Raw genomic sequence first — 43,353 nt, 5'->3', positions numbered from 1 at the left:
ACCTGCGGTCCTCGGCGTTCCGCGGCGTTGCCTGTGCCGGTTCGGACGTGGCTCGAGATGTCCGAGAACGGGTTGGCCATGCGCGGCAGCGACGGGGCGGCGGCCTGCGCGGCGGTCTTCCCCGAGCCGCCGATCAGGTTGCGGCCGACGCCGAGCGTGCTCGACACCGCGCTCGACGCGGGGCTAGCGATGCAGCCGACCGCCGAGGACAGCAGGTACACGACGACGAGGGCCGAGACCGCCCAGGCGATCAGCCCGGGGTAGGCGGTGGTGGTGTTGGCCGGCTTGCCCGAAAGGCGCCCGGCGAGCCAGCCGCCAGCGGCGGATGCGAGGACGCCGGAGATCACGAACCAGATCCCCGCGCCCGAGGACAGGCTGCTTGCAGTCGGGGTACCGTTGCCGGCTGGGTCGACGGTTGAGAGACCGATGCCGAGCCCGACCATGTTAAGGATGACCTGAGCGACCAGCACAATCACCGCACCGGCGATGACCGCCCCCCAGGAGATGGAGTGCAGCGCCAGCGTGCGCATGTCCTCCGCGGGGGAAACCGCACTGGCGGTGGGGAAGTCGCGGTCGTAGGCCGGACGGGTGGTATCGGGTGATAACGCCATGTGCGGTACTCTCAGAGCTGTGTGGTTCGATCTTCGGCCGAGGTCGGCGGAAGAAGGTTTGGCTGGGCTCAGAACACCCGACGGCGGCCGATCAGGGCGCGGTTGACGTAGCCCGACCACCGCGCCAACGACGGTGACGAGCAATTCTGCGAAGGTTCAGCCCCGCGACGGCTGGGCTGACCGAACTGGTTGCTGTCCGTGTGTCTGCTCGCGTCCCAGCATCACGACCGGGGTGAGCGCTCTGGTTTCGGCTCGGGGTTCGACGACGCGTGTGCGGCTTCGATGGCGGCGATCTCGGCGGCGGCCTCCGCCTGGATCGCGCGGTCGCCCTCGATGATGCCGATGGCTTCCTTAATCAGCGCTCGGGCATGGTCGGACGAGAGCACCTTTCGACGCTCGGCCACACGGATCTCCTCGTATCAACCCGCTGGGATGATCTTCCGAGATGCTCGCGTGAGCAGAGCTACCACCGTTTAATCGGGTGTTTTATTGTAAGTTCCGACGATTTACATAAAGTACATTTGTACCAAATCGACCTGGTAGTTCTGTCACGGTTTTCGTCCGTATCAGCGGCGTTGCCATGTGTTCGGCCCGATACCGCGCTCCTGCGCCCACACCACCACCGCGCTGCGGCGGTTGACCCCGAGCTTGCGGTACAGCCCGGACACGTGGTTGCGCACCGTGTTCGGCGACAGCTTCAGCTCGGCGCCGATCTCCCGATCGGTCGCGCCCTGGCAGATCCGCGTGAGCATGTCCTGCTCACGGATCGTCAGGTTCTCGACCCCGACCAACGGGTGGCTTGAGCGTGACGGGTGCCGCAGGCTCGCCAGCTTGTCGATCACCCCGTGGCTGAACCATGACGCGTCCGCCATCACCGCCTCGATGGCGCTGATCAGTTCGCGCTCTGAGCGCTTGCGACTGGTGATGTCCTGCAGGACGCACAGCACGCACACCTCGTCGTTGATGCTCACCCGCTCGGCCGAGATCAAGCAGTCGATCTCGGTGCCTGCCCCATCCTTCAGCACGGCCTCGAAGCCTCGGATGCCGCCAAGCCGTTTGAGATCGCGAGAGAACTTGCGCTGCTCGGCGCGGTCGACCCAGAGCGCAAGGTCGGCGAGCGACTGGCCGCCCGCGGCCTCGGGGGCGTGCCCGAAGGTGGTGACGAACGCTTGGTTGACGCTGGTGATCTCCAGCTCGTCCGCGTCCATCAACGCGCTCGGCACCGGTGACAGGTCGAACGCCTTGGCAAAGCGCTCCTCGCTGTGGCGCAAGGCCATCTCGGCTTTGCGGCGATCCTCCAGGTCGGCGAAGGTGAACAGCATGCACGGTTCGATGCCGCCCGGGCCTGGCATCTCGATGGCGTGCCCGGCCACGATCACGTAGCGGCCGCGGCCACACGGCGTGGCGAGCTGAGCCTCCATCTGTGGGATGGTGCGGCCCTCGTGCAGGCGATGGATCGCCATCTCGCGCCGCTCGGCCTCGCGCAGCAGGTCGATCTCGCAGAAGGTCCGGCCGAGCACGTCGTCGCGATGGTAGCCGGTGAGGTCGAGGAAACCGTGGTTGACCCGCACGAAGCGGAGATCGGCGATCCGGCAGATGATTGCCGGGGCCGGGTTGGCGTTGAACATCCGCTCGAACCGAGCCTCGGCCTGGTAGCGTTCGCTTACGTCCTGCATCACCAGGGCCAGGCCGTTGGGCGTGCCGGCCGCGTCGGTCGTCACTAGGCTACGGATGCGGTGCATCCACCTGTGTCTCGGATCCCGAGTTGGGGTCAACTCGACGACGATATCGCGGAACACCTCGCCGGCGAGCACGCGGTCCAGGGGATGCTGCAGCGGGCCGATCTCGCGATGATTGCGGTAGTGCAGCGTGAAGTTCGCGCGGTACTCAGACACGGTGGCGCCAAGATCGCCGACATCTGTCACTCCATGCATCATCACGGCGGCATCGTTCGCATAGGCGATGGTCTGATCCGGCTCGATCAAGATCACGCCCTCGGACAGGCCAGCCACGATCTGCCGCATCTGCGTGTGATAAACCGCATCGGCCATCGGCGTATCTCCATCCGAAGCGCCAACGCTCGAATGCGAGGAAAAGCTCAGGCTGCCGCGTTTGAGTGTCCCTGATCTGGCCGATCGCCGCGAATAAACTGGCTGAGCAGATCGTAGGCCGAGGAACTACGCCTATGAGCGTGCGAGGAGGTTATTACATACAAGTTGCAGTTTGGGTCGGCGGCTTCCGGTGAGGAACATGACCTCGACCGTGCCTTCATCAATCGACGTGACGTGGAGGCGGTAGCCCATATTCGTCGCCAGCATACGCGCCTGGTCCAGCGTACCGGCGGCCAACATCATCGTGAACTCGGTTATGCCCGATGCTAGTTGAGCCGCGAGGACACCGATTTCGACACCTTCGTTGAAGGTCTCGTCGCGGCCAGCAAACCGCAGGCGCAGACCGGGCACGACGTGGATGTGGCGCATGTCTAGTCCCTCTGGACACCACTCAGTGCGCAGCCGATGTGGTTAACGTCGCGTTAGCGGCAGACTGCTCTCAAAAGATCCAAAATGCTGCGTGACTGCTTGGAGGCGGGAGCACCTTCTCGAACCCGGGCGACACGCTCGGTTCCAGAACGCCGCGTTATGCGAAGTCAGCGCTAGAGCCGTGCCCGCGCGGCTTGAATCGTTGAAGTTAGGCGATCTGCCTGGCGTGTGATTCACTGGCTGGGCTTACGAGGGAGGATCGCCATGCCTTCAGCCCTGTCGGTGGATCTGCGCGCGCGTGTGGTCGCTGCGATTGAAGCAGGCGCATCGCGGCGTCAGGCGGCCAAACGCTTCGGGGTCGGGGCGGCCAGCGCGGTCCGTTGGCACGAGCGCTTCCGGCAGGACGGGCAGATCGCGCCCAAGCCCATGGGCGGCGACCGCAACGCGCAGCGTCTGGAAGCGCAGGCCGCCCTGATCCTTCGGCTCAACGAAGAACACCCGCTCTCCTTCTTGCGGGAACTGCGCGACAGGCTCTCGGAACGCGGCGTCCGGGCAAGCACGAGCAGCCTGTCACGCTTCTTCGCCCGGCATGGGATCACCCGTAAAAAGGGGCTGTCCACGCGGCCGAACAGGAGCGGTCGGATGTGAGGGCCGCGCGCGAGGACTGGTTCGATGGCCAACCCGATCTGGATCCGGATACCCTGGTTTTCCTCGACGAGACGGCCGCCACGACGAAGATGGTCCGCCGCTATGGTCGTGCTCCGTGCGGTCAGCGCTGCCGGATCGCCGTGCCTCACGGGCACGACAAGACCACCACCATCACTGCCGCCCTGCGCGCCACGGGACTGATCGCCAGGACCGTCTTCGATGGAGCCACGAATGGTATGCGTTTCCGGGCCTACGTCACCGACACTCTGGCTCCGGTGCTGAGGCCCGGTGACACCGTCATCCTCGACAATCTGAACGCCCACAAGGTCGCCGGGGTGCGCGAGGCCATCGAGGCGGTCGGCGCAAGGGTCTCTACGTCCCGCCCTACAGTCCCGACTTCAATCCGATCGAGCAAGTCTTTGCCAAGATCAAAGCCCTCCTCCGGACGGCTGCAGCACGAACCTCCGCCGACCTGACCATCGCCATCGAGGACACGTTCGCCGCCGTCCGACCGGACGAGTGCCGAAACTACCTCACCGCTGCTGGATACGATGCCTATGAGCCAACCTGAGAGGGTACGGCTCTAGGACGGAGGAGTCGACGAGCCGCGCGTCTTGAGTGCGGTCTTCACCTTCGCCATGCCCGCGGAGGCGACATCGGGATAGGGGCAGATCCGTGCCATCTCACCGGCCCGGCGGCGCGCCGTGTGCGGCTTGGCTAGCAGCGGCCCTGTGGCGAGCGCGTCGAAGTAGGCCATCCAGTACCGAGTCTTCATGGGCCGCGGATCACTCGATCTTAATCCCTTCGCTGACGGCATGGTCGTTTCCGATCGGCAAGCTGCATACCGGAGCGAACATCCTACCAAAGGGATGAACGTGGCCTCAATCGCCCAGGCCGATGACAAGCGGCCAAGTTCCAGAGCAGCGTTCCAAGGATCTTGCCCTATTGAAATGTAACGTCAGGTAGCGCGATCAGTTGTGTGCGAAAAACGATGTTTTTCCCGACATGCCCAAGCGCTAGATTTCGACCTATAGCAGTCCTCAAGTTTCGCGTGGCCATGCCCAACGGATGTGCGAACTAACGAACGACTTTGAACTGCTGCGCCACTCAGCAGGCTGGAGCGTAATGTTGGGATAGGGCTTTTGGAGGAAACGGTGCAGCCGGTGCTGGCCTACGCGGTGATGGCATCGACCTACTGCGCAGCGAGTTCGCGTGTGCGATCCGCTAAAGCCCGCCGGAGGTTAAGCTGCTCCATGACTTGGCCAGCGAGAGCCTGGAGGCATTCTCGCTGCTCAGGCGTCAGGCCGGACGGTCGAGCTACAGTGTCGATGACGCACAGCGTCCCCAGCGTGTGTCCCTTTGGCGTAAGCAGGGGGGCACCTGCATAGAAGCGGAGATGCAGTGCCCCCACGACCAGAGGGTTCTGGCGGGTACGCGCGTCGAGCGTCAGATCGGTGATCACCAGCAAATCGGTACGACCTAGGGCATGGGCGCAGATGGACCCGCTGAGTTCGGTCCCCGTCAGCTCGAACCCGGAGCGCGCCTTGAACCACTGCCGGTCCTCGGCGACGAGGCTTACCAGTGCCACCGGAGCAGCACAGAGCACGCGCGCCAGCAGCACGATGTCATCAAATCCCTTCTCGGGCGGCGTATCGAGCACCGCATAGCCATCAACCGACGCGATGCGGTCCGGATCTGAGACTTCAACCGGCGTTCGATTGGTCACGAAGACGGCACTTTCTGCGTAGGGCCCGAGGCGCTGTTTTCGCCAATGATCCGGCGCAGGACGCGCGAGAGCTGATCGGCCGAGTACGGCTTGTGCAACAGCTCGAAGCCGTGGTCCCCGTCGCGGGCGAGGACGTGGCTATAGCCCGAGGCCAGCAGTACGGGCAGGCTCGGCAGCCGATCCCGCAGCTTCTCGGCCAGGACGATCCCGCCCATGCCCGGCATCACCACGTCCGAGAACACCGCGTCAAAGCCGCCGCCATCTGCCCCCAGTTGTTCGAGGGCATCCTCGGCGTTCGCTGCCCAAACGGGGTCGTAGCCGAGGTCCTCCAGGATCTGCGTCGCGAAGCGACCGACCTCAATGTTGTCCTCAACAACCAAGATGCGCCGTCCGCCACCGTGTGTCGCTTCTACGGGGGCCGGCGACGTGATCGCCGCGCCCGCAGCAGCTTCGACCTCCGGCAGGTAGAGCGTGAAGGTCGTGCCCTGCCCCAGCGTGCTCTCGACGTCCACGTCCCCGCCGGACTGCTTGGCGAAGCCGAACACCTGGCTCAGCCCCAGCCCCGTCCCCTTGCCCACCGCCTTGGTCGTGAAGAACGGCTCGAAGATCCGCGCGAGGTACTCCTCCGGCATGCCCGTGCCGGTGTCGGTGAGCGATACGGCGGCGAAGGCTTTGCGCGAGCCGACGTGCCCGCGGATCCCCGGCATCGGCAAACCGCCAGTAAGGCGTAGCGTTAGGCAACCTTCGCCATCCATCGCGTCGCGGGCGTTCACCGCGATGTTTACCAGCGCCGTCTCGAACTGGCTGCGGTCGCAGCGCACGAAGCACTCCACCGTGGCAACCTCGACCACGACGCGGATACGGGCGCCGGTGATCGTGTCGAGCATGTCGGCCACCTCGTGCAGGCAGGCTCCCACTTGGAACGTTTCAGGCTTGAGCGCTTGGCGCCGCGCGAAGGCCAGCAGCTGACCGGTCAGCTTGGCGGCGCGGTCCACCGTGTCGGAGACCGCGTCCATGTACCGAAGGCGCCGTTCCTCGGGCAGCGACGGTCGGCGCAGGAAATCCACCGACGATCGGATGATGGTCAGCAGATTGTTGAAGTCGTGGGCGATGCCACCGGTAAGCTGGCCAATCGCCTCCATCTTCTGAGCTTGCCGCAGCGCTTCCTCGATCCGTTCGCGCTCCACACCCTGCGCCTTGAGTTGGGCATTAGCCTCGGCCAGCTCGTGGAGATGCTGCCGCTGCTCGGTCAGGTCGGTGAGGACGCCGCACAGCAGGGCCGCGCCGTCGCCACGCTGTAGGCGGCTCAGGGAGACATGCGCCGGCAGGTGCGACCCGGCGGCCGACCGCAGACAGACCTCACCCCGGGCCGCGCCTGTCCTGTTGGCTTCTTCCAGTAGCCGCACCAGCGCCGGCCGCTCCTTCGCGTCGATGAAATCATGCAGGAAGCGCCCGATCAGCTGTTCCGGAACGCTCGCGAGCATCGCGGCGACCCGGGGGTTGCCATACAGTAGCGCCCCGTCCGCGCCGAGCGTGAACGCCCCTTCCTGGATCTGCTCGATCAGCACGCGGTAGGGACGATCGGCGTTCTCCAGCGTGTAGACCTGCTGCCCGCCGCCCGGGGCCTGGACGACGACGGCGTCGAAGTCACCCCGCCGGATCGCGGCGAGCGTCTCCTCGCTTTCCTCCAACAGTGCTTCGAGTTCACGGATGCGAGCGCGAGCCTCATCGAGTGTGGTCGGATCAGATCCTGGGATCATCGCCGCCTCCAAGAGGCGGGAAGATACCGAGCCCGCGTAGCACGCGAGCCTCGTCCGAGAGGTCTCCGATAATCCGTCGTAGGGGCTCGGGTGTCAGCTTGAGCAGCGTCGGCGCCGCGACGACCTGATCAGCCTCTGCCAACTCCGGCTGCTGGTAGATGTCGACGATCACCAGGTTGTGCCGGTCGGCAAGGTGCTGACGGCAGATCCGGCGCAGGTTCTCGATCGTGCGCTGGGAACGCGGGCTCGTGCCGGCGATGAACAGGCGCAGCTGATATTCGGCCGGGTCCGGGCCCTCTGCCCCACCGGTGCTCAAGGCGTGCTGGACCCTGAGGAGGCGCGCGGGCGGATGTCGAGGCCGACCAGCACTTTCTCGGTGTTCGACAGGTCGCCGATGATCCGCTTAAGCGGGGCGGGCAACCGACGGACCAGGGTCGGGATTGCCAGGATCTGATCGCCCGCTGCCAACTGCGGGTTCTTCAGTAGATCGACCACCTCGATGTCGTAGCGGCCGGCGAGATGCTGCTCGCAAACCCGTTTGAGGTTGGCCAGCGCGGCCATCGACTTCGGGGTTTGGCCGGCCACGTACAGGCGAAGATGATATTGCCCCGGATCACCATCCTCCTCCGAGACGGGATCGCCGGCATGTGAAGTTTGCTCGCTCATTCGGCCGCACTCCGGCGACGGGCGATGTCGGTGCGCTCGCTCGACAGTAGCGTCTCGCGCGCCACGTCCTCGTCGAGGAGCAGCGTCTCTTCCTCTTCCGCGGTCTCCAAGCTGGCCCGCAGCTCGGCGATCTGCCGCTCGATCGACAGCCGCCGCCGGACCACGTCGCGCTTGCGTCGCTCGCTGTCCTGCCGACGGCGCAACGCGGCGGCCTCCTCCTGCGCCTCCTGCACGATGCGGGCGGTCCCCGTCAGTACCCCGGCCGGGCCAATGTAGGCATCCACGAGCTTCAGCCCGGCCGACGACATCTGGAACTCACGCACCTGGTTCGAGTGGCTCATACCGCGGGCCTTGATCACATAGAGCGTGCGCGAGCGTTCGCCGTTGGCCTCGATGTCTTGGAGCTTGATCCACACATCCATAAGCGAGGATAGGCCGAGATCGCCCGACTGCCCGAATGCGCCGTCCGTGCGCAGGGACGTGAACACCGCGGTGATGCCGCGGGCCTTGAGCATGTCGACCATGCGCAACAGCGTCGCCTGTAGCTCGACCTCGGGTCCGCGCAGGGCCGAGATCGGGTCGATCACCACGACGCTCGGTCGGAACTGCTCGATGTCCCGGTGCATCCGGGCGAGATGCATCTCCAGTCCGTACAAGCTTGGTCGCGCCGCCTCGAAGCGCAGCAGGCCGGTATCGACGTGACGGTGCAGGTCGAGCCCGACCGACCGCGCGTTGCGGCAGATCTGCTCGCCGCTCTCCTCAAACACGAAGGACATGCAGCGCTCGCCGCGGGTGCAGGCGGCGTCGATCGTATGGCTGCTGATCGTCGTCTTGCCAGTGCCGGCTGAGCCGGAGATCAGCACACTGGCGCCTCGAAACAGGCCGCCGGGGCCGAACATCGCGTCCAGGCTCTCGACCCCCGTGGAGACGACCTCGTTTGAGACGTCGTAGCTCAGATCGGCGGCGGTCACCGGCAGGACGCTGATGCCCTGCTCATCGATCAGGAACGGGTACTCGTTGGTGCCGTGGGCTGAGCCGCGGTACTTGACGATGCGCAGGCGACGCGTGGTGATCTGGTCCTCGACGCGGTTGTCGAGCAGCACGACGCAGTCCGAGACGTACTCCTCGAGTCCTTGGCGGGTGAGCTGTCCTTCGCCGCGCTCGCCGGTGATGATCGCGGTCAAGCCGCGGTCCTTGAGCCAGGCGAACAGCCGGCGCAGTTCGGAGCGCAGCACCGCTGCATCGCTCAGCCCGGCGAACAGGGTCTCGATCGTGTCGAGGACCACGCGCTTGGCCTTGATCGTGTCGACGGCGTAGCCGAGGCGAATGAACAGACCTTCGAGGTCGTATTCGCCGGTCTCCTCGATCTCGCTGCGTTCGACCTTGACGTGATCGACGGCGATTTTGCCGGTTTCCACGAGGCCGTCGAGGTCGTATCCCAGCGAGGCGACGTTGGCTGCGAGATCCTCGGCGCGCTCCTCGAAGCTCATGAACACGCCGGGCTCGTCGAACAGCGTGGCGCCGTTCACGAGGAATGTGGTGGCAAACAGCGTCTTACCGCAGCCGGCGCTGCCGCAGACCAACGACGGCCGCCCCGCGGGCAAGCCGCCGAACGTGACGTCGTCGAAGCCGTCGATACCGGTGCGCGCCTTACGGAGGGACGCTGTAGTGCGCTCAGAAGTCACGCGGTCGTTCCCTGCTCTGCTGTGCGCAGTCCTGTTCGCGTGCGACGAGGGCTGGCATGACTTCAGCGATGCGTTGGCGCAGCGCAGTCTCGATGAAATTGGTGAGCGTGCGGTTGTCCTGGCGCGCGCACTCGCGAGCGGCAGCCAGCAACTCCGGGTCGATCCGCAGAGCGATCGGGGTCTTCATCACCGCCTTCTCCCAAACGCATCAGAACGCAGACCGTTTACAGGCTTGTATCGCAAGCGGCAATACGACCCAAAGTTGACGGCAGTGAGATAGGTGATCCGAAGGGCGCCACTCACGGGTCACAGTTATTGTCCGTTGGGGAATGCCCCAAAGGACAAGGGTTCTCATGCGCCCCGTGCAAGGCCACGAATTGACGGTCTGCGAGCGACCGTTTCCGACCGAGGCCGTGTCAAAACGCATTGATCGTGGCCGCCAGCGTCGATCAGCAGGATGACGACGGCGGCGCGGCGGGCAGCTTCAGGCCTGAATGGCCTGGATGAGCCAAGTTGCGCCGAACAGGCGGATCATCCGCTTCACGTTGTAGGCGAGGATGGCGAGGCTCATCTCGGTTCTCACGCCTTTTAGGCCCTTCGTCAGGAAGGGCGTACTGCCCATCCAAGCCTTCAGCGTTCCGAAGACGTGCTCGACCGTGGCGCGCCGTACCGCCATGGTGTCAGGCCTTGCATCGAGCCGCCTCTGCATGGCCTCCAGCACCGCCTCGTGCTTCCAGCGCTTGAAGCGCTTGACCTTCTCTGTCGTGCAATGCGCCCGCATCGCGCAGGCATGACAGGCTTCCAAGTTGCGGTAGTGGTCGATGTCACCGTGTCGATCGGAGCGCGCATTAGACTTCGTCAGCACGGCGCCGGCGGGACAGACGTAGTGATCGGCCGCGGCACGTAGACGAAGTCGGCGCGCACGAAGAGCCCCTTCTTGGCTCGCCCCGACGTGTCGGCCCGCGGCATGACCGGCAGGATGCCTGTGCCTTCGCAGGCCAGAACCTCGTCGCCGCTGTAGTAGCCGCGATCGGCCAGGACCACGACTTCCCCTACGTCGATGGCCTGCTTGGCCCGATCGCCCATCGACACGAGTTGGGTTCGGTCGTGGCCCTCGTTGACGACGTCATGGGCCACGACGAGATGATGCTCGGGATCGACGGCGATCTGGACGTTGTAGCCGACGATGCCGGTGCCGCGCCCGCTCGTCGCCATGGAGCGCGCGTCCGGGTCGGTCAGGGAGACTTGTCCGTCGTCCGCGGTCCCTACCTGCTCCTGCATCGCGCGCAAAAAGGCCATCTGTCGGCGCAGGGCGGCGATCTTCTCGCCGATACGCTGAGTCCGCGCCTCGGGAACGTCGTTGCCTTCTCTGTCCGCCCGGTCGAGCGCCACGAGGTAGCGCGCGATGCTGGCGTCCACCTGTTCCAGGCGCTTGGCGAGCTTGGCCACGGTGTAGTTGCGGTCCCGATTGTTGACCGCCTTGAACTTCGATCCGTCCACGGCGACGGTCGCCCCGGCGAAGAGTCGCAGATCCCGGCACAGGACCACGAACTGCCGACAGGCGGCCTGGATCGCAGGCCCGTTGTCGCGCCTGAAGTTGGCGATCGTCTTGTGATCGGGAGCCAGGCGACCGGTCAGCCACATCACCTCGATGTTGCACTGTGCCTCCCGCTCAAGCCGCCGGCTCGACGGTACCCGGTTGAGATAGCCGTAGAGGTAGAGCTTCAAAAGCGTGGCCGGATCATAAGCAGGCCGCCCCGTTGCTGCGGGCTCAAAGCGGGTGAAGCCGAGGGTGCCGAGATCGAGTTCGTCGATGAAGGCCTCAATCACCCGAACCGGATTGTCCACGGTGACATAGTCGTCCAGCGAACTGGGCAGCAACCAGGACTGCCGACGATCCTGCCCTTCGACGAACCGACCCATGCTGGCCTCCGCAGATGAGGCCGCAAGTCTATCCCAGAAGGGACTTTTGATACAGCCTCGGTCGACACCGGACGGTCGCTAACCTGAAACTGAATGTCCGCTTCCGGGCGGACCGCCGACTTCCGCTCTTGGTGCTTAGCCGGCGACACCTCGTGCATGGTCGAGACTTGAAGCGTGGGTCGCCTAACTCCGGGTTTCTGTTTGCCGCGATCCCTTGTGAAGCGGCGGAATGCGCCCTTGGCACTGGACGCAGGATCGTATCAACCGCCTGTGCGCACGAAGCAGAAGCGCGTGCAACATTAATGGCTTGATCCAGATGACCGGCTGCGTTCGTGTTGGGTGAGAATCCTTGCGCCCCACTTATTCAGAGATAAAAGCCTCAGCCAAGCCCGGTTGGCACAGGAAGTTTCTCTATCTCCGGGCATAGCGTCGAAATCGCGTAGTCTTCGCCGTAAAGTTCGCTGGCGCCCCCATTACTATGCCCCATCAGTCTGTCCCTAATTTCTGGCGGCACACCGAAATTTTTACACGATGTGGAGAAGCGATGCCTGAAAGAATGACTTGGGCTGATACGGGAGTCCGTAATCTCCAACTTGTCCCTGACCCAGCGACTGATTACTTTCGTTGCGTTACCTCCTCGATTGCCGAAGCGGTCCGGCGTTGCATCAGGGAACAAATCCTGGCCCTTTGAACGCAAGACAAAGTCCAGAAATCCTTCTTGAATGAGTCTCGAGTGGACAGGAATAATTCGTTTCGAGCTAAGATTTTTGAGATTTTTTCTAATCCGCTTAGTATCGGAGGTTTCCGTCTCCTCCCCTTCGTTGTCTTGCTCGGTGGTCATCCGGAAATAGTGCATGCCTTGAGAGGTAGTGATATCGGCTCGCTCCAGCTGGCAGATCTCAGAAATGCGAGCGCCGGTGAAGCAAGCAATCCACGGGACCCACCGCCGATAACCCGTACGATCCCGTGCCGCTCTCAAAATGCGGGCAGCTTCCTCGTCGGTGAAATCGCGCTTCGTCGATCGTCGCTGCCCCTTCACGGCGGCACGGGGCTGCTTCAAACCGCTGAAGGGATTGACCGGGCATTTGCCATTCGCTACGGCCCAGCCGTAGATAGCTTTGACAGCGAAGATGTCGTTCGAAACACTCTTTGCCGACCGAATCTCGAGCGAGGCAATCTTCCAATCGGACGCGTCCGACAAGCTCGCGCTTTGGAACGTGGCACCACGCTCCCCCAGGAAAGCGGTCCACCGACGTACCTTGCTCGAGAAAGTGTAGAAGGTTTTCTCGGTCGGTGTCTGATCCCTCTTCCAGCCATCCAGGATTTGTTCCGGGGTCGACGCTTCGATCTTCTCCCGTTTCGGCCGAGGTGTGCCTTCGGTTCTGAGGGCGTCGCTCACCTGTAGCACAGGCGTCGGTCTGGTGTTCCCCCGATGCCGGTCACTGATGACGGTTATCACCTCGAGTTCGGCTTCGACGAACGCCAGATGGAGACGACGATCCGCGGGCGATCCGAACGCGATGTTCAACCCAGCATCTAGAACGGTCATCATCGCATCCAGGTCGAAATGCACAGCGGTGAAGTCGCCCCGCGCGTTGGCGTCGCGCAACTCGGCCTCTCTTGACGCAATCTCTTGCCCGAGTGCGTCGAACCCTTCGCGAGTGAGTGGGTCGGCGCCGCGCCGCCGCGCTTCATCCGTAGCTAGCTTGCGATGTCGAAAGGTCGCAACCAATCCCTGAATGATCATGTCGTCGAGCTCCGAGAGCTTCGGCTGAACGCTGAGAGCCAGACGGCGCTTCGCCAAGCGAATCAGTGCGTCGGCCTCGCCATCCAGTCGGCGCGCTCGGTCGCGCGCCACATCCTTATCACGGGTGCCGAGGCTGACCCAGAACTCGCGTCCCGCCCGACTTCCCTTCAACGAGACGCCCGCGCTCTCATCGAATATGCCTGGCCCAGCCGTTCCGAGTACGGCCGGCATGTCGGCGCGCAGCGCATCCGGGATGGTGCGACGGAAATAGAAGATGCCCCGACGCTGGACCAAGCCCACCATCTGCCTCATGGCTTCGTAGCACTCCTTCGTAGCAGGAGCGCGCTCAGAAGCCTACGGAATCAGAAAGATACCGTTATCGCAGCGGGTTAAGGGGGAATTGGCGGAGAGGGGGGGATTCGAACCCCCGATGCCCTTGCAGGCATGCCGCATTTCGAGTGCGGTGCATTCAACCGCTCTGCCACCTCTCCGCAAGGTGCCTCGATGAGACGGGCGGTGCCTAGCACGCGCGGTCGGGCTTCACAAGCGATGTCGATGCGCCGAGAGTCGATCAGACCACGATCGTGATGGCCTGCGCGGCCCGGGTGAGGCCGGTGTAGAGCCAGCGGGCGCGGTGCTCGCGGAAGGCGTAGGATTCGTCGAACAGGGTCACCCGGTCCCATTGCGAGCCCTGCGCCTTGTGCACCGTCAGCGCGTAGCCGTAGGTGAATTCGTCGGTCTCCCGGCGCAGGAACAGCGGGATCTCCTCGTCCGTGCCCGAGATCATCGCGCGCAGCACCTTGATGTCGGTGGCCCGGCGGCGGAGCGCCGGATCGTCCTCGGGGACGACATCGAGGCGGATCAGGTCCGGGCGCGGCGGGGCACGTAGGGCTTGCACCGTCCAGGTCGAGCCGTTGAGCAGGCCCTTCACCCGGTCGTTGCGCAGGCAGACCAGCTTCTCGCCCACCGCCGGCATCGGGTCGGTGTGGCCGGCGAGTTCCCGGAGCCGGTTGTTGTAGAGGCGGCGGGTCTTGTTGAGGCCGACCAGGACCTGGTCGCATTCCAGCACCTCGGCCGGGTCCAGCGTGCGGCGGGAGACGATGCGGCTCTGGCCGTAGGTGCCGATCTCCAGCCGCCCCCCCTCGCGCACGGTCATGGCCATGCGGACGATCGGGTCGTCCTTAGCCTGGCGATGCACCTCCGTGAGCATCACGTCGGGCTCGGCCTCGGTGAAGAAGCCGCCGCCGCGCACCGGCGGAAGCTGCGCCGGATCGCCCAGCACCAGCACCGGACGGTCGAAGGACAGGAGGTCGTTGCCGAGGTCGGAATCGACCATCGAGCATTCGTCGATGATGATCAGATCGGCCTTCGCGGCGGCGCCGGACCGGTTCAGTGTGAAGGTCGGGCCGCCCTCCTCCGCCTCCTTGGTGCGGTAGATCAGCGAGTGGATCGTGGCGGCGTCGTAGCAGCCCTTCTGGCGCATCACCGAGGCCGCCTTGCCGGTGAAGGCGCCGTACACCACCGTGCCGTCGACATCCTCGGCGATGCGGCGGGCGAGCGTGGTCTTGCCGGTGCCGGCATAGCCGAACAGCCGGAACACCTGGCTTCCGCCCGCCTTCCGCCAAGCGGCGATGGCCTTCAGCGCCGCGTCCTGCTGCGGCGCGTAAGCCGAGGGCAGCCCGGCACTCACGGCCAGCGCACGGTGGGCGGCAGCGACGACAGGATCGAGGCGACGTTGCCGCCGGTCTTCAGCCCGAAGATCGTGCCGCGGTCGTAGAGCAGGTTGAACTCGACGTAGCGGCCGCGCCGGACCTGCTGCTCCTCGCGGTCGGCCTCGGTCCAGGCGGTCCCGACATTGTCGCGGACGATCTTTGGATACGCCTCCAGGAAGGCGCCGCCGACATCGCGCGTGAAGCCCAAGTCCGCCTGCGCGTCGCCGGTCCAGCGATAATCATAAAAAATGCCGCCGATGCCGCGGGGCTCGTTGCGATGCTTGAGGTGGAAGTATTCGTCGCACCAGGCCTTGTAGCGGGCATGATCGACCCCGTGGGCGGCGCAGGCGCGCTCCAGGCAGGCGTGGAAGTGGCGGCTGTCCGGGTCGTCCTGGTTGCGCCGCCGCACCAGCACCGGCGTGAGGTCGGCGCCGCCCCCGAACCACGCCTTCGTGGTCACGACGAAGCGGGTGTTCATGTGCACCGTCGGCACATGTGGGTTCCATGGATGGGCGATCAGCGAGATGCCGGTGGCGAAGAAGCGCGGATCCTCGGCGGCCCCGGGCATCTGGGCGCGGAATTCCGGGGCGAACTCGCCGTGGACGGTGGAGATGTGCACCCCGGCCTTCTCGAAGACCCGGCCCTTCAGCATCGCCATGACCCCGCCGCCGCCGGGCTGGCCGGTATGGTCGGTGCGGTCCCAGGGCGTCTTCACGAAGGTCCCGGGCCCGGGGGGGGCATCCGGATGGAACGGCCCCTCGGCTTCGGCCTCCAGGGTCTCGAAGGCCGCGAGGATACGGTCGCGCAGGGTCGCGAACCAGGCCGCGGCCTCGGATTTCATGGCCGTCACGTCGGCCTCGGACAGGGGGGCAGTCAGCGCCGCGCGGGCGTCGTCCGGCATCGTCATGCCGTAGGCTTTCCCACTGCGCCGATGGGGCGTCAATCGCCGGGCCTGAATTCGGCCTGCTGCATCGCCCTGCGTCGCCACGGCGTTGTCGCCCTAGATCAACCGGTCCCGCGCCCGTGCGGCGCGCACCCTCGAACCGTCAGGACAGTCCGAGACCATGGCCGATACGCTCCGCCTCTTCACCTCGCCCTCCGCCTTCCCGAACCCGCAGCGCCTGCGCCTGTTCGCGCATGAGAAGGGCATCGCCCACCTGTTCGACGAGGTGATCTACGACATGGCGCCGGGCGGCGAGCAGCGGCAATGGCGCCATCTCAAGATGAACCCCTGGGGCGAGACGCCGACCCTCCTGCTCGCTGACGGGACCGTGCTGTCCGAGACGGCCGCGATCGTGCGCTACCTCGACGCGGCCCATCCGGGCCGCCGCCTCACCGGCGAGACGCCTCTGGAGCAGGGGCTCGACACGATGTGGGACAACCGGATCTGGGTGCACATCCTCTACCGGATCACCACGATGTTCCACGTGCTGCACCAGGGGCTCGGGCCGAAGCTGGAGCTGACGCACAACCCGCAATGGGGCGAGCATTGCCGCAAGGAGGCGCTGGGGCACGCCGCGCTGGTCGACCGCCACCTGGCGGACGGCCGCTCGTGGATGCTCGGCGGCGATGAGCCGACCTTTGCCGACATCACGCTCTGCACGGCGATCGCGTTCTCGAAATTCCCGGTCTGCGCCACCCCGCTCGACGAACGGTTCGAGCAGCTCGACGCCCTGTGGCGGCGCTGGCAGGCGCGGGCGAGCTTCAAGGCGGCCTATGCCGATGGCGGCAGCGGTCTGACGGAACTCGACCACCTCAAGAGCGCGTAGGACGGCTCTCGGCGCCCCGGTTCGGCGCGTGCGTTCGCCGAACCGGGGCGCGCATCAGCCCAGGGCGCTCTCGCTCACGGGCTTGAGCAGGCCGGTGGCGCTCGCGACCAGATCGCCCTCCGCGTCGCGGATCTCGGCCTCGCAGAAGATCACCGAGCGCCCGGCCCGGGTGACGCGGCCCTCGGCGATCAGGATGCCCCGCCCCGGGGCGAGGAACCGGGTCTGCATGTCGAGGGTCACCACCGGCCGCCCGGCCTTGAGGCGGGCGGCCGTGCCGAGGGCGACATCCAGCAGGGTGCAGATGACGCCGCCATGCGCGATCCCGAGATTGTTGGCGTGTTCCGGCCGCAGGGCGAGGCGCAGCCGGGTCCGGCCCTCTCGCACGTCCAGGGCCTCGATCCCGCAATGATTCACAAACGGGATGTGGGCTCCGAAGACCGTGCCCTGCTCCGATGATCGATCCACGCCCATCTCCCCAGATCTCGTCCCGCCGACATGTCATCGCGCGAACAGTATCTAAGTCCGTGCGACGGATCGCGCCCGAACCGACGTGTTTCTGGTTCGTAACGAGACCGGCCAGGGCTTTTCGCAGACCAAGCGGCCGGATTGGTGATGGCCAATGGCGTAACGTGTGCGGTCCGCAAGGACCGGATCCCGTCCAAGTGGGGTGCGCCGCTATCGGTTTGCTCAGGCGACGATTGCAGCTGCACCGACGGCTTGAGTAATATGCGTGTTCATGACCGACGCATTGTGCAAAGAAAATCTCGACGACGACTTGATTTTGCTGCACAGACGATAGAACCGTGCTCCAGCGTGGGATAGAGGGAATCATCGATGGACGATATCGCGACAGATCAGCAGCAGACCTTTATCGAGCAGGCTTCGGACATCGTGTCCGCGTATGTCTCGAACAATTCAGTCCCGATCAGCGAATTACCGGCACTTTTGGCCGGCGTTCACGCGGCTCTGGCGAAGCTCTCCGCTCCGGCGGCGACCGTCACTGAGACGGCCGACAAGCCGACGCCGGCCCAGATCCGCAAGTCGGTGACCCCGGATGCGCTGATCTCGTTCATCGACGGCAAGCCCTACAAGACCCTGAAGCGCCACTTGTCGCGCAACGGTCTGACCATTGAGCAGTATCGCGAGCGTTTCGGGCTGCCGCGGGACTATCCGTCGACCGCTGCCAGCTACTCGGCTCAGCGTTCGGAGCTCGCCCGCAGCCTCGGCCTTGGCCAGCAGCGCCGCAAGTCGGCCGCCGCCCCGGCGCCGGAGCCCGAGGAGGAGCCCGTCGAGAAGCCGAAGAAGGCCAGCCGTCCGCGCAAGGCCAAGGAAACGGCCTGATCGCGCGCGGCCCAGGATTGGCGCCGCACTGAGACTAACGATCCGGGCGGCTCGCGCGCAGCGTGCCGCCCGGATCGTTTTCGGATTGCCCCAATCTTCGCGGGATGGGTTGTCCGTCGCGTCGATCAGGCGAAATCCGCGAGATCGTCGGCCACGTCCCCCGCAGCCTCCTCCGTCTCGGCCTTTTCGGACTCGCTCTTCTGGGTCTTGTCGGCCTCGGGCTGCCGACCGGGGTATGGCGGCGGCCCGCCCTCCCCCGGCGCATCGCCGCCCTGCTTGTCCGTGGTCTGGTCCAGCACCCGGCCCGCCATGCTGCGCCCTCCCCGTCGACATCGCGTCTGTCGATCAAAACCGCCGGCCCGGCGCCCGTTCCACGCGCGATGCCGCATGCGCCGTAACAGGATGCACCAACCGGAAAGCCCCCGGCCTTCAGGCGCCGGCGGAAAGATGGAACGGTGACGCCGTGCGGACGGACGCCACGATCCGCTGCGTGAGGGATGGAACCTGCGATGACGGACACGCAACCTGGCGCGGAGGCGAGCCGCCGCGACCTGCTGGCGGCTTCGCTGTTCGGGGCCCTTCCGCTCCTTCTGGGCGCGGCCGCGCAGGCCAGCCCGCTCAACCCCGAGCAGACCATCATCCTGTCGCCCGACGCGCTCCCGTGGATGCCGACGAAAGGCTATCCCGAGCGCAGCGCCGACCGCTGCGCGCTCACCGGCGACATCAACGGCACCGGCCTCTACTATACCCTGATCCGCTGGTGGCCGGGCTACATGAGCGCGCCGCACACCTACACGACGGACCGGTTCTGCATGATCCTGTCCGGCACGTGGTGGTGCAACAGCGGACCGGATTTCGACCCCGCGGCCTGCGTGCCCGTGAAGGCCGGCAGCTTCGTGCGCCGGGTGGCGGGCACGCCACATTATGACGGCGTGGTCCGTGATGGCAGCGAGCCGGCCGTGATCGCGATCTGCGGCATGGCACCGGTGAACTACGCGCTGGTTGACCCGTCGCAGCCGGGCTGGCGGCGGGTCTGACGCCGATCGACCGGAGGCGACCGATCGCGCCGGCTCGCGTTGACCGCCCGGTAGCACGGTACGGGAGCAGGGATTGGGCAATCGCTACGGGCTGGAGATCCGCGCCGCCGCGGGACCCGACGCGCCGGGCCTCGCGGAGCTGCTGGGTGAGGCCGGCATCGCGGTCGGCGCGGCGGATCTCGCCGCCCGGCTCGATGCCCTTCAGGGCAGCGGCGGCACGGCGCTCGTGGCGGTGGAATGGGGGCCACCGAGCGGGCTGATCGCGCTCGCGCCCGTCCGCACCCTCGAGGCATCCAAGGCGCTGGGCCTGATCACGACCCTCGTTGTGGCGACGGAATCCCGGCGCCGGGGTATCGGCCGGGTGCTGTTGAAGGCGGCGGCGCGGGCGGCCCGGCAGGCCGGCTGCGAGCGGATGCTCCTGAACATCGGCCCCGGGCAGGAGGCGCTGCACGCCTTCGCCGCCGCGGCCGGTTTCATGGGCGATGGGCAGATCCTCACCCGTCCTTTGCTGAAGCGAGGATCGGCGGAGACTTGAGATCCGCGACATCATGGGCACAGCCGGCGACCAGGATCGGGCGTTGACCCGGCAATACTGGAGTTCCACCGATGCTGCGATCCGAGACCCCACCGTCCCCCGGGAACCTGCAGGCCGATCCGCCGCCGGATTCCAACAGCCCGACCTCGGCCCAGCTCAAGGGTGACATCGACAGCGGCCGGACTGGCGACAAGGCTCCTCACGTCGATGTCGGGGCTGCCCCCCTCGGCACCTGCGAGGAAGCCGGAGGGACACCGCCGACCTCGCAGGAAGTCCGCCTCGCGCGGCAGAACGAGCGCGCGCCCTCGGAGAAGGCCGCGGCCGGCATCATGCAGCAGCGCACCCCGTGGATCACATCAGCCTTTGCCAGCGCGATCGTGGCGATCGCAGTGGTGCTGACCTTGTCGCTCTGGCTGCTGCACTGAGCCCAGAAAGGTCCCGGGATGGTGCAGGACGACACGGCTCCGATGAGGGCGGCTTAAAGGTCGATTCACGTCGATGCGGTTAGCGTGAGCTTACTGCAGTCTTGCGTAACCCGATCCTCATGCCCCCATCCGTCGATGCTCCGCCGGACCTGTCCGGGCTCCTCGAATTGTCACGGATCGAGAATCTCGATCTCAAGCCGGTGATCCTCCGGGTGCAGACCGATCTCTTCGTTCGGTCACCCGGCCGGGATCGGGCCCAGATCGAGATCTTCGAGTCCCTCGCCTGCGGCCTGATCCCTCGGGTGGACGACGAGACCGCTCAGGTCGTCGCCGCCAAGCTCGCTGCCTTCCCGGAGACGCCGCCCGCCGTGCTGGAGGCGCTCGCCATGCGGGGCGGCGGCGTCCGCGATACGGTGGTGACACTCGCCCCCGTGCTGAGCCACCGCCTGATCGAGGCCGCGCTGGCCGACGGCTCCGACATCGCCGCCCGCATCGCTGCGCGGGTCGGGCTGAGCCGCGAGGCGGTGGACGAACTCTCCCGCGAGGGGCGCCCGGAGATCGACCTCGCCCTGGCCGCGAATGTCGGGATCACGCTGCGCGGGGCAGCGCTCGCCCGGCTCGTGAACCGCGGCCGCAGAGTCGCCGAACTGGCGCGCCTGCTGCTCGCCCGCCCCGACGTCTCGGCCGCCGACCTCGTGCCCCTCTATCTCCATGCCGACCTGATCCGCCGCGAGGTGATCGGCCGGACCGTCGAGGCGACCGCGGCCCTGCGCCCCTGCCCGCCCCCGCCGCGCGGCCTCGGCGAGACTCTGACCGGCCTCTCGGCTTCGCAGGACGTCCCGACCTTCATCGCGGCCCTGGCCGACGGCCTCGGCGTGGCGCACGACTTCCTCTCCGTGGTCACCGACCCGGGTGCGCGCTACGACCTGCTGACGCTGGGCCTGCGCGCCGCCGGCCTGCACGAGGAGGAGGCAGTCTACATCTTCCTCACGCTGAACCAGGGCGTGGCGCGCTCCGCCGAGCGGGTGGCCGGGCTGGTGCGCCTATTCCGAACCGTGAGCCGGCCGGCCTCCCGCGACCTCATCGCGGCGATCCTGGACACGCCCCTGGCCGAGCGCGGACGGAGCGAGGCCCACCAGCCTCTGCACGGCCCGGAGGCCAAGCTGCGCCAGGGTCTCGAGCGCGCTGGCGTCCAGCGCCCGCCCCTGCCGATGCGCAATCTCCGGGCGACCGGCGGCGACGCCGGCTGAGGCACGAAAGTCAGGGATTCAAAAGGGCTCAGCCCTTTGGAAACCCAGGGTTTCGCGTGGGATCAGCGCGGCTCGGCCGGACCATGCCAGGCAGGCTGCCGGTCGGCGGCTTCCAGCGTGTCGTTCGACGCGGGCTCGTCCACGCCGGCGCGGCGGCTCAGTTCCGCCATCAGGCCCCGGGCCAGCACGGCACGCACGGCCCGGTCGCGGGTCTCGACAGGAACCGCCTCGAGAGCGGCAGGCAGCGCCGCCTTGGCGCCCGCCACCGCCGATCCCGTGAGCTTACGGGTTTCCGCAGCCGGATCGGTGCCGTTGCGCAGCAGCGCCAGGTACGAGAGCGCGCCGATCACCAGCGCGGCGCGCAGCAGGAAGGTCATCGGACAAGCTCCTTCGCGGGTCTCGACCGTGAAAATCCGCCGGTTTTCGTGAACTCCACCTCAACCGCGTCGGGTTTTCGCGCGCCATGGTGAACAAAGCCCGCGCAGGGGCCGCTGGTTACCTTACGGAAAGCATCCCGCGCATTCGGCCAAGTCCCGCAACACTCGTTTAAGCCGCCCCTGCGACTGTCCGGTAGTCGTTTTGAAGTCGAGCCGGAGGCGCGGGAAATGTCGATTGGCATTCACCGCGGCGCGTGTGAGCCTTGCCTGTTAAAAAAGCCCTGACTTCTCTGCTCGACGACCGCCTCGCGGGTCTGGTCCACGAATCCGTGGCCGACGATGCGAGCGTGCGGTTCCGGCATGAGCGTTTCCTGGTGTCCCGCCTCGCCACCGGCATGGTGATGATGGCGGCGCTCCCGCCTTATCTCGTCTGGCGCGGGGTCCCGTCGGGCATCGAGGTTCTGGCGATCGCGAGCCTGTTGCTGCCGGTGCTGGCCGCCGTGCTGCTCGCCCGCACCGGCTCCCTCTGGGTGGCGCACGCGATCTCATCGGCGGGCCTGACCGGGCTGGTGGTCTGCCTCGCGGGCCTCACCGGCGGCGCCGCTTCCCCGGCCGCGGTCTGGCTGGTGGCGATCCCCCTGGAGGCCCTGGTCTCCGGCTCGATGCGCGCCACGTTCGCCGCCGCGTTCCTCGCCGTGCTCGGCGTGCTCGGCGTCGTCTCCCTCGGCTCCTGGGCCGGGACCGTCCCGATGATGGATATCTCCGCCAGCGTCGCCCTGCCGGTCTTCGCGATCACGGCGATCGGCCATGTCGCCGCCCAGGCTCTGGAGCACATGCGCAACGAGGGCACCTGGCGCGAGCGGCTGCGCGACAACGAGGCCCGCGACCGGCTGCTGCTCTCGGCGATCGACGACCTCGTGACCTGGCACGACCGCAACGGCCGGGTGCTGGAGGCCTCGGTCTCGGCAAGCCGCCTGGTCGGCAGCGATGCGGCGCGGCTGCGCGGCCACGGCCTGCTGGAGCGGGTCCACGTCGCCGACCGGCCGGCCTTCCTCAAGGCGGTGAGCGACGTCGCCGCGACCGGGCGGCCCGCCACCCTGCCCCTGCGCCTCCATGTCGAGCCCGCCGCTGGCCGGCCCGACGGCGCCCCCCTGATCCATGCCGAGATGCGCGCCCACCGGATCGCGCACGGCCCGCACGACGCAGCCATGACCGTCGTGGCCGTGACCCGCGACATGACCGAGCACCACCGCCACGCTGAGGAGCTGGAGCGCGCCCGCGCCGAAGCCGAGCGCGCCGATGCGATCAAGGGCCGGTTCCTGGCCAACGTCACCCACGAGCTGCGCACGCCGCTCAACGCGATCATCGGCTTCTCCCAGGTGCTGGCGGGCGAAGGCGCGATCAGCCTCAGCCCGGACCAGGCGCGGGAATATGCCGGGATCATCGGCGCCTCCGGCCACCACCTTCTAGGGGTCGTCAACACGCTGCTCGACATGAGCCGGATCCAGAGCGGCAATTTCGACTACGCCCCGGAGACATTCGACGCCGCTGCCCTGGTCCGGTCCTGCTGCGACCTGATGCGCCTCAAGGCCGAGGCGGCCGGGGTGACCCTGTCGGCAACCGTTCCGGGCCCGATCGAGATCACGGCCGATCCGACCGCGTGCCGGCAGGTGCTGATCAACCTGATCTCGAACGCCGTGAAGTTCACCCCGCGGGGCGGCCGGGTCGACCTGTCCCTGCGCCCGAGCGCGGACGGGCTGGACATCGTCGTCGCCGATACCGGCGTGGGCGTCGGGGAGATCGACCTGCCCAAGCTCGGCACGCCGTTCTTCCAGGCCGGTAGCGGCGACTACAAGCGCCAGCACGAGGGGACCGGCCTCGGCCTCTCGGTGGTGCAGGGCTTGGTCGGCCTGCATGGCGGCGCCATGCTGATCGAGAGCGCCCCCCAGGCCGGCACCGTCGTGACCGTCACGCTGCCCCTGGTCTGCCGGGATCCGGCGGCCGCCGCCGGTCCCGCACCGATCCGCACCGCCGTGCGGGGCGCCGCTCCCCCGCGCCGCTCGGTGGTGCGCCTGCCGCTCGGCCTGTTCGACGCCGAGCCTGCCGCCCCGGAGCCGACCCTGCGCCGGGCCGGGTGAACCATCGATCCGCGAGAAGGAGACACGATGTCAGGCTACCGCGAGATCACCGTCCCGGGCGAGGCACGCTCCGCCCGCCGTCCGGCGCCGCGCCGTGCCGCCGCCCCGAGCGATTGGCGCGGCGTGCTGGTGGGTGCGGTGAAGGCCACGGGCGCCTCCTGCCGGAACAGCCCGGGCACGGTGCTGAGCAGCGTCGTGGCCGTGGGCGCGGCGGGCTTCATCTGCTTCAACGCGCTGGGCCATCAATCCGGCCGCCATCCGGCGCCGATCCTGCCCAAGGTCGCGACCCAGAAGGCCCCCGCCCCCCGGGAGGCGGCAGCGGCTGCGAAGGAAGCGATCCGGGATGTCGTCAAGGAACCGACGCAGCCCGATCGGACCGTCGCCGCCAAGCAGGCCGTTCGGGACCCGATCGCCGAGCTGATCCGGTCCGATGAGACCACCGCCTCGGTGACGCCCCGGGCCGTGGCTGCTCGGAATGCCGCCAAGCCGGTGCAAAAGGATGCACCCAAGGACGCGGCGAAGACGACGAGGCTCGAGAAGGACGCTGATCCGGTGCTGCGGGCGCAGAAGGCGCTGTCGAAGCTCGGCTATGCGATCAAGCCTGACGGCGCCATGGGGCCGGGCACCCGGGCGGCGATCGAGAAGTTCGAGCGGAGCGCCAAGCTCCCGGTGACCGGCGAGGCCGCGGGCCGGACCCTGCGCGCGCTGATGTCTCGCGCCGGCGGTCAAGGCTAGACCGCCCGCAGCCGGAGCGAGGACCGATTGGGCTGCGGGCGACTGGTAACAGAGAAGACCGAGCGCCGCCCCGCCCTTTGCGAGGTTCATCGCACAGGCCCGCGCAATGCGTTCAGTATTGCGTGCCGGTGAAGCGGCAGATCGTCTTGCAGCGCGGGCCACCATTGCCCTGCCAGGATTTGGCGTGACCGATCGAGCCGGTCATATCCTGGGTCGGATTCCCCCCGGAGCGATGGACGACGATGTTGCAGGGATCGCTCGGCGTCCGCTGGTAACGGGGGCATGACCGCGACTCGCGATTGCTTAGCAGATCCATCAACGTCTCCGATGCAGCGCCGGCCGGCGCGGTGACGGTGAAGACGGACGCCATGACCAGCGCAGCAATCCATGCGAACCTCGGCATATCGATGATCCTTTCTGCGCCGCAACCTGTAAGTTTGAGCGGCATATGCCCAATTAATCGTCAAAGTTACTTGCTTGTGTGCGTAAAAACACAGAGATGGAATTCTTTTTAATCCCGAAGATCTGCAAATTTTTGCTGGAATATTTTGACTGCTTGATCGTGTTCTCGGAGCGTGCGTGGCTCCCCTGAGCAGGCGCCGGCGAACAGGTCATATCCGGTTGCGTGGGCCGACGCTTTCGCGCATCCCGAATGCGCTTCCGGGAGGCCCGACACGCATGCGCCTGCGCTCCGATTTCTGGGTCTCGGCCCACCTGCGCCGCCTCGGGGTGGAAGGCATCCCGGCGGTGTTGCGCCGACGCGGATCGCCGGAGGCCGGCGCGATCTTCGTGAAGGTCGATCGCCTCGACGGCACCGCCGACCTCTACGGCCCTGCCCCACAGGCCCTGTTCGAGACCGAGGACAGCGGCGACCGCCGCTTTGCCGCCCTGGTCACGGGGGGCACCCCGCTCGACGTGGAGGAGCGGCTGACCAAGGAAATCCGGTTCGACACCGATCTCTGGATCATCGAGATCGACGATCGCGAGGGGCGGCATTTTCTGGTGTTGGCGGAGTAGGTTTGCAGCTTAACGATCAGAAAATCGTCGACCTCGGTCTGGATAGCTCCGGCATCGACGAGAGCGACCTACCGGGCGCGCCGGAGCGGCGGCGTTCGCATGTGATTCAACGGATCACGTCGTCGAAACGTAACGCTTGGCGCCCATCGCGTGAGGCTGCTCCGACCCATGCCAGCGTCCTGGATCGCCAGGCGCGCTTCCCCGAGGCGGCCATTCGTCCAGCGTCCGGCCGCTTCGCGCGACGCCCCCTCGCGCGGTGTGCGCCTTCTCACCGCGTCTTCGATGGCGGATGCCTAAGGCAGCCCGAATGAGCATCAGCATCCACGCCGTCAGCGTTCCGATCTTTGTCAACGCGCTTCGCGCCATGAGCTCGTGGCTCGACAAGGCGGCATCGGAAAAGCCGGAAGCCGAGTTGTTCGTCCGGCGGCTGGCTCCGGACATGAAGCCTCTGCCTGCCCAGTATCAAATGGCGTCCGACACCGCGAAGAACGCGGTGGCACGGCTCGCCGGGATCGATGCGCCCGCGATGCCCGACGTGGAGGCGACCTTCGCCGAACTCAAAGAGCGTTGTGCGCGGACGATTGCCTTCGTCGAGGGCATCGATCCGGCCGCGTTGGCCTCAAGCGCGGAGCGCGAGGTGGAGCTCAAGTTCCCGAACGGCATGGGATACCGCTTCAGCGGACAGGCCTATCTCACCGGCTTCGCGCTTCCGAACTTCTACTTCCACGTGACCACAGCCTACGGGATCCTCCGCGGCGCCGGAGTGAGTCTCGGCAAGCCGGATTTTCTCCAGCATCTCGGGCCGCCGAACATCCACACCGCGCAGTAGTCGTTCAAGTTCTCGAGGCCCGGAACCGCTCTGGGGGACCGGGTGAACGCGCGCCCGACGACTTCGCCCCGGCTGTGTCCGGGGCGATGATTGAGCCTTCCCGCCGCCGGCGCGTTCTCCCCTGTCCTCACCCGAACGGAAGCCCCGATGTCGAGCCTATCCGAGCGAAAGGCTCGCCTGATCGTCCATGGCGATCGACCCTACAATGCCGAACCGCCTCTCGGCCGACTGCGCGCCTCCTACCGGACCCCGGCGGCGGACTTCTATGTCCGATCGCATGGCGATCTACCGGACCTCGACCCGGAAACCTGGCGCCTCACCGTCGATGGCGGAGCCGGTCTCACGCTGGAACTTTCGCTGCATGACCTCCGCACCCGCTTCGCGGAAGCCACGGTCACGGCGACGATGCAATGTGCCGGCAATCGTCGTGCCGACATGCGACCGGTTGCACCGGTATCCGGCGATCCTTGGGATGCCGGCGCCATCGGGACGGCCGAATGGACCGGGGTCCGCCTTGGCGACATCCTGCGCGAGGCAGGTGTCGCGGATGGCGCGGATCTCCATGTGGCCTTCGAGAGCCACGACGTGGTCGAGGGCCGCCCGTACGGAGCCTCGATCCCACTCGGCAAGGCAGTGGCGCCCGAGACCTTGCTCGCCTACGCCATGAACGGTGAAGCCTTGCTGCCCGAGCATGGCTTCCCGGTCCGCGCGGTCGTGCCGGGCTTTGCCGGCGTGCGCAGCCCCAAATGGCTCCGGCGCCTCGCCGTGCAGGATCACCCATCCGACAACCCGATCCAGGCCGACGATTACAAGCTGTACCCGCCCGACGTGACCGCGGAGACGGCGGATCCGGCCAAGGGACACACCATCGATACGATGCCGCTGAACGCCGCGATCTGCGAGCCGGAACGCGGAGCCACTCTCAAGGCCGGAAGGAACAGGCTTCGCGGCTACGCGGTGAGCGGCGACAGGGCCATCGTACGTGTCGATGTCTCCGGGACTGGAGGCCGGTCCTGGATGCAGGCTCATCTGGAGCACGAGCCGGATGCGCCATTCGCATGGACGTTCTGGAGCGTGGAACTCGATCTGCCTCCAGGCGAGCACGAGCTGGCTGTCCGCGCTTGGGACGCGGCCGGCCAGACGCAGCCGGCGCTGCCGGACGACACCTGGAACCACAAGGGCTACCTCTGCACCTGCTGGCATCGGGTGCGGGTGCGTGTGACCGACTAGACCATCGATCGGTAGATCCCCGCATCCAATGACCGAGGCGGGCCGTGAGCGGGCGGGACCCGATATCCGCTCCGTTATCTCCGCCGCACGTCAGCGAACGGGTAAAAATCCACCCGTTGCAGACCTCACGGACGGGTACCAAGCGTCAGATTTCGACGTCTGGACACGCTCCCCCTACCCCCACAAATCCGCCTCCGGCGGATGCACGATGCTGCCGTCGTAATGCAGCGGCGGGTCGCGGTCGCGGGCGAGGAGCAGCGGGCCGTCGAGGTCGACGAAGTCGGCCTGCGACGCCAGCAGCGTGGCGGGCGCCATGCCCAGCGAGGTGCCGAGCATGCAGCCGACCATCACGGAGAGGCCGCGGGCCCGAGCCTCGCGGGCGAGTAGAATCGCCTCGGTGAGGCCGCCGGTCTTGTCGAGCTTGATGTTGATCGCGTCGTAGCGGCCGGCCAGCGCGTCGAGGCCGGCGCGGTCGTGCAAGCTCTCGTCGGCGCAGACCGGGACGGGATGCGGGATCTCGGCGAGCAAGGCGTCGGCATCGGCCGGCAGGGGCTGCTCGATGAGAGCGACGCCGGCCTCCAGGCAGGCTGCGATGTTGGCTTCCACGGTCTCCGGCCGCCACGCCTCGTTGGCGTCGACGATCAGCCGCGCTTGCGGCGCGCCCGCCCGCACGGCGGCGATGCGCTCGGGATCGCCGGCGCCGCCGAGCTTGACCTTGAGCAGCGGCCGGTGGGACGCCGCCCGGGCGGCCTCGCCCATGCTCTCCGGGGTGCCGAGGCTCAGCGTGTAGGCGGTGACAGCCGGGGTGGGGGCGGCCAGCCCGGCGACCTCCCAGGCCCGGCGGCCCTGGAGCTTGGCCTCCAGGTCGAACAGGGCGCAGTCGAGGGCGTTGCGGGCAGCGCCCGCCTTCATCCGTGCCGTGAGCTCGTCCCGCCCGATCCCGGCGCCGATCGCCTCCGCCTGCCCCTCGATGAGCGCGACGACGCTCTCGACGCTCTCGCCGTAGCGTGGATATGGCACGCATTCGCCGCGCCCGACCCCGTTCGCGTCCGTGATCGTCGCCACCACCACGGCGATCTCGGTGCGGCTGCCGCGGGAGATCGTGAACGCCCCGGCGATCGGGAAGCGCTCGACGGACAGGGTGAGGCGGCGGGCCATGTCAGACCTCCGGGAAGTCGGCGATGATCCGATCGACCAGCCCGGCGACGCCGAAGCGCACCGGGTCGGTGGCGGGCAGGCCGTGCTCCGCGGCGAGTTTTTCCAAGAGCGCCTGCGCCTCGCTCTCGCCGAGCGCCTGCGTGTTCACGGAAATCCCCACCGGCTTGATCGCCGGGTTGGTCAGGCTGCCGAGCTGCACCGTGAGGTCGATCACCTGCTGGAGGGTCGGCAGCGGGTGCTTCACGCCGCGCATGGTGGTGCGCGAGGGCTCGTGGCAGACCACGAAGGCATCGGCTTGGGCGCCGTGCAGCAGCCCGAGGCTGACGCCCGCGAAGGACGGGTGGAACAGCGAGCCCTGGCCCTCGATCAGGTCCCAGTGATTCGGGGCGGCCTCGGGGGAGATCGTCTCGACCGCGCCGGAGATAAAGTCGGCCACCACGGCGTCGATTGCGACGCCCTTGCCCGAGATGAACACCCCGGTCTGGCCGGTGGCACAGAAATCGGCGTCGAGGCCGCGCTCGCGCATGCCCCGCTCCAGGGCCAGCACGGTGTACTTCTTGCCGACCGAGCAATCGGTGCCGACGGTGAGCAGGCGCCGGCCCGCGCGCTTGGTGCCCTTGCCGGTGGGGAAGCGCTCGTCGGTATGGCGCACGTCGTGGAGCTGCCGGCCGCGCCGGGCGGCGGCCTCCGCGATGGCCGGGACCGCGCCGAGCTTCACGTGCAGGCCGCTCGCTACGTCGAGCCCGGCCTCGATCGCCGCCACGATCTCCTTCACCCAATGGTCCGGCAGCACGCCGCCGGCATTGACGACGCCGATCACCAGGGTCCGGCAGCCCTTGGCCAGGGCCTCGGGCAGGGTCATGTCGGGGATGCCGAGATCGGCGGCGCAGCCGGGGAGCCGCATCTGGCCGACGCACCAGTCCGGGCGCCAGTCCTTGATGCCGTAGGCGGTCTTGGCCGCCAGCGTGTCGGGCACGTCGCCCAGGAACATCAGATAGGGCGTGGCGATTTGCATCGGTCGGGAAGCCTTCTGGGGAAACCGGCGGCCCGTCTATGCGGGATCGCGGCCGCCCGGCGCAATGCACGATGGCGGCCAGGGCGGTGGACGCCGCCTCCGCCGTGCGCATCCCGGGCATGCCCCGGATGCGACGCCGACGGATCATCCGCGGCATTCTCACACCCGATCCGCACGATTCGGAACGGGCTGCCGCCACGTACGATTGCCAGAGCACCCCGTGCTTCCGATTTGCGACTTGTGCCGATCGGGCCGCCATCCGCAACCGGAGGCCCTCCGATGATCTTCATGACCGACGCCGCGGGGGCCCTGACCTATGTCAGCTCCGAATGGCACGGCCTTACCGGGCAGGACCGGCACGAGGCCGTCGGGCAGGGCTGGTTCGAGCGGCTCAACACCGAGGACGGCGCGGTGCTGCGGGCAGTCATCAAGGAGGCGGCACAGGCCCAGGCGGAGTTCGTCGTCCGGTTCCGCCTGGCCCGCGAGGGGGGCGGGTCGATCTGGGCGGCCGCCGGGGCGGTGCCGTCCTACGGCCCCCCGAACCAGACCTTCCTGGGCTTTCTTGGCTCGATCACCGAGCTTGCCCCCGGCGGCAGCGAGACCCAGGCGCAGGGCGGCCTCGGCCGCTTCGTCCCGCCGCCGCCACGCCCCTCGACGGCGCCGGCCTCGACCCTCGACCTTGTCGCCGATCATCTCCTGATCGCCCACGGCCTGATCGAGGTGGATGGTGGCAAGTCGGCGCTCGAGCCCCTGCGAGAGGCCTTGTTCCGGGTCGGTCAAGAGATCGCCCAGAAGATGACCGCGCCGCCGGCCCCATCGCAGCTCGAAAGCGGCGATACGCTTCACTGATGTCGGCCCCGGCGCTCACCGGGACCGATCGCAGCGCAAGTGTTCAGGCGGCGCGTCGTCGCGCGACCGCAGCCTCGTCCGACACCGTCTCGACCGAGGCGAAGACGCCCGTCGGCCGGACCATACCCTCGGCCCCGGCGAGCGCGCCCGAGCGCAGCTCCAGGCCGAGGAAACGCGCGCGCTCGAACGGGCCCGGCAAGGTGAGGCCCTCCGCAAGCGCGGGGTCGAAGCCGAAGCGGACGTAGTACGGTGCGTCGCCCACCAGCAGCACGGCGCCGTGGCCGAGCGACTCCGCCCGGCCGAGGGCGGCCTGCATCATCACCGAGCCGAGCCCCTGGCCCTGGATCTCCGGGTCGACGGCGAGCGGCCCGAGGAGCAGCGACGGGCGGGCGAGGCCGGCCTCGACATGCCACAGCCGCAGGGTGCCGACGAGGCGGCCGCGCCGGGTCGCCGCGAAAGCGAGGCCGCGGGCGGGCAGGCGCCCCTCGCGCAGGCGCTCCGAGGTCTTGGCCCGTCGGTTGCCGGCAAAGCACGCGTCGAGCAGGCGCTCGCGTGCCGGGACGTCCTGGATGCGTTCCGCGCGGATCTCGATCATGACGGTGCCCTCCCCGGGCCGGCAAGCGGGAGAAGCGGTCTTGTGACGGCGGGGCGAATGCCCAGCGCCAAGGCGGATGCTGAAGATCGACGTCCGGCGGCGCGGTGCCGCCGGACCTGTCCTACGCAGGCTTAGATGACGATCTGCTGAAGAGGCGGGAAGCCGTTGAAGGCCACCGCCGCGTAGGTCGTGGTGTAGGCGCCCGTGCCCTCGATCAGGACCTTGTCGCCGATCGAGAGCGAGACCGGCAGCGGGTAGAGCTGCCGCTCGTAGAGCACGTCCACCGAGTCGCAGGTCGGCCCGGCGATGACGCAGGGCTCGGTCCGGTCCCCGTCCCGGGTGGTGCGGATCGGGTAGCGGATCGACTCGTCCATGGTCTCGGCCAGGCCACCGAACTTGCCGATGTCGAGATAGACCCAGCGCACCTCGTCGGCGTCGGCGGACTTCTTCGACACCAGCACGACCTCGGCCTCGATCAGGCCGGCATTGCCGACCATGCCGCGGCCCGGCTCGATGATCGTCTCCGGGATCTGATTGCCGAAATGCTTGGTCAGGCCGCGGAAGATCGCCTCGCCGTAGCTCTCCACGCCGGGCACCGCCTTGAGGTACTTGGTCGGGAAGCCGCCGCCGAGATTGACCATCGACAGGAAGATGCCGCGCTCGGCACACTCGCGGAAGATCGCCGCCGCGGAGCCCAGCGCCCCGTCCCAGGCCTCGGTGTTGCCCTGCTGCGAGCCGACATGGAACGAGATGCCGTAGGCCTCGAGCCCCTGCCGGTGGGCGTGCTCGAGCACGTCGGTGGCCATCTCGGGCACGCAGCCGAACTTGCGCGAGAGCGGCCAGTCGGCGCCGGCGCCGTCGCACAGGATGCGGCAGAACACGCGCACGTCGGAGGCCGCGACCTCCATGGCCTCGGCGGCCCGGGCGATCTTGTCGACCTCGGCCTGGCAATCCACCGCGAACAGGCGGATGCCGAGCTTGAGCGCACGGCCGATGCAGCGCTCCTTCTTGATGGTGTTGCCGAAGGAGATCCGGTCCGGGGTCGCGCCGGCGGCGAGCGCCATCTCCATCTCGGCCACCGAGGCGGTGTCGAAGCAGGAACCCATCTCGGCGAGCAGGCGCAGCACCTCGGGGGCCGGGTTGGCCTTCACCGCGTAGAACACGCGGGTGTCCGGCAGGGAGCGCGCGAAGGCGGTGTAGTTGTCGCGCACGACATCGAGGTCGAGGACCATCACGGGCCCCTCGTCCTGACCGAGGTCACGGCGCACGCGCAGGAAATCACGGATGCGATCGGTCATGGTCGTCTCCCGGCACGGGTTCGCGAGAGCCCGTCCTGCGGGCGCGCTGTCGATGTGACGACCCAACGGGTCGCCGGCGTCAGGGGGCGATGCGTCGCGCGGACCCACGCGCTTTGGAGACGCGTCGATCCATGCGGGCGCAGAGCACCCGGAAGCTGCCGTGGATTGGAAGGGAGGACCCCCACCGCACGCCGGGCAAAGAGAAACAAGCCTCTTCGGTGCCGGCCTTTGGAGGGCCGACGAGACCAAAAAAGCCCGTTCGTCGTTGCTTTAAGCTGCGTCCCCCGTGGAGAGCGGGGTTCGCCGGTTTCGCCTCCGGCTGCCGGTTGTTGTCGGGGTCCGGTGTTGCCACCTGGATGCCGGCCGTAGGGATCCACCCTTGCGACCATCGATCCTTTAAGACCCCTGGCGGCTGTCCGGCAGTTGACCGGATGCCCACCAACCGGCACGCGGCCACAGGCACGTGCGAAATTGGGCACGGCGCATATACGGAGAACGCCCCCCGACAGCAAGGGGATTGCGGCACAATCGACCCGTATTTCCCGGTCAAATCCGCACCGTGCCGCCGCCGTTGCAAAAACGGCGCATTCCGGGTGCGCGGCTGGCTCGCGCGGGCTTCCCAAGCGGTGCGGAAGCGGGCATCTCACCGCCGGAGCGATGTCCTCAGACGAGCGTACGATGGCCGGGCCGAACAGATCGAGAGCCGCGCCCGATCGCGTCGCCATCGCGCACGGCATCAACGCCGGAGCTTTGTACCCCCGCCTGCACCGAACCGATCGCTGCGTCGGCGATACGCCCGCCGGCGCGACGGCCTGGGCGTGAGCGGCTCTATGAATGCGCCGTTGAGCCTTCCCAGGCGGGATTCGCGCGGAGACGAACTGCCGGAGCCGGTGATCCGCGCGGCCAGCCTCGCCGATCTCGACGCCCTGGTCGCCCTGGAGCACGCCGCCTTCGCCACCGACCGGGCCGAACGCCGGGCGATTCGGCACGCGATTCTGTCCCCAAGCATGGACGTGCTGGCTGCGTTGATCCCGGGGCCGGACGGGGATCAGGATCCGGTTCTGGTCGGCGCGGCCGTGCTGGAGCGCCGACGCGGCAGCCGGATCGCCCGCCTCGCCTCGATCGCAGTGGCGCCCAACCGCGGCGGCCTCGGCCTTGGCGGAAAGCTCTTGGACGCCGCAGAGGCCCAGGCCCGGTCACATGGCTGCGACCGCCTGCGCCTCGAAGTCCGTGCCGATAACGGCGCCGGCATCCGCCTGTACGAGCGCCGCGGCTACAGCCGCTTCGCCGTGCAGCTCGCGTATTACGAGGATGGGATGGAGGCCTGGCGCTACGAGCGCGGTCTGTAGGCGTCGCAGCCGGCCTATCACCTGTCTCGTTCGCGGGCGGCATGATCGACGCGGTCTCCGCGACGGCGCGGCCCGATGGGAGATCGCGCAGCGGGCCGGCCGAGCGGCAACCGTGCGCGGGAGCGCCGACGGACAGGGACAGGCCGCGGCAACCGCGCTGGCTTCGAGGCGGGGCCACCGCCAGCCAGCATCCCACCGGGACATCGCGTCGAGCCACCCGCACCGACCCGGGGCGAACCGCTCAGAGGCGGCAAATCTGCGGCCCCACCCTAACACCTAAAGTTTTTTGCTGCGCCACTATATAAATGTACAGCCCATCATCAATCCTACCTCCGCATTTCATTATATTAATGAGCTGTATCATTTCTTATTGAACCCATAATCAGCATAGTTCGTCCACTTCTTGCGTAAATAACCAAAAAATTGACTCCTGCTCTTAGGGTTATATTTTGAACGACTCTAGATAAATCGAGCGTAGTTTCAGAAGGAAACCATCGATGCAGTGGCTGGGGCGCGTCTCCATCCGAACACTGATGTGCCTGGTGATCGGCGTCATGGCGCTGATGGCGCTGGGCTACGCGGCGCGGACGCTGTTCGATGCACAGGAGCAAGTCGCGCAATCACGGAAGGCCGCGACCTTGGCGCAGGCGAGCCGGAGCCTCCTCAAGACGATCCTGCCGCTGCGTCTCGAAAGAGGCTCGACCCTCGCCCTGGGCGGCGAGGCGCCTGCAGCGTTCGACACGCTGGCAACGATCGCGAATAACCGGAAGCAGCTGGTCGAGAACTTTCAGCGAAGCCAAGCGCTCCTAAAGGACGTGGACGTACCCGCCGTCACGGCCACGCTCGGTCGGCTGAATGCGGCCCAGGAGGCCCTCGACGCCCTTCGTCCCGGCATCGACACGGCCCTGAGACTGCCGAAGGCGCAACGCGACCCCACGCTTCAACCCGCCGTCATGACCGCCTTCCAGACCCTGGCCGACGCTTTGACGACGACGGCGAACGCGGTCGATGGAGCGATTCCCCAATCCGACGTGCTCCTGCAGCGCTACCTCGTGCTCAAGCAGGCCGCCTGGACGGCCCGTGTCGCGAGCGGCAACGCGGCGCTTCGGGTGCAGGCGTCCGTGGTTGCCGGGACGTCGTGGTCCCTGTCCGAAACCATCTCGGCGGCGGAAGAGCGCGCCACGCTTCAAAACGCCTGGACGCGCACGGTCGCGGCCGCGTCCGATGTCTCTGGCCGGGCGCGGGCCGCCTTCCAGAAAGCCAGCGCCGACAATTTCGAGGGTGAATCCAAGGCCATCGCGCAGACAGTCTTCGACGCCCTCAGCCAGAAGAAGCCGCTGAGCTACACGTTCGAGGACCTAAGGCAGCGCAACATCGTCAATCAATTGTCGATCGTCGGCCTCGTCGACGCCGCGCTCGACGAGATGGTCGCGCGCGCCGAGGTTCTGGCCGACGAGGCGCGCAACGTCCTGATCCGCAATGCGGGGGCCTTGCTGGCGACGATCCTGTTCGTCGCGCTGGGCCTCCTGGCCCTGTTCGGTGGCGTGCTGGGCCCGATCCGCGCCATGACGGCGACGATGCGGGCTCTGGCGGACGGCGACGTGTCCGTCGAGATCCCGGCCAGCGGATACCGGAACGAGATCGGCGCGATGGCGGCGGCAGTCCTGGTGTTCAAGGACAACTTGATCCGCAGCCGGGCTCTTGAAGCCGAGACCGCTCGGGTCCGGGCCGAGGCCGAGGCGCAACGCAAGGCCGGTCTGCGCCAGATGGCCGAGGCGTTCGAGCGGGCGGTCGGCGGCATCATCGGCCTGGTCTCGTCCTCGGCGATCGAGTTGCAGACCACGGCCCAGTCCCTGACGACCACCGCGACCCAGACGGCCAGCCAGTCCACGACGGTCGCGGCCGCCGCCGAGCAGGCCACGACCAACGTCAACACCGTGGCCGCGGCCGCCGAGCAATTGGGTGTGTCGGTGCAGGAGATCGGCCGCCAGGTCGACGGCTCGACGAGGCTCGCGCAGGGCGCCGTCGCCGAGGCCGGGCAGACCGGGGCCCTGGTGCAGGAACTGAGCAACGCCGTGGCCCGGATCGGCGACGTCGTCGGGCTGATCTCGTCGATCGCCAGCCAGACCAACCTGCTGGCGCTCAACGCCACGATCGAGGCGGCCCGGGCCGGCCAGGCCGGGCGCGGCTTCGCCGTGGTCGCTTCCGAGGTGAAGGCCTTGGCCGAGCAGACCGCCAGGGCGACGGGCGAGATTTCTGGCCAGATCGCCCGGGTCCAGGCCTCGACCGGCGAGGCGGTGACGGCGATCGGCTCGATCACCGTCCGCATCCAGGAGATCAACGGCGTAGCAACCTCGATCGCCGCGGCCGTGGAGGAGCAGGGCACGGCGACCCAGGAGATCGTGCGCAATGTCGGACAGGCGGCTCAGGGTGCAGGCGAGGTGACCAGCAACATCACCGGCGTCGCCGCGGCTGCGGACGAGACCGGCAAGGCGGCGAGCCAGGTGCTCGGCGCCGCCACCGAGCTGTCGCGCCAGTCCGAGCACCTCTCCGCCGAGGTGGCCCGCTTCCTCGACACGGTCCGCGCCGCGTGACGGATATGCCCCGGGCCACCCGAGCATGGGGTCCGGGCCTCGCCCTGTTCCCGCCCTGTTAGGAGAGTCTTACGGGTCCCACCCTACATCCCTGGGCAGCCCGAAAAACCTCGCCGCGCATGAGGCGCCGTCCATGGCCGTGATCGCCGCCTTCGTGATCAATGCGGGGCTGAACTTCGTCCTCGGACTCCTGATCGCCCAGCTGCTCGGGCCGGCCGATTTCGGCCGCTTCGCCCTGGCGACCACCGGGGCGATCGTGCTGAACACGGTGCTGTTCGAATGGCTGCGGCTCTCGGCGACGCGGTTCTATTCGGGGCGCGTGCGGGTGGACGAGCCCTGGATCCGCCACGGGCTCGATCGGGCCTATCTGCGCATCGGCCTGCTTCTGCTGTGCGCGGCCGCCCTGTGCGGGGCGTTCGGCTTCGGCGGCGGGGCGGCCGGGCGCGAGGCGGTCCTGTGCGGCACGGGGCTCGCCGCGCTCGGCATCGGGGTGTTCGACTACCACGCGGCCCTGGCCCGGGCCCGGTTCGACGGCAAGCTCTATCTCGGCCTCGTGGCGGTGAAGAACGTCCTGGCCTTCGTGCTGATGGCCGCGGCCGCCTGGTGGCTGCCGCAACCGGCCTGGGTGCTGGCGGCGGCGGGGCTCAGCCAGCTCGCCGCGGTCGTCCTGCTGCGCCATCCTCTGCGCGATCCCGAGCACCCGTTCGAGCGGCCGCGGCTCACCGCGACCTGGGGCGTCTTCGCCCGTTACGGCCTGCCGCTGATCGCCGCCAACACCGCCTACCAGTGCCTCGCCTTCGTGAACCGGGGCGCGATCGCCGGCCATGCCGGCTTCGCGGAGGCCGGCTATTTCGCGCTCGCCGCTGACGTCACCTCGCGCTCGCTGATGACGCTGGGCACAGCGCTGGACCTGCTGCTGTTCCAGTTCGCCGTCCAGGCCGAGGAGCAGCACGGCCGGGCGGCCGCCGAGGCGCAGGTCGCCGAGAATGCCGGCACCGTGTTCGCCCTGCTGGCGCCCTGCGCGGTCGGGTTCTGGGCGGTGCTGCCGGCGCTCCAGGGGCTGGTGGTGCCCGAGGCCTATCGCGGCCCGTTCGAGCGCTACAGCGTTGCGCTGATGCCCGGCCTGTTCTGCCTGGCGATGATGTTCTACGCCCTCAACCCGGTCTTCCAGATCCGCCGCCGGACCTTTCCGGTGATCGCCGCCGCCCTGGTCGGGCTCGCGGTCAACGGGGCCGGCCTGCTGCTGCTGCCCGAGCTGATGGGCGGGATGGGCGTCGCCCTGGCCCAGACCCTGGGGCTCGCCGCCGCCGCGCTCTGGCTCGGCTGGCGGGCGCTCACCGGTTCGGAGCGGATCGTGCTGCCCTGGGGCCAGATCGGCGCCGCGACCCTCGCCTGCGGGGCGATGGGGCTGGCGCTCGCGCCGTTCCGGCACCTGCCGCCCGCCGCCGCCCTGGCTGTGCTGGTCCCGGCCGGGGCGGCGCTCTACGGGGCCCTGGTCTGGATCTTCGACATCGCCGGCCTGCGCCGGCAGGTCGCCGGGCGCCTGCGCCCGAAGCAGACGATCGCGGCGGAATAGCCCACCGCATTTTCATCTTTCACGCTTCGCCAACCCCGCGACGCCACCTCCGCTTGAATCCGTCGACGGTTCCGGCGAAACCGGCTCTGGAACGAGTCCAAAAAGAACCGGGGCGGAGACGATGGGCGGCTACGAGCCCGGCACCGAGGCGGAAGCGGAAGACATCGTGCGCGCGGCAGCCGGACGTGGCGAGCGCCTGCGGCTGGCCGGCGGCGGCACCGCCGCGGGCCTTGGCCGCCCGGCGCAGGACACCGCGACGCTCTCGGCCCAAAAGCTTACCGGCGTGACGCTCTACGAGCCCGCCGAGATGGTGGTGGCGGCCCGGGCCGGCACGCCGGTCGCCGAGGTCGAGGCGCTCTTGGCCACCCGGGGCCAGATGCTGCCCTTCGAGCCGATGGATTGGCGCGGCCTCTACGGCACCGCCGGCGCGCCGACGCTCGGCGCAGTGGCGGCGACCAACAATGCCGGCCCCCGCCGGATCAATGCCGGGGCGGCCCGCGACAGCCTGATCGGCGTGCGCTTCGTCAACGGGCGCGGCGAGGCGATCAAGTCGGGCGGCCGGGTGATGAAGAACGTCACCGGCCTCGACCTCGTGAAGCTCATGGCCGGGGCGCATGGCACCCTCGGGCTGCTCACCGAGGTCACCTTCAAGGTGCTGCCGGCCTGCGAGCGGGTCGCAACCCTGGTGTTCTCCGGCCTCGACGAGCCCCGTGCCATCGCGGCCCTGGCGGCGGCGCTGGGCTCGCCCTTCGAGCTCACCGGCGCGGCGCATCTGCCGGCCGGGATCGGCGCCCCCGAGGCCCGGACGCTGATGCGCCTCGAAGGGTTTTCGGAGTCGATCGATTACCGGACCGGCGAGCTGCGCCGCCTGCTCAAGCGCTTCGGAGCGCCTGAGCTTCTGGAGGGCGAGGCCGGCACCGCCCTGTGGCGGGCGGTGCGCGATGCCACCCTCGTGGCCGAGCCCCGCGACACGGCCCTATGGCGGATCTCGACGGCCCCGACGCATGGGCCGGCCGTGGCGGCGGCGATCGCGGCCCAGCGCGAGGCCCGCTGGTTCTACGATTGGGGCGGCGGCCTGATCTGGCTCGCCACCGGGTCGGCCGGGGATGCCGGGGCCGCCATCGTGCGCACCGCGTTGCGGGACCAGGGCGGCCACGCGACGCTGGTGCGCGCCCCCGATTCCGTGCGGGCTTCCGTGCCGGTGTTCCAGCCCCTGGCGGAACCGCTGATGCGGATCACCGCCGGGATCAAGACGGCGCACGATCCCGCCGGGGTGCTGAACCCGGGCCGGATGTACGCGGGCGTTTGAGATGGGTCCCCTCCCCTCCAGACCGGGGAGCGCAGGCAGGAAGGCATCGTGCAGACCAATTTCAACCTCGCCCAGCTCGCCGATCCCGCCATGGCGGCCTCGGAAAAAATCCTGCGGACCTGCGTGCATTGCGGTTTCTGCACCGCGACCTGCCCAACCTACCTCCTGCTCGGCGACGAGCTCGATTCCCCGCGCGGGCGGATCTACCTGATCAAGGACATGCTGGAGGGCGGCAAGCCCGCCTCGCAGGAGGTGGTCAAGCATGTCGACCGCTGCCTGTCCTGCCTGTCCTGCATGACCACCTGCCCGTCGGGGGTGCATTACATGCACCTCGTCGACCACGCTCGGGCGCATATCGAGACGACCTTCGCGCGTCCGGCGGGCGACCGGTTCCTGCGCGCCCTGCTGGCGCAGGTCCTGCCCTACCCGAACCGGTTCCGGCTGGCCCTGATCGCCGCCAAGCTCGGCGCACCGTTCCGCGGGCTCGTGGCGCGGCTGCCCCGGGTGGGAAACCGGCTGGCTGCGATGCTCGACCTCGCCCCGGCGCAGCTGCCCGGACGTGAACCCACCAACCGGGTCGGACGCTTCGCGCCGGAAGGCGGCCAGGCGGCCAAGCGCGTCGCCCTGCTGCGCGGCTGCGCCCAGAGCGTGCTGCGGCCGGACTTCAACGCGGCGGCGATCCGGCTGCTCAACCGGCACGGCATCGAAGTGGTCCATGCCGAGGAGGGCTGCTGCGGAGCGCTGACCCACCATATGGGCAAGGAAGCCTCGTCCCACGCTCACGCCAAGCGGACGATCGATGTCTGGGATGCTGAGATCGCCAAGGGTCTCGACGCGATCCTGGTCACAGCCTCAGGCTGCGGCACGACCATCAAGGATTACGGCTTCATGTTCCGCGACGACCCGGCCTATGCCGAGAAGGCGCAGCGGGTCTCGAGCCTCGCCAAGGACGTGACCGAGTACGTCGCGCAGCTCGACCTGGCGGCGACCGTGGAGAGCGACCTCGTGGTGGCCTATCACTCGGCCTGCTCGATGCAGCACGGCCAGGGCATCCGAACCGAGCCGAAGACCCTGCTCAAGCGCGCGGGCTTCACCGTGAAGGACGTGCCGGAGGGCCATATCTGCTGCGGGTCGGCCGGGACCTACAACATCCTGCAGCCCGAGCTCGCCGCGAAGCTGCGCGCCCGCAAGGTGGCCAATATCGAGCGCATCCGCCCCGACGTGATCGCCACCGGCAATATCGGCTGCGCCACGCAGATCGGGAAAGGCACCGGCATCCCGATCGTCCATACGGTGGAGCTGCTGGACTGGGCCACCGGCGGCCCGAAGCCGGCCGCGCTCGACGGCGTCGCGCCGCGGCTTGAGGCGGCGGAATAGGGCTGCGGCCGGATACGGGCGCTTGCCCTCCCCTGCTGTCGGCTATTGGATTTACACATCGCGTTCCGCAGCAAATAATTGAAGCACCAAGGTTTTCCCCTCCCCCTTGTGGGGAGGGGTCAGGGGTGGGGGTGGTGCCGGATGAGGCTCTGCGGTGCCTTCTGCGCCACCCCCACCTCCTCCCCACAAGGGGGAGGAGAGCGCGTTCCGCCTTCCATCAGCCAATGTGTGAATGTTGTAGCCGGCACGGGAGAGGGAGCCCGTCGCGGCCCGCACAAGCTACGGCGTGACCATCTTCGCTGAGCGGCAGTGTCACGGCGCTTCGAGCGTCCGCTGCCGGACCCAACGAAAGATCGACCCCGCCAGGACTGCAGCACCGCGCCCCGCGCCATGACGATACCGTGACATCGTCCCGCGCTTGACCCTTGCCAAATCCCCGCGGCCGTCTGTAATGATACTGACCCTTCTCCGGTCCCGCCGGCCGTCGTAACGGTTTGCGGACGCGGCCGAATTCCTCTGAGAAAACGGACGCGGCGTCGCGGCGGGCTTTTTCGGCTCACCTTGCGGCGACGGGTGTTTTCCCGATCGGACAGGTGTCGCACGACGCGGTGGAGCTCCTTCGCCGCATCCAGGAATTCACGGCCGGTCTCACCCGGCCGAGATTGTTTCGCGAGGTCGGAACCAGGATGGACGGACGCACGGCCCAGCATGGCGCTGCGCGTGCCCCGGAGGCGCAGGACCTGCGTCGCACCGGCCCGTTCCGCCTACCGGCCAAGTTCAACCCCAGGCGCCCAGGGCGCCGAACGGCGGTTGACGGCAATTTCCCCTCGAACCCAGCCGCCTCGGTGACGAGGCCGGCTCCATGCCAGGCCACAAGCAGGTCGGGCGAGGCGCCGCCGGGACCACGGGCACGGAGAACGACGTCGGCCGCCATGCCGAGAGTCCGACATGGCCAACAAAATGCTGATCGACGCGATACACCCGGAGGAGACCCGGGTCGTCACGGTCCACGGGTCTAGGGTCGAAGAGTTCGACTTCGAAGCCGCCAACCGGCGCCAGCTGCGCGGCAACATCTACCTCGCCAAGGTCACCCGGGTGGAGCCGTCGCTCCAGGCGGCCTTCGTCGAGTACGGCGGCAACCGCCACGGCTTCCTCGCCTTCAACGAGATCCATCCCGATTATTACCAGATCCCGCTGGCCGACCGGCAGGCGCTGCTCGAGGACGAGGCCCGCGACGCCGAGGAGCATCGCGAGCGCGAGGAGCGCCGTCGCCGCTCGCCCCGCCGGTCCCGCGGCCGTCGCGCCGAGGCCCGCTCCCGCACCGACGAGACGGTGAGCGCCGAGGACGCATCCGAGACCCCGCAGGATCTGGAGGTCCAGCAGGATTCGCAGTTCGCATCGGGCTCGGAGTTGCCGCAGGCCGCCGAGGCTTCGGAGATCGAGGCCGCGCAGGCCGAGGATCGCGCGTCGGAGCATGAGCCCCAGGCTGCCCAGGCCGGGCTCCCCGACACCCTCGCCGAGAACCCGGAAGCGGTGCAGGAGGCCATCGCCGCCGAAACCGCCGCCGGGGACATTCCCGCGCAGGCCGCCGAGGCCGTGCCGGCGACCGAGTCCACCGCTGAGACCGAGGCCCAGTCCGAGCAGCCGGCAGCCGACCGGGACGAGACGGTCGAGCCCGAGGCCGTGGTCGCCGTGGCCGAGGCCCTGACCGTCGCGGACGCGCTGGCCGAGACGATCGCCGAGGATGCCACCGAGGCATCCTCCGTGCGGAGCGCATCCGTGACGGGCGAGGCCGACGACGAGGCCGACCTGGAGGACGAGGAGTCCGAGGACGACGAAGACGATTCGGACGAGGATGACTCGGACGATAAGGACGAGGACGAGTCCGACGAGGAGTCGGACGAGGATTCCGACGATCCCGATGCCGAGCCCCGGATCGCCCAGGTCGGCGGCAACGGCGATGCGCTGGCGGAGATCCCAGAGCGGCCCCGCCACTATCGCCGCCACTACAAGATCCAGGAGGTGATCAAGCGCCGCCAGATCATCCTGGTGCAGGTGGTCAAGGAGGAGCGCGGCACCAAGGGTGCGGCGCTCACCACCTACCTGTCGCTCGCCGGCCGCTACTCGGTGCTGATGCCCAACACCGGTCGCGGCGGCGGCATCTCCCGGAAGATCACCTCGGCGGCCGATCGCAAGCGCCTCAAGGAGGTCGTGGCCGACCTGGAGGTGCCGGACGGCATGGGCGTGATCCTGCGCACCGCCGGCGCCTCGCGCTCCAAGCCCGAGATCGCCCGCGATTTCGAGTATCTGATGCGCCTGTGGGAGTCGGTCCGCGAGCTGACCCTGACCTCGATGGCGCCGGCCCTGGTCTACGAGGAGGGCTCGCTGATCAAGCGGGCGATCCGCGACCTGTACAACAAGGACCTGGACGAGGTTCTGGTCTCCGGCGAGGAGGCCTATGCCGAGGCCAAGGACTTCATGCGGATGCTGATGCCCGGCCAGTCCAAGGTCGTGAAGCCCTATCGCGATTCGACGCCGATCTTCGCCCGCTTCGGGGTCGAGCAGCAGCTCGACGCGATGTTCTCGACCCAC

39 protein-coding genes, 1 tRNA gene and 3 pseudogenes (1 of these 43 only partly in view) are annotated in these 43,353 nt (G+C 68.0%); 19 read left to right on the top strand and 24 right to left on the bottom strand.

All coding sequences use genetic code 11. The annotated features are described in order from the left end of the window. The 4 genes and pseudogenes from MKK65_RS23760 to MKK65_RS23745 all read right to left on the bottom strand — a co-directional run. Positions 1 to 611 (bottom strand): annotated as a pseudogene (locus tag MKK65_RS23760) (PhnA-like protein); the annotation flags it as partial. Positions 612 to 832: 221 nt separating this feature from the next. Continuing rightward, positions 833 to 1,015: a hypothetical protein gene (locus MKK65_RS23755; RefSeq protein WP_243960458.1), complete on the bottom strand. Its 183-nt coding sequence runs from the start codon at positions 1,013 to 1,015 to the stop codon at positions 833 to 835. Between the two features lie 162 nt (positions 1,016 to 1,177). Next, a complete protein-coding gene (locus tag MKK65_RS23750) occupies positions 1,178 to 2,662 on the bottom strand; it encodes a helix-turn-helix transcriptional regulator (protein ID WP_243960457.1) in 1,485 nt (494 codons plus the stop codon). Positions 2,663 to 2,794: 132 nt separating this feature from the next. Continuing rightward, entirely contained in the window at positions 2,795 to 3,091 is a 297-nt protein-coding gene (locus MKK65_RS23745; protein WP_243960456.1) for a hypothetical protein, read from the bottom strand. Between the two features lie 264 nt (positions 3,092 to 3,355). Here MKK65_RS23745 and MKK65_RS23740 point away from each other — a divergent pair. After that, a pseudogene (locus tag MKK65_RS23740) lies at positions 3,356 to 4,310 on the top strand (IS630 family transposase). A 12-nt stretch (positions 4,311 to 4,322) separates the two neighbouring features. On the opposite strand, the gene MKK65_RS23735 reads toward MKK65_RS23740, so the two are convergent. From MKK65_RS23735 to hemF, 12 genes and pseudogenes are all read right to left on the bottom strand, one after another. Beyond that, the gene (locus tag MKK65_RS23735) at positions 4,323 to 4,514 is read right to left on the bottom strand and encodes a hypothetical protein (RefSeq protein WP_243960455.1); all 192 of its coding nucleotides are present in this window, start codon (positions 4,512 to 4,514) and stop codon (positions 4,323 to 4,325) included. Between the two features lie 417 nt (positions 4,515 to 4,931). Beyond that, entirely contained in the window at positions 4,932 to 5,465 is a 534-nt protein-coding gene (locus tag MKK65_RS23730) for a GAF domain-containing protein (protein ID WP_243960454.1), read from the bottom strand. Further along, entirely contained in the window at positions 5,462 to 7,225 is a 1,764-nt protein-coding gene (locus MKK65_RS23725) for a PAS domain-containing hybrid sensor histidine kinase/response regulator (RefSeq protein WP_243960453.1), read from the bottom strand. The genes MKK65_RS23730 and MKK65_RS23725 overlap by 4 nt, the downstream gene beginning before the upstream one ends. Beyond that, entirely contained in the window at positions 7,209 to 7,541 is a 333-nt protein-coding gene (locus tag MKK65_RS23720; RefSeq protein WP_243960452.1) for a circadian clock KaiB family protein, read from the bottom strand. The genes MKK65_RS23725 and MKK65_RS23720 overlap by 17 nt, the downstream gene beginning before the upstream one ends. Then, positions 7,538 to 7,891: a circadian clock KaiB family protein gene (locus MKK65_RS23715; protein ID WP_243960451.1), complete on the bottom strand. Its 354-nt coding sequence runs from the start codon at positions 7,889 to 7,891 to the stop codon at positions 7,538 to 7,540. Before MKK65_RS23715 ends, MKK65_RS23720 begins: the two co-directional genes overlap by 4 nt. Next, positions 7,888 to 9,576, bottom strand: a complete 1,689-nt coding sequence (gene kaiC / locus MKK65_RS23710; protein ID WP_243960450.1) for a circadian clock protein KaiC — start codon at positions 9,574 to 9,576, stop codon at positions 7,888 to 7,890. Before kaiC ends, MKK65_RS23715 begins: the two co-directional genes overlap by 4 nt. Further along, entirely contained in the window at positions 9,566 to 9,763 is a 198-nt protein-coding gene (locus tag MKK65_RS23705) for a YlcI/YnfO family protein (RefSeq protein WP_243960449.1), read from the bottom strand. The genes kaiC and MKK65_RS23705 overlap by 11 nt, the downstream gene beginning before the upstream one ends. 297 nt (positions 9,764 to 10,060) lie before the next feature. Then, positions 10,061 to 11,499 (bottom strand): annotated as a pseudogene (locus MKK65_RS23700) (IS1182 family transposase). 379 nt (positions 11,500 to 11,878) lie between these two features. Continuing rightward, positions 11,879 to 13,558: a DUF6538 domain-containing protein gene (locus MKK65_RS23695; protein ID WP_243960448.1), complete on the bottom strand. Its 1,680-nt coding sequence runs from the start codon at positions 13,556 to 13,558 to the stop codon at positions 11,879 to 11,881. An 89-nt stretch (positions 13,559 to 13,647) separates the two neighbouring features. Continuing rightward, a tRNA-Ser gene (locus MKK65_RS23690) sits at positions 13,648 to 13,737 on the bottom strand. A gap of 80 nt (positions 13,738 to 13,817) precedes the next feature. Beyond that, on the bottom strand, positions 13,818 to 14,936 hold the full coding sequence (locus MKK65_RS23685; protein ID WP_243960447.1) for an ATP-dependent RecD-like DNA helicase: 1,119 nt from the start codon (positions 14,934 to 14,936) through the stop codon (positions 13,818 to 13,820). Beyond that, positions 14,933 to 15,865 (bottom strand): oxygen-dependent coproporphyrinogen oxidase, encoded by a 933-nt coding sequence (gene hemF / locus MKK65_RS23680; RefSeq protein WP_243960446.1) that lies wholly within the window; start codon positions 15,863 to 15,865, stop codon positions 14,933 to 14,935. Before hemF ends, MKK65_RS23685 begins: the two co-directional genes overlap by 4 nt. Positions 15,866 to 16,022: 157 nt before the next feature. Between hemF and MKK65_RS23675 the strand changes: the two genes are divergently transcribed. Then, the gene (locus MKK65_RS23675; protein WP_058193091.1) at positions 16,023 to 16,727 is read left to right on the top strand and encodes a glutathione S-transferase family protein; all 705 of its coding nucleotides are present in this window, start codon (positions 16,023 to 16,025) and stop codon (positions 16,725 to 16,727) included. A 54-nt stretch (positions 16,728 to 16,781) separates the two neighbouring features. Here the strand turns inward: MKK65_RS23675 and MKK65_RS23670 are convergent, their stop codons facing one another. Further along, the gene (locus MKK65_RS23670; protein WP_201025780.1) at positions 16,782 to 17,192 is read right to left on the bottom strand and encodes a PaaI family thioesterase; all 411 of its coding nucleotides are present in this window, start codon (positions 17,190 to 17,192) and stop codon (positions 16,782 to 16,784) included. A gap of 369 nt (positions 17,193 to 17,561) precedes the next feature. On the opposite strand from MKK65_RS23670, the gene MKK65_RS23665 reads away from it, so the two are divergent. After that, the gene (locus MKK65_RS23665) at positions 17,562 to 18,068 is read left to right on the top strand and encodes a MucR family transcriptional regulator (RefSeq protein WP_058193089.1); all 507 of its coding nucleotides are present in this window, start codon (positions 17,562 to 17,564) and stop codon (positions 18,066 to 18,068) included. 125 nt (positions 18,069 to 18,193) lie between these two features. Here the strand turns inward: MKK65_RS23665 and MKK65_RS23660 are convergent, their stop codons facing one another. Further along, positions 18,194 to 18,379, bottom strand: a complete 186-nt coding sequence (locus MKK65_RS23660) for a hypothetical protein (protein WP_243960445.1) — start codon at positions 18,377 to 18,379, stop codon at positions 18,194 to 18,196. A 198-nt stretch (positions 18,380 to 18,577) separates the two neighbouring features. Here MKK65_RS23660 and MKK65_RS23655 point away from each other — a divergent pair, with 198 nt between their 5' ends. From MKK65_RS23655 to MKK65_RS23640, 4 genes are all read left to right on the top strand, one after another. Next, positions 18,578 to 19,105, top strand: a complete 528-nt coding sequence (locus MKK65_RS23655) for a hypothetical protein (RefSeq protein WP_243960444.1) — start codon at positions 18,578 to 18,580, stop codon at positions 19,103 to 19,105. Between the two features lie 73 nt (positions 19,106 to 19,178). Continuing rightward, on the top strand, positions 19,179 to 19,640 hold the full coding sequence (locus MKK65_RS23650; protein ID WP_243960443.1) for a GNAT family N-acetyltransferase: 462 nt from the start codon (positions 19,179 to 19,181) through the stop codon (positions 19,638 to 19,640). A 71-nt stretch (positions 19,641 to 19,711) separates the two neighbouring features. Next, a complete protein-coding gene (locus MKK65_RS23645; RefSeq protein ID WP_243960442.1) occupies positions 19,712 to 20,065 on the top strand; it encodes a hypothetical protein in 354 nt (117 codons plus the stop codon). 119 nt (positions 20,066 to 20,184) lie between these two features. Further along, on the top strand, positions 20,185 to 21,315 hold the full coding sequence (locus tag MKK65_RS23640) for a DUF2336 domain-containing protein (RefSeq protein WP_243960441.1): 1,131 nt from the start codon (positions 20,185 to 20,187) through the stop codon (positions 21,313 to 21,315). A gap of 62 nt (positions 21,316 to 21,377) precedes the next feature. Here MKK65_RS23640 and MKK65_RS23635 read toward each other — a convergent pair whose 3' ends face one another. Continuing rightward, positions 21,378 to 21,692: a hypothetical protein gene (locus MKK65_RS23635; RefSeq protein ID WP_243960440.1), complete on the bottom strand. Its 315-nt coding sequence runs from the start codon at positions 21,690 to 21,692 to the stop codon at positions 21,378 to 21,380. A 263-nt stretch (positions 21,693 to 21,955) separates the two neighbouring features. Between MKK65_RS23635 and MKK65_RS23630 the strand changes: the two genes are divergently transcribed. Together MKK65_RS23630 and MKK65_RS23625 are read left to right on the top strand one after the other, a co-directional pair. Next, on the top strand, positions 21,956 to 23,830 hold the full coding sequence (locus tag MKK65_RS23630; RefSeq protein ID WP_243960439.1) for a PAS domain-containing sensor histidine kinase: 1,875 nt from the start codon (positions 21,956 to 21,958) through the stop codon (positions 23,828 to 23,830). Between the two features lie 27 nt (positions 23,831 to 23,857). Then, complete coding sequence (locus MKK65_RS23625) at positions 23,858 to 24,565, top strand: peptidoglycan-binding domain-containing protein (protein ID WP_243960438.1); 708 nt, start codon at positions 23,858 to 23,860, stop codon at positions 24,563 to 24,565. A 112-nt stretch (positions 24,566 to 24,677) separates the two neighbouring features. Here MKK65_RS23625 and MKK65_RS23620 read toward each other — a convergent pair whose 3' ends face one another. Next, positions 24,678 to 25,013, bottom strand: a complete 336-nt coding sequence (locus MKK65_RS23620; protein WP_409565489.1) for a hypothetical protein — start codon at positions 25,011 to 25,013, stop codon at positions 24,678 to 24,680. 230 nt (positions 25,014 to 25,243) lie between these two features. Between MKK65_RS23620 and MKK65_RS23615 the strand changes: the two genes are divergently transcribed. From MKK65_RS23615 to MKK65_RS23605, 3 genes are all read left to right on the top strand, one after another. Then, entirely contained in the window at positions 25,244 to 25,582 is a 339-nt protein-coding gene (locus MKK65_RS23615; protein ID WP_058191525.1) for a DUF1491 family protein, read from the top strand. A 307-nt stretch (positions 25,583 to 25,889) separates the two neighbouring features. After that, the gene (locus MKK65_RS23610; RefSeq protein WP_243960437.1) at positions 25,890 to 26,411 is read left to right on the top strand and encodes a DUF1993 family protein; all 522 of its coding nucleotides are present in this window, start codon (positions 25,890 to 25,892) and stop codon (positions 26,409 to 26,411) included. Between the two features lie 147 nt (positions 26,412 to 26,558). Further along, positions 26,559 to 27,641 carry a molybdopterin-dependent oxidoreductase gene (locus MKK65_RS23605; RefSeq protein WP_243960436.1) on the top strand — a complete coding sequence of 361 codons (1,083 nt, stop codon included), beginning with the start codon at positions 26,559 to 26,561 and terminating at the stop codon, positions 27,639 to 27,641. 174 nt (positions 27,642 to 27,815) lie between these two features. Here MKK65_RS23605 and dgcA read toward each other — a convergent pair whose 3' ends face one another. Further along, positions 27,816 to 28,799, bottom strand: coding sequence for an N-acetyl-D-Glu racemase DgcA (gene dgcA, locus MKK65_RS23600; protein ID WP_243960435.1), 984 nt, complete (start codon positions 28,797 to 28,799; stop codon positions 27,816 to 27,818). Between the two features lies 1 nt (position 28,800). Further along, positions 28,801 to 29,814, bottom strand: coding sequence for an N-acetyltransferase DgcN (gene dgcN, locus MKK65_RS23595; RefSeq protein WP_243960434.1), 1,014 nt, complete (start codon positions 29,812 to 29,814; stop codon positions 28,801 to 28,803). Positions 29,815 to 30,093: 279 nt separating this feature from the next. Between dgcN and MKK65_RS23590 the strand changes: the two genes are divergently transcribed. Beyond that, entirely contained in the window at positions 30,094 to 30,663 is a 570-nt protein-coding gene (locus MKK65_RS23590; RefSeq protein WP_243960433.1) for a PAS domain-containing protein, read from the top strand. Positions 30,664 to 30,706: 43 nt separating this feature from the next. Here the strand turns inward: MKK65_RS23590 and MKK65_RS23585 are convergent, their stop codons facing one another. Both MKK65_RS23585 and MKK65_RS23580 read right to left on the bottom strand, forming a co-directional pair. Beyond that, a complete protein-coding gene (locus MKK65_RS23585) occupies positions 30,707 to 31,258 on the bottom strand; it encodes a GNAT family N-acetyltransferase (RefSeq protein WP_243960432.1) in 552 nt (183 codons plus the stop codon). Positions 31,259 to 31,389: 131 nt separating this feature from the next. Beyond that, the gene (locus MKK65_RS23580; RefSeq protein WP_243960431.1) at positions 31,390 to 32,556 is read right to left on the bottom strand and encodes a type III PLP-dependent enzyme; all 1,167 of its coding nucleotides are present in this window, start codon (positions 32,554 to 32,556) and stop codon (positions 31,390 to 31,392) included. A gap of 830 nt (positions 32,557 to 33,386) precedes the next feature. On the opposite strand from MKK65_RS23580, the gene MKK65_RS23575 reads away from it, so the two are divergent. The 6 genes from MKK65_RS23575 to MKK65_RS23550 all read left to right on the top strand — a co-directional run. Then, the gene (locus MKK65_RS23575; RefSeq protein ID WP_243960430.1) at positions 33,387 to 33,905 is read left to right on the top strand and encodes a GNAT family N-acetyltransferase; all 519 of its coding nucleotides are present in this window, start codon (positions 33,387 to 33,389) and stop codon (positions 33,903 to 33,905) included. 497 nt (positions 33,906 to 34,402) lie between these two features. Continuing rightward, positions 34,403 to 36,499, top strand: coding sequence for a methyl-accepting chemotaxis protein (locus MKK65_RS23570; protein ID WP_243960429.1), 2,097 nt, complete (start codon positions 34,403 to 34,405; stop codon positions 36,497 to 36,499). A gap of 133 nt (positions 36,500 to 36,632) precedes the next feature. Beyond that, the gene (locus MKK65_RS23565; protein ID WP_243960428.1) at positions 36,633 to 38,075 is read left to right on the top strand and encodes a lipopolysaccharide biosynthesis protein; all 1,443 of its coding nucleotides are present in this window, start codon (positions 36,633 to 36,635) and stop codon (positions 38,073 to 38,075) included. Positions 38,076 to 38,196: 121 nt separating this feature from the next. Then, on the top strand, positions 38,197 to 39,384 hold the full coding sequence (locus MKK65_RS23560) for an FAD-binding protein (RefSeq protein ID WP_243960427.1): 1,188 nt from the start codon (positions 38,197 to 38,199) through the stop codon (positions 39,382 to 39,384). Positions 39,385 to 39,432: 48 nt separating this feature from the next. Continuing rightward, entirely contained in the window at positions 39,433 to 40,761 is a 1,329-nt protein-coding gene (glcF, locus tag MKK65_RS23555) for a glycolate oxidase subunit GlcF (RefSeq protein WP_243960426.1), read from the top strand. A 948-nt stretch (positions 40,762 to 41,709) separates the two neighbouring features. Beyond that, on the top strand, positions 41,710 to 43,353 hold the 5' portion of the coding sequence (locus MKK65_RS23550; RefSeq protein WP_243960425.1) for a ribonuclease E/G. The gene runs 1,467 nt beyond the window's last position; only the first 1,644 of its 3,111 coding nucleotides appear in the window; its start codon is at positions 41,710 to 41,712; its stop codon lies beyond the right edge, outside the window.

It is taken from the genome of Methylobacterium sp. J-001, from assembly GCF_022829565.1.
Classification (GTDB): Bacteria; Pseudomonadota; Alphaproteobacteria; order Rhizobiales; family Beijerinckiaceae; genus Methylobacterium.
The sequence above is the reverse complement of the archived record's forward strand: the minus strand, read 5'-3'. Positions and strand labels throughout refer to the sequence as shown.

What these genes read in the sequence shown, in the direction of transcription:
- MKK65_RS23620 (WP_409565489.1), bottom strand. Translation starts at nt 25,013, where the DNA reads ATGCCGCTCAAACTTACAGGTTGCGGCGCAGAAAGGATCATCGATATG.
- MKK65_RS23660 (WP_243960445.1), bottom strand. Translation starts at nt 18,379, where the DNA reads ATGGCGGGCCGGGTGCTGGACCAGACCACGGACAAGCAGGGCGGCGAT.
- MKK65_RS23695 (WP_243960448.1), bottom strand. Translation starts at nt 13,558, where the DNA reads ATGAGGCAGATGGTGGGCTTGGTCCAGCGTCGGGGCATCTTCTATTTC.
- MKK65_RS23615 (WP_058191525.1), top strand. Translation starts at nt 25,244, where the DNA reads ATGCGCCTGCGCTCCGATTTCTGGGTCTCGGCCCACCTGCGCCGCCTC.
- MKK65_RS23655 (WP_243960444.1), top strand. Translation starts at nt 18,578, where the DNA reads ATGACGGACACGCAACCTGGCGCGGAGGCGAGCCGCCGCGACCTGCTG.
- MKK65_RS23635 (WP_243960440.1), bottom strand. Translation starts at nt 21,692, where the DNA reads ATGACCTTCCTGCTGCGCGCCGCGCTGGTGATCGGCGCGCTCTCGTAC.
- MKK65_RS23610 (WP_243960437.1), top strand. Translation starts at nt 25,890, where the DNA reads ATGAGCATCAGCATCCACGCCGTCAGCGTTCCGATCTTTGTCAACGCG.
- hemF (WP_243960446.1), bottom strand. Translation starts at nt 15,865, where the DNA reads ATGACGATGCCGGACGACGCCCGCGCGGCGCTGACTGCCCCCCTGTCC.
- MKK65_RS23645 (WP_243960442.1), top strand. Translation starts at nt 19,712, where the DNA reads ATGCTGCGATCCGAGACCCCACCGTCCCCCGGGAACCTGCAGGCCGAT.
- MKK65_RS23640 (WP_243960441.1), top strand. Translation starts at nt 20,185, where the DNA reads ATGCCCCCATCCGTCGATGCTCCGCCGGACCTGTCCGGGCTCCTCGAA.
- dgcN (WP_243960434.1), bottom strand. Translation starts at nt 29,814, where the DNA reads ATGCAAATCGCCACGCCCTATCTGATGTTCCTGGGCGACGTGCCCGAC.
- MKK65_RS23735 (WP_243960455.1), bottom strand. Translation starts at nt 4,514, where the DNA reads ATGAAGACTCGGTACTGGATGGCCTACTTCGACGCGCTCGCCACAGGG.
- MKK65_RS23605 (WP_243960436.1), top strand. Translation starts at nt 26,559, where the DNA reads ATGTCGAGCCTATCCGAGCGAAAGGCTCGCCTGATCGTCCATGGCGAT.
- MKK65_RS23625 (WP_243960438.1), top strand. Translation starts at nt 23,858, where the DNA reads ATGTCAGGCTACCGCGAGATCACCGTCCCGGGCGAGGCACGCTCCGCC.
- MKK65_RS23580 (WP_243960431.1), bottom strand. Translation starts at nt 32,556, where the DNA reads ATGACCGATCGCATCCGTGATTTCCTGCGCGTGCGCCGTGACCTCGGT.
- MKK65_RS23675 (WP_058193091.1), top strand. Translation starts at nt 16,023, where the DNA reads ATGGCCGATACGCTCCGCCTCTTCACCTCGCCCTCCGCCTTCCCGAAC.
- MKK65_RS23570 (WP_243960429.1), top strand. Translation starts at nt 34,403, where the DNA reads ATGCAGTGGCTGGGGCGCGTCTCCATCCGAACACTGATGTGCCTGGTG.
- MKK65_RS23745 (WP_243960456.1), bottom strand. Translation starts at nt 3,091, where the DNA reads ATGCGCCACATCCACGTCGTGCCCGGTCTGCGCCTGCGGTTTGCTGGC.
- MKK65_RS23560 (WP_243960427.1), top strand. Translation starts at nt 38,197, where the DNA reads ATGGGCGGCTACGAGCCCGGCACCGAGGCGGAAGCGGAAGACATCGTG.
- MKK65_RS23725 (WP_243960453.1), bottom strand. Translation starts at nt 7,225, where the DNA reads ATGATCCCAGGATCTGATCCGACCACACTCGATGAGGCTCGCGCTCGC.
- MKK65_RS23585 (WP_243960432.1), bottom strand. Translation starts at nt 31,258, where the DNA reads ATGATCGAGATCCGCGCGGAACGCATCCAGGACGTCCCGGCACGCGAG.
- MKK65_RS23665 (WP_058193089.1), top strand. Translation starts at nt 17,562, where the DNA reads ATGGACGATATCGCGACAGATCAGCAGCAGACCTTTATCGAGCAGGCT.
- MKK65_RS23715 (WP_243960451.1), bottom strand. Translation starts at nt 7,891, where the DNA reads ATGAGCGAGCAAACTTCACATGCCGGCGATCCCGTCTCGGAGGAGGAT.
- MKK65_RS23575 (WP_243960430.1), top strand. Translation starts at nt 33,387, where the DNA reads ATGAATGCGCCGTTGAGCCTTCCCAGGCGGGATTCGCGCGGAGACGAA.
- MKK65_RS23590 (WP_243960433.1), top strand. Translation starts at nt 30,094, where the DNA reads ATGATCTTCATGACCGACGCCGCGGGGGCCCTGACCTATGTCAGCTCC.
- MKK65_RS23750 (WP_243960457.1), bottom strand. Translation starts at nt 2,662, where the DNA reads ATGGCCGATGCGGTTTATCACACGCAGATGCGGCAGATCGTGGCTGGC.
- MKK65_RS23565 (WP_243960428.1), top strand. Translation starts at nt 36,633, where the DNA reads ATGGCCGTGATCGCCGCCTTCGTGATCAATGCGGGGCTGAACTTCGTC.
- MKK65_RS23705 (WP_243960449.1), bottom strand. Translation starts at nt 9,763, where the DNA reads ATGAAGACCCCGATCGCTCTGCGGATCGACCCGGAGTTGCTGGCTGCC.
- dgcA (WP_243960435.1), bottom strand. Translation starts at nt 28,799, where the DNA reads ATGGCCCGCCGCCTCACCCTGTCCGTCGAGCGCTTCCCGATCGCCGGG.